Annotated in this window: 42 protein-coding genes and 1 pseudogene (1 of these 43 only partly in view); 21 read left to right on the top strand and 22 right to left on the bottom strand. The window is 68.1% G+C overall.

Features of this window, described 5'->3' with window-relative positions:
- Positions 1 to 39: 39 nt before the first annotated feature.
- From F3087_RS22510 to F3087_RS22490, 5 genes and pseudogenes are all read right to left on the bottom strand, one after another.
- A pseudogene (locus F3087_RS22510) lies at positions 40 to 804 on the bottom strand (amidohydrolase family protein); the annotation flags it as partial.
- Between the two features lie 39 nt (positions 805 to 843).
- Positions 844 to 1,194: a propane 2-monooxygenase effector subunit MimD gene (mimD, locus tag F3087_RS22505; RefSeq protein WP_150403989.1), complete on the bottom strand. Its 351-nt coding sequence runs from the start codon at positions 1,192 to 1,194 to the stop codon at positions 844 to 846.
- Entirely contained in the window at positions 1,191 to 2,306 is a 1,116-nt protein-coding gene (locus F3087_RS22500) for an aromatic/alkene monooxygenase hydroxylase subunit beta (RefSeq protein ID WP_150403988.1), read from the bottom strand. Before F3087_RS22500 ends, mimD begins: the two co-directional genes overlap by 4 nt.
- 24 nt (positions 2,307 to 2,330) lie before the next feature.
- Positions 2,331 to 3,383: an NADH:ubiquinone reductase (Na(+)-transporting) subunit F gene (locus F3087_RS22495; RefSeq protein ID WP_150403987.1), complete on the bottom strand. Its 1,053-nt coding sequence runs from the start codon at positions 3,381 to 3,383 to the stop codon at positions 2,331 to 2,333.
- Positions 3,384 to 3,455: 72 nt separating this feature from the next.
- Positions 3,456 to 5,105 carry a ferritin family protein gene (locus F3087_RS22490; RefSeq protein WP_150403986.1) on the bottom strand — a complete coding sequence of 550 codons (1,650 nt, stop codon included), beginning with the start codon at positions 5,103 to 5,105 and terminating at the stop codon, positions 3,456 to 3,458.
- A gap of 148 nt (positions 5,106 to 5,253) precedes the next feature.
- On the opposite strand from F3087_RS22490, the gene F3087_RS22485 reads away from it, so the two are divergent.
- Positions 5,254 to 7,023 (top strand): sigma-54-dependent Fis family transcriptional regulator, encoded by a 1,770-nt coding sequence (locus F3087_RS22485; protein WP_150403985.1) that lies wholly within the window; start codon positions 5,254 to 5,256, stop codon positions 7,021 to 7,023.
- A 1-nt stretch (position 7,024) separates the two neighbouring features.
- Here the strand turns inward: F3087_RS22485 and F3087_RS22480 are convergent, their stop codons facing one another.
- On the bottom strand, positions 7,025 to 7,912 hold the full coding sequence (locus tag F3087_RS22480) for an SDR family NAD(P)-dependent oxidoreductase (RefSeq protein ID WP_150403984.1): 888 nt from the start codon (positions 7,910 to 7,912) through the stop codon (positions 7,025 to 7,027).
- Between the two features lie 70 nt (positions 7,913 to 7,982).
- Here F3087_RS22480 and F3087_RS22475 point away from each other — a divergent pair, with 70 nt between their 5' ends.
- From F3087_RS22475 to F3087_RS22465, 3 genes are all read left to right on the top strand, one after another.
- Positions 7,983 to 8,906 carry a LysR family transcriptional regulator gene (locus tag F3087_RS22475; RefSeq protein ID WP_150403983.1) on the top strand — a complete coding sequence of 308 codons (924 nt, stop codon included), beginning with the start codon at positions 7,983 to 7,985 and terminating at the stop codon, positions 8,904 to 8,906.
- A gap of 123 nt (positions 8,907 to 9,029) precedes the next feature.
- Positions 9,030 to 10,178, top strand: a complete 1,149-nt coding sequence (locus F3087_RS22470; protein ID WP_223885262.1) for an alpha/beta fold hydrolase — start codon at positions 9,030 to 9,032, stop codon at positions 10,176 to 10,178.
- A 116-nt stretch (positions 10,179 to 10,294) separates the two neighbouring features.
- The gene (locus tag F3087_RS22465) at positions 10,295 to 10,954 is read left to right on the top strand and encodes a DJ-1/PfpI family protein (protein WP_150403982.1); all 660 of its coding nucleotides are present in this window, start codon (positions 10,295 to 10,297) and stop codon (positions 10,952 to 10,954) included.
- A gap of 49 nt (positions 10,955 to 11,003) precedes the next feature.
- On the opposite strand, the gene F3087_RS22460 is transcribed toward F3087_RS22465, so the two are convergent.
- Positions 11,004 to 11,462, bottom strand: a complete 459-nt coding sequence (locus F3087_RS22460; protein ID WP_150403981.1) for a hypothetical protein — start codon at positions 11,460 to 11,462, stop codon at positions 11,004 to 11,006.
- A 115-nt stretch (positions 11,463 to 11,577) separates the two neighbouring features.
- Here F3087_RS22460 and F3087_RS22455 point away from each other — a divergent pair, with 115 nt between their 5' ends.
- From F3087_RS22455 to F3087_RS22445, 3 genes are all read left to right on the top strand, one after another.
- Complete coding sequence (locus F3087_RS22455; RefSeq protein WP_223885261.1) at positions 11,578 to 12,198, top strand: PadR family transcriptional regulator; 621 nt, start codon at positions 11,578 to 11,580, stop codon at positions 12,196 to 12,198.
- A 75-nt stretch (positions 12,199 to 12,273) separates the two neighbouring features.
- Positions 12,274 to 13,281 carry an adenylate/guanylate cyclase domain-containing protein gene (locus tag F3087_RS22450; protein ID WP_150403979.1) on the top strand — a complete coding sequence of 336 codons (1,008 nt, stop codon included), beginning with the start codon at positions 12,274 to 12,276 and terminating at the stop codon, positions 13,279 to 13,281.
- Between the two features lie 51 nt (positions 13,282 to 13,332).
- Positions 13,333 to 14,100, top strand: coding sequence for an RluA family pseudouridine synthase (locus tag F3087_RS22445; protein ID WP_150404018.1), 768 nt, complete (start codon positions 13,333 to 13,335; stop codon positions 14,098 to 14,100).
- 1 nt (position 14,101) lies between these two features.
- Here the strand turns inward: F3087_RS22445 and F3087_RS22440 are convergent, their stop codons facing one another.
- The gene (locus F3087_RS22440; RefSeq protein WP_150403978.1) at positions 14,102 to 14,746 is read right to left on the bottom strand and encodes a TIGR03086 family metal-binding protein; all 645 of its coding nucleotides are present in this window, start codon (positions 14,744 to 14,746) and stop codon (positions 14,102 to 14,104) included.
- 90 nt (positions 14,747 to 14,836) lie between these two features.
- Between F3087_RS22440 and F3087_RS22435 the strand changes: the two genes are divergently transcribed.
- The 3 genes from F3087_RS22435 to F3087_RS22425 all read left to right on the top strand — a co-directional run bounded on the left by F3087_RS22435 (position 14,837) and on the right by F3087_RS22425 (position 16,970).
- On the top strand, positions 14,837 to 15,274 hold the full coding sequence (locus tag F3087_RS22435) for a MarR family winged helix-turn-helix transcriptional regulator (RefSeq protein WP_150403977.1): 438 nt from the start codon (positions 14,837 to 14,839) through the stop codon (positions 15,272 to 15,274).
- Positions 15,275 to 15,426: 152 nt separating this feature from the next.
- The gene (locus F3087_RS22430) at positions 15,427 to 16,206 is read left to right on the top strand and encodes a metallophosphoesterase (protein WP_150403976.1); all 780 of its coding nucleotides are present in this window, start codon (positions 15,427 to 15,429) and stop codon (positions 16,204 to 16,206) included.
- Positions 16,207 to 16,292: 86 nt separating this feature from the next.
- Entirely contained in the window at positions 16,293 to 16,970 is a 678-nt protein-coding gene (locus F3087_RS22425) for a phosphodiesterase (RefSeq protein WP_150403975.1), read from the top strand.
- Between the two features lie 9 nt (positions 16,971 to 16,979).
- On the opposite strand, the gene F3087_RS22420 is transcribed toward F3087_RS22425, so the two are convergent.
- The gene (locus F3087_RS22420) at positions 16,980 to 18,038 is read right to left on the bottom strand and encodes an AraC family transcriptional regulator (RefSeq protein WP_150403974.1); all 1,059 of its coding nucleotides are present in this window, start codon (positions 18,036 to 18,038) and stop codon (positions 16,980 to 16,982) included.
- 85 nt (positions 18,039 to 18,123) lie between these two features.
- Between F3087_RS22420 and F3087_RS22415 the strand changes: the two genes are divergently transcribed.
- The 5 genes from F3087_RS22415 to F3087_RS22395 all read left to right on the top strand — a co-directional run bounded on the left by F3087_RS22415 (position 18,124) and on the right by F3087_RS22395 (position 24,082).
- A complete protein-coding gene (locus F3087_RS22415) occupies positions 18,124 to 19,590 on the top strand; it encodes a flavin-containing monooxygenase (protein ID WP_150403973.1) in 1,467 nt (488 codons plus the stop codon).
- Positions 19,591 to 19,626: 36 nt separating this feature from the next.
- Positions 19,627 to 21,753, top strand: a complete 2,127-nt coding sequence (locus F3087_RS22410; RefSeq protein WP_150403972.1) for an ATP-binding cassette domain-containing protein — start codon at positions 19,627 to 19,629, stop codon at positions 21,751 to 21,753.
- On the top strand, positions 21,750 to 22,490 hold the full coding sequence (locus F3087_RS22405) for an energy-coupling factor transporter transmembrane component T family protein (RefSeq protein WP_150403971.1): 741 nt from the start codon (positions 21,750 to 21,752) through the stop codon (positions 22,488 to 22,490). The genes F3087_RS22410 and F3087_RS22405 overlap by 4 nt, the downstream gene beginning before the upstream one ends.
- A 47-nt stretch (positions 22,491 to 22,537) precedes the next feature.
- Positions 22,538 to 23,212 carry a DUF1345 domain-containing protein gene (locus F3087_RS22400; RefSeq protein ID WP_150403970.1) on the top strand — a complete coding sequence of 225 codons (675 nt, stop codon included), beginning with the start codon at positions 22,538 to 22,540 and terminating at the stop codon, positions 23,210 to 23,212.
- 219 nt (positions 23,213 to 23,431) lie between these two features.
- The gene (locus tag F3087_RS22395; protein WP_150403969.1) at positions 23,432 to 24,082 is read left to right on the top strand and encodes an ammonium transporter; all 651 of its coding nucleotides are present in this window, start codon (positions 23,432 to 23,434) and stop codon (positions 24,080 to 24,082) included.
- 59 nt (positions 24,083 to 24,141) lie between these two features.
- On the opposite strand, the gene F3087_RS22390 is transcribed toward F3087_RS22395, so the two are convergent.
- The 6 genes from F3087_RS22390 to F3087_RS22365 all read right to left on the bottom strand — a co-directional run bounded on the left by F3087_RS22390 (position 24,142) and on the right by F3087_RS22365 (position 30,592).
- Positions 24,142 to 25,446, bottom strand: coding sequence for a lipase family protein (locus F3087_RS22390; RefSeq protein ID WP_191094090.1), 1,305 nt, complete (start codon positions 25,444 to 25,446; stop codon positions 24,142 to 24,144).
- A 324-nt stretch (positions 25,447 to 25,770) separates the two neighbouring features.
- On the bottom strand, positions 25,771 to 25,950 hold the full coding sequence (locus F3087_RS22385) for an antitoxin (protein WP_150403967.1): 180 nt from the start codon (positions 25,948 to 25,950) through the stop codon (positions 25,771 to 25,773).
- Positions 25,951 to 26,026: 76 nt separating this feature from the next.
- On the bottom strand, positions 26,027 to 28,339 hold the full coding sequence (locus tag F3087_RS22380; protein WP_150403966.1) for an ATP-dependent DNA ligase: 2,313 nt from the start codon (positions 28,337 to 28,339) through the stop codon (positions 26,027 to 26,029).
- A 52-nt stretch (positions 28,340 to 28,391) separates the two neighbouring features.
- Complete coding sequence (locus F3087_RS47465; protein WP_150403965.1) at positions 28,392 to 28,682, bottom strand: antitoxin; 291 nt, start codon at positions 28,680 to 28,682, stop codon at positions 28,392 to 28,394.
- 39 nt (positions 28,683 to 28,721) lie between these two features.
- Positions 28,722 to 29,864 carry an MBL fold metallo-hydrolase gene (locus F3087_RS22370; protein WP_150403964.1) on the bottom strand — a complete coding sequence of 381 codons (1,143 nt, stop codon included), beginning with the start codon at positions 29,862 to 29,864 and terminating at the stop codon, positions 28,722 to 28,724.
- Positions 29,864 to 30,592, bottom strand: coding sequence for an enoyl-CoA hydratase (locus F3087_RS22365; RefSeq protein ID WP_150403963.1), 729 nt, complete (start codon positions 30,590 to 30,592; stop codon positions 29,864 to 29,866). Before F3087_RS22365 ends, F3087_RS22370 begins: the two co-directional genes overlap by 1 nt.
- A gap of 90 nt (positions 30,593 to 30,682) precedes the next feature.
- Between F3087_RS22365 and F3087_RS22360 the strand changes: the two genes are divergently transcribed.
- On the top strand, positions 30,683 to 31,786 hold the full coding sequence (locus F3087_RS22360; RefSeq protein WP_150403962.1) for an NAD(P)-binding domain-containing protein: 1,104 nt from the start codon (positions 30,683 to 30,685) through the stop codon (positions 31,784 to 31,786).
- Here F3087_RS22360 and F3087_RS22355 read toward each other — a convergent pair.
- Positions 31,783 to 32,637, bottom strand: coding sequence for an aldo/keto reductase (locus tag F3087_RS22355; RefSeq protein WP_150403961.1), 855 nt, complete (start codon positions 32,635 to 32,637; stop codon positions 31,783 to 31,785). The two genes, F3087_RS22360 and F3087_RS22355, sit on opposite strands and share 4 nt — an antisense overlap.
- 145 nt (positions 32,638 to 32,782) lie before the next feature.
- Entirely contained in the window at positions 32,783 to 33,394 is a 612-nt protein-coding gene (locus F3087_RS22350) for a TetR/AcrR family transcriptional regulator (RefSeq protein ID WP_150403960.1), read from the bottom strand.
- Positions 33,395 to 33,475: 81 nt separating this feature from the next.
- Between F3087_RS22350 and F3087_RS22345 the strand changes: the two genes are divergently transcribed.
- Positions 33,476 to 34,435, top strand: coding sequence for a hypothetical protein (locus F3087_RS22345; RefSeq protein ID WP_150403959.1), 960 nt, complete (start codon positions 33,476 to 33,478; stop codon positions 34,433 to 34,435).
- Here the strand turns inward: F3087_RS22345 and F3087_RS22340 are convergent.
- From F3087_RS22340 to F3087_RS22320, 5 genes are all read right to left on the bottom strand, one after another.
- Positions 34,432 to 35,937 carry an acetyl-coenzyme A carboxylase carboxyl transferase subunits beta/alpha gene (locus F3087_RS22340; protein WP_150403958.1) on the bottom strand — a complete coding sequence of 502 codons (1,506 nt, stop codon included), beginning with the start codon at positions 35,935 to 35,937 and terminating at the stop codon, positions 34,432 to 34,434. The genes F3087_RS22345 and F3087_RS22340 overlap by 4 nt on opposite strands.
- An 11-nt stretch (positions 35,938 to 35,948) precedes the next feature.
- On the bottom strand, positions 35,949 to 36,443 hold the full coding sequence (locus F3087_RS22335; RefSeq protein ID WP_228541077.1) for a GTP-binding protein: 495 nt from the start codon (positions 36,441 to 36,443) through the stop codon (positions 35,949 to 35,951).
- Between the two features lie 88 nt (positions 36,444 to 36,531).
- Positions 36,532 to 36,906, bottom strand: coding sequence for a DUF742 domain-containing protein (locus F3087_RS22330; RefSeq protein WP_040731099.1), 375 nt, complete (start codon positions 36,904 to 36,906; stop codon positions 36,532 to 36,534).
- A gap of 7 nt (positions 36,907 to 36,913) precedes the next feature.
- A complete protein-coding gene (locus tag F3087_RS22325) occupies positions 36,914 to 37,327 on the bottom strand; it encodes a roadblock/LC7 domain-containing protein (RefSeq protein WP_011207200.1) in 414 nt (137 codons plus the stop codon).
- Positions 37,324 to 41,136 (bottom strand): HAMP domain-containing sensor histidine kinase, encoded by a 3,813-nt coding sequence (locus tag F3087_RS22320; RefSeq protein WP_191094089.1) that lies wholly within the window; start codon positions 41,134 to 41,136, stop codon positions 37,324 to 37,326. Before F3087_RS22320 ends, F3087_RS22325 begins: the two co-directional genes overlap by 4 nt.
- A 316-nt stretch (positions 41,137 to 41,452) precedes the next feature.
- Here F3087_RS22320 and F3087_RS22315 point away from each other — a divergent pair, with 316 nt between their 5' ends.
- From F3087_RS22315 to F3087_RS22300, 4 genes are all read left to right on the top strand, one after another.
- On the top strand, positions 41,453 to 43,450 hold the full coding sequence (locus F3087_RS22315) for an AMP-binding protein (protein WP_150403957.1): 1,998 nt from the start codon (positions 41,453 to 41,455) through the stop codon (positions 43,448 to 43,450).
- A gap of 235 nt (positions 43,451 to 43,685) precedes the next feature.
- Complete coding sequence (locus F3087_RS22310; protein WP_150403956.1) at positions 43,686 to 44,072, top strand: hemophore-related protein; 387 nt, start codon at positions 43,686 to 43,688, stop codon at positions 44,070 to 44,072.
- 49 nt (positions 44,073 to 44,121) lie between these two features.
- Entirely contained in the window at positions 44,122 to 44,832 is a 711-nt protein-coding gene (locus F3087_RS22305) for a response regulator transcription factor (protein ID WP_150403955.1), read from the top strand.
- Positions 44,829 to 45,494 carry the 5' end (the start) of a sensor histidine kinase gene (locus F3087_RS22300; RefSeq protein ID WP_150403954.1) on the top strand. The gene runs 708 nt beyond the window's last position, so 666 of the gene's 1,374 nt are visible here — the first part of the coding sequence; it begins with the start codon at positions 44,829 to 44,831; its stop codon lies beyond the right edge, outside the window. Before F3087_RS22305 ends, F3087_RS22300 begins: the two co-directional genes overlap by 4 nt.

The raw sequence follows: 45,494 nt of genomic DNA, 5'->3' as shown, positions 1-45,494 counted from the left end.
GAAGGTCAGCCGGTTCTCGTCGAGCCAGTACAGGAGTTAGCCGATGACCTGCGCGAAATACCGTGGGCGGGTGTGGATGAACGGCATCGCGACGGCCAGGCCGCCGTACACGTTAGGTTCCTGGGTCGCGATCCAGCAGAAGTCCTCCAGCCGCGGCAGGCCGACGTGCTCGATGATGAAGTTCAGATTGGGGAATGCGGTCGCCACGTCGTCTACGTCCGCGACATCGAAGGCGTCACGGTTGAGCGGGTAGATGGTGGGGCCCTTGTGGATATGGATGTTGCGGATGCCGAGCTGTTCGCACTTCTCCAGGTACCGGTAGCTCCATGGGTCGGTCAGCTTGTAGCCCTTGGACTCTCCCTTCCACTCGGCCGTGTAGAGCTTGACGCCCTTCAGGTTCCAGCGTTGGTGCAGTGCCTCCAGCTTGTCCAGGCCGGCCTCGCCGTCGCGCGGATCCCAGGCGCCGTTGGTGATCAGCTGGTCCGGATGTTTCTCGGCGAGTGCGCCATTGCGTTCGGTGGTGTTGAACCCGTTGACGTAGAAGTCGGTGAGATAGGTCGGCTGGAAGATGCCCTTGTCGACATAGCCGACCTCGAACAGGTCGTGCATCAGATCGGCCTCGGTATAGCTGCCGAACTTCTCCAGTGTCCAAACCTCGTCGGCCGGTGAGAGATTGCGGTGGTAGTCGTAGAAGCAGCCGGTGAAGCCCGCGCCGTACCGGTTCTTCTGATTGCTCGGGCCGCCGTCCCAGAAGTGGATGTGGCCGTCGACGATGAAGTACTTCTCGCCGTCCTTTTCGTACATGGTGGTGCTCCGATACTCAACGGGTCTGTGGGCTGTGGGTCACTGCACCGGTTTCAAGTCGAAATCGATGTACTCGGCGGCGTCCTCAGGATTGGCGAAAAGCATTGTCCGGTCGTCGAAATGGACCATCCGCCCGTAGTGGGTGGACATGATCTCCTCGAAGTCGGACAGGGTGAACTCGGTGCCGAGCGCGTCGGTGATCTCCTCGAAATCGAAGGTGAGCACGCGATTACCGTCGACCCGGATCATCGAGGGGTACTCGGTGATCTTCACCCCGTCCTTGCGGCCCATCACTTCCGCGACGACGTAACCGTTCTGGTTGTTCATCAGGGTGATGCCGCACATGTTCGACGACCCGACTCCGGTGCCGAATTCCATTGCAGTACTCATCGGTTCAGCTCCTCGGGCTGGTCGAGATCCAGATCGGCCAGCACGCTGCGCAGGCCGGACTTGGCGGCTTCGAACGATTCGGCGAACGGGATGGTCCGTTCCTGCGGCTGCGACCAGATCGGTTGCAGCTCACGGGCGGCCGCGATGCTCAGCGGCACCCACTTCGCCAGCCAGCCGCCGAGCACCTCGCGGTTGTGCGCGCCGTGCTCCTCGTCCCGGGTGAGCAGCGCGAACAGCGCCCGGGAGTAGCCGAGGTCGCGGTTGTAGTCGTGCTCACCGGAGCCGACCAGGCTCGGCGTGACGTAGTCGCCGTTGCGGGCCGCTATCTGCATGACCAGATGGCTGCGGAACAGCACGCCGACCAGCTGTTCGAAGACGACGTTGGTCGCGAACAGCGCCTCGGCCCAATCGCCTGCGGCGGTGAGCAATTCGACATTGCGCCGGACACCCTGCCAGACCGCGTCGTCCTGCCAGACCGCGCGATGCGCGGAACCGTCGAAGCCGCTGAGTGATTCGCTCAGGTCCAGGTTGTACAGCGCGAGATCCTGGGCGAAGCGCAGCTTGTGCGCGCAATTCACCGCCATCGCGTTGTTGATCATGTTGGTCGGGGCCGAACGCTGCGCGGCCATGAAGACGTGCAGGCCGAGGCCGTGCTCGGCGTGCATCCAGGCGCCGAGGTTGCGCTCGACGAACTTGGTCCAGGCCGGCGTCCACGAGTTGTAGGCGTCGGCTAGTTTCGCGTTGTCGAGGTTCTGCTGGATCTGCCGCACCGCATTGGCGTTGTTGCGGTAGATCGTCTGCTCCCACTCCTCGTTCGGGTCGCGGAACTTGTGCCAGTCGGTGGATTTCAGCGCCGTCCACTCGTGCGGGTAGCCGCCCGGGCCGTCGCCGAAGCCGTAGATCCAGCCCTGGCTGAGATGGCGGGCCGGATCGGGCTGCACGTCGAAGGTGACGTCCTCGTAGGTGGTGGCCCGCAGCTTCGCGGGGGTGAAGTAGTTGTAGGAACGGCTGCCCGAGCTGGGGAACTCCAGGGCGCCCGCTTCGGCGTCGGTGAATTCCGGCTTGGGGAAACTGCGCTCCGATTTCGTCGCGGGCTCGGCGGGTGCGGTCATAATCGGTTCTCTCTTTCTCTGGAATCAGGTCTGCGGAATCGTCGTGGTGAACTTGTCGAAGTGGATCCGTTCGCGCGCAACCCCTTTGCCGTCGAGCATCCGCATCGCGGCATCGACCATGGGCGGCGGTCCGCAGAGGTAGATCTCGGACTCGGTCAGGTCGGGTTCGCGCCGATCGACCACGTCGGTGACGAAGCCGAAATCGCCGTCCGCGACACCCATTTCGGCCCAGTCCGCGGTGGTGTCTTCGGAAAGCGCCGGGACGAAGGTGAAGTCGGTCAGCTGGTCGCCGAGCCGGGCGAGCTCGGGCAGATAGAACAGGTCGGCGGCGGTGCGGGCGCCGTAGTAGTAATGCACCGGCCTGGCGCTGCCGATCTCGACCAGATGACGTAGGAGCGACAGGATCGGCGCCATCCCCGCCCCGCCGCCGATGCAGACGATGTCGCGCTCGGAGTCCTTCTTGACGGTGAACGAGCCGTACGGACCGCGCAGCCGCAGTTCGTCGCCGACCGCGAGCTCGCCCGCCAGCAGGCCCGAAAAGCGCCCGCCCGGATAGCGTTTGATGATGAATTGCAGCCGGCCGGAGTCGGTCGGCGTGGTCGCCATCGAGAACGAGCGATGCTCCTCGGTGCCGGGGATCATCACGTCCGAGTACTGCCCCGGCTTGAAGGTGTAGGCCGCGGGCTCGATCAGCTCCACTTCCAGCGACACGATGTCGTGCGTCAGGTCGGTCAAGGCGACGATGCGGGTCCGGAGTTGTTGCAGCGGAACCGCGTTGCGCAACTCGTCCTCGTCGAAGTTGATCAGCTCGATCTCGCAGTCGCTGTAGGCATGCGACTTGCACAGCAGCACATACCCTTCCTCGCTCTCGTAGTCGGCGAGCGCGAAGGTGGAGTAGCGATCCATCTGGATGTCGCCGTCGAGCAGGAACGATTTACACGCCGAGCACTGCCCCTCGCGGCAGCCGTGCATCAGCGAAACCCCTTGGCGGAAGGCCGCATCCAGGATTGTCTCGTTCTCGTCGACCTCGATCTCCAGTTCGACCGGCTCGAACCGGATGCGATGGGTGTCCCCCACGGGAAACTCCTCGGATGGGGCCCGGTGCCTGCGCTCGCGGACGAGCACGCAGGCACCGGACGGTCGATGGGATCAGGCGACCTCGGCCGGGCGACCGCCTGGACCACCGGCCGTGTACGCGGCGACGTGCGCCGCGCGCTCGGCGTCCGACATCTCGTTCAAGAGCACGTTCGGGCTCTGGAAGTTGATGCCGCGCAGGTCATCCAGCGTCCACAGCTTCTTCGGATCGTCCAGATCCAGGTGCGGCTGCGGGATCAGGGTCTTGCCGTCGTCGCGCACATAACCGAGGTTCTGCACGATGTCGGCGAGATCCTGGTTGTGGTGCAGGGTTTCCCATTCGCGATGACCGGTGAGCCGGCCCATGTTCGGCGTCGGCCTGCCCTCGTACTCCGGGCGGAACGCCTTGATGTCGGTCCACGCGCAGGTCTCCGAGCAGTACGTGCGCCACTGACCGTCCACCTTCTCGGTCACCATGTCACCGCGAATCAGGCACGGCACCATGCAGGTCCAGCAGCGGTGCGGGTACTGGTAGTCGACGTCCTCGAACGCGATCGGCTTGTTCCGGCCGGGGTAGCGCAGGCGGTTGTAGTTCTCCCACCAGACGCCGTACTTGTTGTACCAACCCGGGTACTTCTCCTCGAACCATTCGAAGTCCTGGTCGGTCATCGGATCGATGCGCCAGTAGTTGACTGGCCAACCGGTGGCGAAGAATTGGGCCACCTCGTGCACGTAGCCCTTGTTCACGATCCGGTTCCACGCCTCCTCGACCAGGTCGTGCGGGATGGTCAGGCCGTACTTCTCCAGCGGGATCAGGTAGCTGCGGTAGTAGTCGTCGTAGATCCAGCGCCGCCACATCTCGGCGTAGCTGTCGCGATCCTTGCGCCGATCCTTGGTGCCGTACTCGATGAAGGTGCCGATCGCGGCGTCCACCACGCAGTGGTTGTTCCACCAGGCGTAGCGCAGGTCGCGCTCGAGCAGTTGCCGGTTGTCCTCATCGGCCAAGGCCATCAACAGAATCGAGTAGCCGTTGGAGATGTGCCGCGACTCGTCGGACTGCACCGAGTGGAACACCGTCGGCAGCAGGTAATCGCCATTGGCTGCCGCCTCCGAGGGCATCGCGACGAAAAGGGTGTTGGTGAAGGCGGTTTCGGCGACCACGGTCAGGTAGATGTTCGCCGCGGTGATCGCGTCGCCGGTGATGAAGCCCTCGCCGAACTGGCGGCCGATGGTGCCCGCGTAGTTGTTGGCGAACGCCTTCTCGCTGATATCGAACCCGGCCGGGTCGATGTAGTGATTCATGTAGAGGCGCTTGAGATTCATCTGGATCGTCGAATGCCGGACCTCGTCGATCATCTGCACCGCGAGGCCGTTGTGGATCTCCGGATTCGGGACCGCGTCGATGGCCATCGGCATCGCGCGGGCCGCTGAGATCTCCGGGAACGGGATGATCGAGAGGAACAGCTTCTGCCATTCCATCCACCGCTGCTGTACCTGACGGAACATGTTGCCGCGGATGGCCCCGTCCATCGCGCCGAAGACCCGGTTGTCCTTCTCCTCCTCCATCGGGAAGTAGGAGCGCAGGATCTGTTTCAGCGGATCCTTTTTCGGCGCCTTGTCGAATGTGTAGTCGGTGCCGAACCGGGTGGCCGGTGTCGCGAAGGTCGGTTCCCACGACAGTTCGGTGATCTTCTTGTGAGCCTTGCTCAGGCTTTGCCTGCTCAACGTCTTCCTCCTGCTGTGGCTGCTGCACACGCTTCCTGTGACCTATGACACAGCGAAAGGGTTAGGCTGGACGTCTCAATCTGAGACGCGTCGCACATTGAGACGCGGCTAGCGTGGACTACGGCTGGTCAGTTTCGAGGTGAGAGCAATGTCGGACCCCCATGTCGATGCCGTTGTCAGCCTGCGGCAAGCCAGGGAACGGTTCTTGACCGCGGAACCGGTGGACACCCTGCCGGTACGCAGCACCGTGCTCGATTCCTGGCGTCGCTCACGCGCGCTGCGCATCCACCCGGACCGGGTGGAGCTGCCGTACGTGCGCGACCCGAATCTGGACTCACCGCTCACCAATGCCGCGGCCCCGGTGTTGCAGCGGCTCGCGAATGATCTTGCGGCGCAAACGGTCAGCGTCATCCTGACCTCGTCGGACGGGCTGGTGCTGGAGCGGTATGCCTCCGAGGTGACGATCATGCACCTGCTGGACAGCGTGCAGCTCGCCCCCGGATACAGCTACGCCGAGACGTTCGTGGGGACCAACGGCATCGGCACCACGCTGGAAACCGCCAGCCCCACCTTCATTCGCGGCGGCGAACACTATCTGGGCACGCTCGGCAGGCTGGCCTGCGCGGGCTCGCCGATCCGGCACCCGCTGACCAGGGCGGTGCTCGGGGTGATCGACTTGACCTGCTGGGCAAGCCGATCCGATCCGCTGCTGTTCACCCTGGCCAAGAGTGCGAGCAGTCAGATCGAGGATCGGCTCAGCTCGCTGGCCAGCGAGAGCGAGACCGCGCTGCTGGAAACCTATCTGCGCCAATGCCGGCGGTATCCGCTCGGCGTGCTGGCCATCGGCGGCGATGTGGTGTTGATGAACCAATACCTGCGGCACGCGCTGGACGCGCACGATCAGGTTGCGCTGCTGGAACTTTCGGCCGATCTCGCGGGCGGCGCCAGCGCCGTCGACACACTCGTCGCGCAGTTGCCGAGCGGGCACACCACCAAAGTTACTGCGGTAGAAAGGATTCTGGTGCGCGGCGGGTTACGCGGTGTCGTGCTGCACGTCCAGCTCGCCGCGGATCGTGCCGTGCGGCGCACGATCGGGCAGGCCACCTTCACGGTGCCCGGCGTCGCGGGCCGCAGCAGTTCGTGGCGGCGCAGCTGCCAGCAGGTGGAGCGCTGCTGCCGCGATCGTGAGTGGGTGGTGCTGGACGGCGAAAAAGGTTCGGGGCGAACGCGACTCGCGCGGTCGGTAGCCGCGCACGTCAGTGCGGACAAGATGGTCCGGGTGCTGCGCACCTCAGAGTTCGCCGATGCCGAGCACATGCTCTCCGCCTTGAGCGCCGAGACCGCGAGCAACGAATTCAATGTCGTGATCACCGATCTGGAGCGACTACCCACCGACGTGATCGAGCCGCTCGCCGAGATCTTGCAATCCTGCGCGGGCCGCGGCTGGATTGCGGCAACGATGAATTCGGCCACCCGCGCGCCCGCAGTCGACTCGCTGCTGCTGCCGTTCTTCACCCACACCGTCGGCGTGCCCGCGCTGCGGCATCGCATCGAGGACCTCGACGATCTGGTCCCGTTCCTGCTCCGCGAGCTCACCAAGGGCGCCGACGTCCGGCTGGCCCCGGACGCCATGCGCCAACTCGGCAAGCTGCCCTGGCCGGGCAACGTCACCCAGTTGCGCCAGATCCTCGCCGAAACCATTGCCGTGCAACGATCCGGCATGATCCAGGCGGACAAGCTGCCGCCGCAGTGCCGGTCGCTGACCCGGCGCAGGCTGAGCCAGCTCGAGGCGCTGGAGCGCGACGCGATCGTGCGCAGCTTGCAGGAGAACGGCGGCAGCAAGTCCGAAGCGGCCGCGGCACTGGGCATGTCGCGGGCCACCATCTATCGCAAGATCAAGGATTTCGGCATCGCCTGACTCACGGGGTGAGCAGTTGATCCTGTTCGGTCAGCGGGGCGCCGGAGTACCACGGGACGACCTCGCCGAAGCGGATCAGCTCGCCGTACCGGTCCGGGTCGACGCCCGGGGTCAGCGCCAAATCCAGTACGGCACGGGCGGCTTCGGCGGGAGTCTGGGCGTGACTGAAGTCGCTGAACCAGGGGCGCGAGGTCGCGGTGTCGACCATGCCGGGGCAGACCGCGGCGAGCAGGGTGCCGGTGGCCAGATCGTGGTCACGGCGTTCGGCGGCCACCGCGCGGACCGCGGCGACCTGGGCGACCTTCGACGGGATGTTCAGCCAGCGCGGCCAGCCTGCCTCCTCCGCCGTCTTGGCATGGATTGCGCTGCGCCAGGATTCGACGGCGTACTCGACCTGGTCGAGGGTGGCGTGGTCGAACAGCGGGCGCAGTCGCTCGGGCAGGTGGCCGAGGGTGCCGAGCGAGCTGGCCACGACCAGCAGGCGGCCGCCGGGGCGCAGGATCGGGGCGAAGGCGCGCAGGATCGAATGGGTGGCGGTGTTGGCGACGTCGATGTACTCGTCGGCCATCGCGGACTGGGACTGATCCGGCAGCAGCCGGGTGGTGGCGTTGGAGAGCACGATGTCCACTCCGCCCTGGGTCTCGCGCAGTTCGGCGGCGAGGGCGGCGATCGCGCCGGCGTCGGCGACGTCGAGCACCCGGCCCTCGACCCGGCTGCGAGTGTTCGGGGCAGCGGCGATTTCGGCCACTGCGGCCGCGACCCGCTGCGGGTTGCGGCCGGTGAGCAACACCAGGTCCGCCGGGTCCATTCGGGTCGCCAGGCCCTCGGCAAGTGCCCGGCCCAGACCTTGATTCGCCCCGGTCACCAGGGCTGTGCGTGCAGCGTTCATGACTCCAAGCTAGGAAGCCGCCATCCATGCGTCCAACGAGATTTAGGCACATCTGGTATGCGTTGAAGTCATGGATTTCACCGATGTGTCGCTGACCGCGTTGCGCGTTTTCCGCGCGGTCGCCGAGCAGGGCACCTTCACCGCGGCTGCGGGATCGCTCCGCTACACACAGTCCGCGGTGTCGCGGCAGATCGCCTCGATCGAGAAGCTGGCGGGCGCGGAACTGCTGGAGCGGCACCGGGAGGGGGTAAAGCTTACGGCGGCAGGGCATCTCGTGTTGCGGCGAGCGAGCGCGGTGCTCGATCAGATCGAGGTGACCGCCCGCGAGTTGTCGGGACTGCCCGCCCAGGCGGCGACGGTTCGGGTGGGCTGGTTCCCCAGCGCCGGCGCCGCCCTGCTGCCGAAGGCCATCGCGGCGCTGCGGCAGACGCATCCCGGCATCACCGTCCACAGCCGCGAGGGCAGCACGCCCGCGTTGGTGCGCGCACTGCGCGCGGGCAGCGTCGACCTGGCCCTCCTCGCTTCCATGCCGCCGTTCCGGCCGCCGGACACCGAGTCGCCGGCGCTGGTTCTGCACACCCTCACCGAGCGCAGCCTGTGCATAGCCCTGCCCGCCGGCCATCCGCTGGCACGCGGCGACTACATCGACGTCGCCGACCTGCACGGTCAGCAGTGGATCGCCGGGCCGAACACCAGCGATGACCGGCTGATGGGCGTCTGGCCCGGTTTGGACGAACGCCCCGAGATCGCGCACACCGCCCGCGACTGGCTCGCCAAACTCCAACTGGTCGCCGCCGGTTGCGGATTGACCACCATCCCGGCCCTCCTCGCCCCCGCCGTACTACCCGGCGTGCGCGTCCTGCCGGTCCGCGGTGGCCCGCAGGAGCAACGCCGGCTCCTGCTCGCCCATCTCCCGTCGCCACTCGGCGAGGCCGCGGCCAGGACCGCCGAGGCATTCCGCGCCGCCGCGATCGAGCTGCATGGACCGCAGTAACCCGCGAACGCCCAGGTAACGTGGGTTTGCTTACAATTTGCCATCGACCGATGTTGTCGCTCCACACTCGCCATAAGCTGCTCTCGAACTGGACGCACGTCCAGCAACAAGGAGGCGTCTACGATGCGCGTTACTCGTGGTTGGAAGAGTTCGGTGGCAATGGCCACGGTCTCGGCAAGTGTCCTGCTCGGGTTGCAGGCGGCACCGGCCGCCGCGGAAACCCCGGGGATGCTGATCGCGGCAACTCCGCAGGCCGGCGGCTGGCGGCCGATGCCGAACGGATCGGTGATCACCTACTGGACGGCCGGATCGGACGGCACCCCGAAGCAGGCCAGCGGGGCGCTGTTCATCCCGAACGGCACGCCGCCGCCGGGCGGGTGGCCGGTGATCGCGTTCGACCACGGGACGACCGGGCTGGGCCGCGGCTGCGGCGGCGAATCCGATCCGAGCACCGCGCCGAACTCGCACTGGCACGCCGAGGAAGACGACATCATGCGGCGCCTGGTCGGCCAGGGCTTCGCGGTGGTGGCGCCGGACTATCTCGGACTGGGCCTGTTCGACACCGGTCCGCACCCGTACCTGGAGTTGCAGACCGAGGCGACCGCGACCATCGACATCCTGCTTGCCGCACGTTCCGCGCACCCCGAGCTGTCCCGGACCTGGGCCACGATGGGCCTCTCCCAGGGCGGGCAGGCCGCGCTCGGCACCGGCCACCGGCAATCGAGCTATGCCGCCGATCTCGATTACCGCGGCACCATCGCGGTCGACCCGGAGTCGGATGTGGAAAAGGTGCTGCCCATCGCGAGTCCCGCCATCCCCACGATTCCCGGCACCGCGGAAACGCTCGGCTTCCTGTCCAGCATCTTCGCCGGATTCCGGGCCGCGCGACCGGACATCGACTTCAACCAGTATCTGAGCCCGGTCGGACGTCAGCTGCTCGACGACATCGGCACCATGTGCAAGCCGGAGATCGAGGCACGGGTGGACGGCGTCGGCATCGGCGAGCTGCTGTCGAAGCCGTTGTCCGACAGCCGGGTCCGGGCCGCGTACGAGTCCTACCTGACGGTGCCGGTCAGCGGTTACGACGCGCCGATCCTGCTGCTGGTCAACGCCACCGACACCACCGTGCCGTCGCCGCTGCACGCGACCCTGGCCGCGCAGTTCGCCGCCAACGGCGTCGACTTCCAGACGGTCACCGGCACCGGCAAGCACACCCAGATCAACCCCCAGATGTGGGCTGCCATCGACGCTTTCCTGGCCCGCGTCAAGTAACCGATTCGCCCGCAAGCCGGCTGGCGAGAATCCGTCGGAAGCTGACGATCGAGCTACTTCTCGACCGCCCGCACGGCACCTAGCGTCGTAATCACCTGAGGTAGAAGGAGATTCCGATGCTCGCACAATTCGTGCTGTTCGATGGATTCGACCCGATGGACGTGATCGCGCCGTTCGAGATACTCGGCGCGGGCGGCACGGTCACCGGCGGCCTGCTGGAGGTCGAACTGGTATCCGCCGAGGGCGCGCGGGAGGTACCCAGCGGCGTGCCCCCGATTTCGTTGTGGGCCACCGGAAAGCTGGCACCGCAGCGCGCGGACATGGTGATCGTGCCCGGCGGGATGGGCCGGATGCCGACGGACGCGGACGACCACGGCGACGGCTCGGTCCTGACCGTGCTCACCCGTGCTCTCGACACCGAATTACCCGCCCTGCTGAAGGAATCCGTCGATCGATCGGGCGTGACCGTCGTCGGCATCTGCGGCGGTTCGCTGCTACTCGGGTTCGCCGGTCTGCTCGCCGGCCGCCCGGCGACCACGCATCCATTGGGCATGGAAGCGCTCGCCCGGACCGGCGCGACCGCCGTCCCCGCCCGGGTCATCGATGACGGCGACGTGATCTGCGGCGCCGGTGCGACTTCCGGACTGGACGTCGGGCTGTATCTGCTGGAACGCGAACTCGGGCCACGAGTCGCGCACGCAGTCGAACAACTGATCTCCTACGAACGCCGCGGAACCGTTTGGCAGAACACAGGTTCCGAACCGATACCCGCCTGAACAAAGAATGTCCCGGACACGAAAGTCCGGGACATTCTTGCGTTTTCGGTCAACGGGGGGCGTTGGCCGGGTCGGCGAGGGTCGGGGTGCGCCCTTCGCGGTTAGCCCGGCGGGCGTCTTCGAAGAACTCGCGGGAGAACATCGCCGACAGCACCGCGATGCCGCCGCGGTGGACGCGGAATTCGCTGGTGGTGCTGGTGCCGATGAGCCGGATGACGCGGCCGGCCGCCTGCTGCGGGCGGGCGAAATCCTTCACCCGGCCGCGGCCGGTCCAGGCGAGCGCCGACTGGTCGATGACGGCGTCGTCCGCGACGAGCAGCTTGACCATGGCGTGGTCGAGGTTCACGTGCACCTCGATATCGCCGTCGCCGGCCAGCTGCGGTGAACGCAGGTCGATGACGGCGCTGCCGTAGCGGACGGTGACGTCGAAGGCGGTCGCGTCGGTCCAGTCGCCGAGGCGCTTGACGGTGCCGTGATCGACGTGGATCTGGGTGGTCTTGGTGTTCATTTCGGTGGTCCTTTCGGGGTGTTCTTCCTGCTGAATTAATAGTGGCACACAGACTAGTTCCTTTGCAACTAGTTTTAGAGAATCTAGTAGTCCGGTGCCCACTAGAATGAGTCGCATGACGGCATCGACGCAGTTCAAGCGCTCTCCCCTGGCGATGGTGGTGCTCGGCATCCTGAATCTCGAGCCGATGCACCCGTACGCGATCCAGCGCCGGATCAAGGAGTGGGGCAAGGACAAGGTGGTCAACGTCGCCCAGCGCGCCGCGCTCTACAAGACGATCGGCAGGCTGCAGGAGGCCGGGCTGGTCGCGGTCCGCGAGACCGGACGTGATCAGCAGTACCCGGAGCGCACCGTCTACGAGATCACCGACGCGGGCCGCACCGCCTGCACGACCTGGCTGTCGGAGATGATCGCGACACCGCGCAACGAGTACCCCGGCTTCCCGGCCGCGCTGTCGTTCCTGATGCTGCTCGACCCGGACGGCGCCCGCGCCGAATTGGCGCGCCGGGCAACGACTTTGCGCGAGCAGCTGGCCGAGATGGACGCCGACGCCGAGCAGATGACGGGCATGGACCTGCCGCGCGTGGTGATGCTGGAGGACGAATACCTGCGCGCCGTCACCGAGGCCGAATTGCGCTGGGTCGAGGGCGTTGTCGGCGATCTGACCGCGGGCACGCTGACCTGGTCCTGGGACTCGCTCGCGCCGTTCGTCGGGGAATCCACCGCAACGGAGTGAACCGGGCGCTGTGAGGTCGCCCAATGGTGGCGGTGTTTGCGGCGGGTTGTGGGTGGGTCGTCGTAAGGTACGGGCATGGTGCCCACCGAGAAGTCCGAGTTGGTGCAGTCGATCGTCGAGGCGTATCTGCTGGACGGAAATCGGCAGTACAGCCGCACCGACGTGGCCGAGCAGGCCGGGACCACCACGGCGCTGACCAAGCGGTTGTGGACGGCTCTGGGCTTTCCCGCGGGATTGGACGACGACGCCGTCGACTACACCGATGCCGACATCGCGGCGCTGCGCAACTTCCGCGATCTGAGCATCCTGTCCGCGGCCGACGCCAGGCAGCAGGCGGCGACGGCGCGCACCCTCGGTCAGGGCATGGCACGGCTGGCGGAATGGCAGGTCGACCTGGTACTCGCCGAGATCGGCGCGCGCATCGCGGCGGCGGATCCGGACGCCGACGCCGAGCAGACCATTCGCACCGCCACCGAGGGCACCATCGCGACGCTCGAACAGCTCAACACCTACGCCTGGCGCAGGCACCTGGCCGCCGCGCTGTCCCGGTCGCTCGATCCGGGCACGTCCGCCGGCGAGACCCTGCGCGACCTGGCGGTCGGCTTCGCGGACATGGTCGGCTACACGCGGCTGACCAGGCATCTGCATCCCGATGAACTCTCGCTGCTGCTGGAGTCGTTCGAATCCACCACCACCGCCGCGATCACCGAGAACGGCGGCTGGGTGGTGAAGAACGTCGGCGACGAGGTCATGTTCGCCGCGAACAGCGCCGCCAACGCGGCACGCATCGCGCTGGCCATTCAGGAGTCGACGATGATGGTCGGCGGCACCCCCGAACTGCGCGTCGCGCTGGCGTACGGGCAGGTGTTGCAGCGGTTCGGCGATCTGTACGGATCGGTGGTGAACATCGCGTCCCGCCTGACCGGCGTCGCCCGGCCCGGCACGGTCCTCATCGACGACGAGGCCGCCACCGCGCTGGAGGGCGAGTCCGAGTTCATCATCAAGAACCTGCGCAGCGTCCGCGTCCGCGGTTTCAATCGGCTGCGCCCGCACATCCTGCGCCGCAACGAGAAGAACCAGTGAACCCGAGTTCGGGCCCGGCCCCTATCGCGACCTAAGCTCTGGCCAGTGGAAATGGACTGGTCCGAGCTGCGCGCGCGATTCCTCGTCGACGAGGACGAGGCGATCCTCGCCCTGCACAAGCCCGCGGGCATCTCCGTCACCGGCGAGCGGCACGACGCCGACCTGGTCGAGCTGGCGGCCGCGGCCGGCGAGACGCTCTATCCGGTGCACCGGATCGACAAGGTGACCTCCGGGCTGGTGCTGCTGGCCAAGGAACTCGGCGCGCACGGGCAGCTGACCCGGCAGTTCAACAAGCAGACCGCCGAGAAGGCGTACCTGGCGATCGTGGCGTCGAGCGAGCTGCCCGACACTGGGGTGATCGACCTGCCGCTCAGCGTCGGACGCAAGAACCGGGTGCGCATCGCGGCGCCGCGGGAAAGCATTCGCCGGGAAGCGGATCGCTGGTTCGTCGCGGACGCCGATCTGCTCGACACCAAGAACTATCCGTCCCGCACCGAATTCGCCACGGTGCTGCGCCGCGACGACTTCGCGGTGCTCGCGCTGCGCCCGATCACCGGGCGCCGCCACCAGATTCGCGTACAGCTGGCCTGGATCGGCCATCCGATCGTCGGCGATCCGCTGTTCGACAAGTCGGGCGCACACGAGCGGACGTATCTGCATTCGTGGCGGCTCGGCCTGACCGCGGACTGGCGCACCCCGCCGGAACTCGCCCTGGAGGCGACGCCCGACCCGGAGTTCTGGCGGCCGATCCAGGCCGAGCCGGACGAGGCCGGCGAATTGCTCACCCGCGCACGGGAATTGCGCCGCGCGCTCGGCTGATTCAGCGCGTCCACTCCGGTGACCGGCCGAGCATCGCGATGATCTGATCGAACCGATCCGCGGTGGACCACGGCACCTCGGGACCGAACGCGGCACCGGGCGCGAGCCGGATGTCGCCGCCGGGAACGGCCTGCGCCACCGGGAACGCGGCCTCGATCAGCGCGGCGTCGAATGCCACGGGCAACCCCAAAGTCTTTGCCACATCCCAGGAATGGACGACGTAGTCGATGAAGTGGAAGCTCACCGCCTGCGCTCCGGAGAACTGATAGTCGGCGCTGAACTCCGCCAGCGGGAACTTCCGGTCCAGCACGTCGGGCGCCGCGAACGCCTCCAGCACGTGCTCGGCCGCGGCGCGATAGCTCGCCACCGGGTCCGCGCCGAGCGGGCGCAGCTTCCACAGCACCGGGTCGCCGTCGCCCCGCGACGCCGCGGCGAATCCGTAGTGCTGGGCGATCATGTGCGTCAGCAGGCCGTGCAGCGTCCAGTCGGCGCACGGCGTCGGCTTGCTCAGGTCCGCGTCGGTGAGCCGCTCGACCAGGTCGATGCTGGTCCGCACGGCCTGCGCGTCGAACGCGACGAGGTCGACGGTGTTCTTCAGCGCGTCGAGGGTGCGCAGTTCCGCGCTGGTATCCGGTTCGGTCGCCATCGATGGCTTCTCTCTACTCGATGCTCAAATGATAAGTACGAGCCTATCGTATGCACCCGCCTATCATCTATCAAGCAGTATTTTCTATCCATGTCCGAAGCACCCCGTCCCGACCTCGCCGCGATGATCGCACCGCTCATGCGGACGCTGCTGGCGGTGGAACTGCCGGTGCTCGAACGGCATGAGCTGTCGATGTGGGGATACGCCGTGCTGCTCGGACTCGGCAAGGAACCCGTGTACACGCAGGCCGCGCTGGCCAAGTCGATCAATGCCGACAAGACCCGGATCATCGGCGTGCTGGACGAATTGCAGCAGGGCGGATTGATCCGGCGCGAACCGGATCCGGCGGACCGGCGGGTCAATCTGGTGTCCATCACCGCGGCCGGACGCAGCCTGCGCGATCGAGTGCAGGCCGACATCCAGCAGCAGGAAAATCAGCTGCTCGAACAGCTTCCGGCGGCGGACCGGCGGGCCTTCCTGCGGTCGTTGCAGACGCTGGCCGCGCAGGCCGGCGAGCAGTCCCAGTGAGCGCGCACACAGACCGCCGCACAGGTTTCCGCTGGTGGTGAGCCTCATGGCGACGCGTAACACGCAGGTCAACTAGCCTTAATACGTGCCGCGCACGGGAGGCGGGCACACTCTGACGCAACGGAGCGATCCCCCAGAGAAAGCGAACGCCGATGATCCTGGTGGCTCAGGTCAGCGACACACATTTCGATCTCGGCGCCCGCAACGCCGAACGGGTCGAACAGGTCATGACCTTTCTCACCGGTCTGCGCCGCAGACCGGACGCGATCCTGGTGACCGGTGACATCACCGATTCCGGCCAGCACGAGCAATACGCCGAGGCCAGGCTCGCGTTCGACCTCGACATTCCGGTGTACGCCATCCCGGGCAACCACGACGATCGCGCCGCGTTCCGCAGCACACTGCTCGGCGAGGCCGCCTCGACCGCGCCGATCAATCACGCGCACCGGATCGGGGATCTGACCGTCGCACTGCTGGATTCGAGCATTCCCGGCGAGCCGAGCGGGCGGCTCGCCGACGAGACCTACACCTGGCTGCACGGTGTGCTCGCGACCGCACCGGCCGACAAACCGATCCTGCTTGCGCTGCATCACCCGCCCGCGTACCTGTTCAGCCCGGTCGTCGACGAGATCTCGCTGGAGGAGCCGGAGAAGTTCGCCGAACTGGTGGCCGGCGACAAACGCATCGCCGCGGTGCTCACCGGCCACGCACATTCCTCGGCGACAACGACATTCGCCGGGCGCCCGCTGCTGGTCGCCCCGAGCACCGCGTCGGTCCTCGGCGGCCTCTGGGAACTCGACCTGCCCGATCACGTGATGGACTACGCCCCCGATCCCGCCGTCGCGCTGCACATGATCGATGAAAAACACAGCCTGACAACCCATTTCCGCAGCGTTCCGATGGGTGGCCGGCTGGGCACGCTGCCGAGCTGACCGATCGCGGACGCGGATTTCGTTTAGTCACCGCAGGTCCGGGCAGTCGAGGAGGAGACAGTTTCCCTCGACGCGAAGGAACTCCGATGACCGATCTCGCCGCCTCCGTAGTGCGCACGACCTTCGCGGCCGGGGCAAACCTGCGCCATGCCAGGGTTTTCCATCCCACCGGGTTGAACCTGGCCGGTCGGCTGCACGCGGAACCCGAGTTCGACCACCTGTTCGGCGAGGGCGAACGCGCGGTCATCGCGCGCCTGTCGAAGGGAGCGGGCACGCCGGGCGGCCTGCCCGATGTGCTCGGCCTCGCGTTCCGGGTGCTCGATCGGCACGACCAGCCATGGGATTTCGCGCTGGCGACCACCGGCCGCGGCACGCTCGGCCGGTTCCTGATCACACCGGCGCGCAGCTGGGTCCGCGCGGGGTACGGCAGCCTGATGCCCTATCGCGTGGGAAAAACCATGCCCGTGTGGTTCTTTGCCGAGCCCGACACCGGCCAGCCCGCCTCCGCATCCCTGGCCGCGATGACCGAACACCTGCCGGAGCACCCGATCTCGTTCGAGTTGCAGGCCCGGGGGCTCACCGGAGCGCCGGTGCGCCTTGCCACGCTGACGTTGCGGCTCGCGGAGCCCGCCGAACACCGCACGGATTTCTTCGATCCCATGCTCAACCATCCGGACGGGGTGGAATTGCTGCCGCGGATCGTCGGCAAGGTTCGCGAATTCGCTTACGCGGGAAGCAGGAATGGTCGCGGCGAAGTCGAATGACTTTGCGGCTCAGCGGCGGACGGCCCGTTCGCGGCGGTAGGCGGCCGGGGTCGCGCCGGTCCAGCGTTTGAACGCGTAGATGAAGGTCGAGGATTCCGCGTAGCCGAGGCGGATGGCCACGTCGCTCACCGAAAGCGGTGTGGCGGAGAGCATTTCCTCGGCCAGCGCCCGGCGCACCTCGTCGAGCAGCGCTCGATAGCTGGTACCTGCCGCATCGAGATGGCGGCGCAGGGTACGGGTGCTCATGTTGAGATCGCGTGCGACGGAGTCGATTCCGGGCGGTCCGGTGAACCCCTCGGTGCCGCCGGGAACCAGCAGTTCACGCACGTCGGCGGCGATACCGGTGCGGGCGCGACGCCGATGCACCAGGGCGCGGCACTGCGCCAGGCACATGGCCCAGGTCTGCTCGTTCGCCTGCGGCAGTGGCTGATCCAGCACGGCCGGGTCGATCGCGAACAGGTTGCGCGGCCGCCCGAACCGGGGACGCACCACCGTCACCGCTTCGATCCGGTCGGCGTAATCCGGTTCCGGGAACCGGAATTCGGCCCTGGCCAGCGGCAGGTGGCGGCCGAGCAGATCGCTCATCACCTGATGCATGGCGGTGACGTCGCGTTCGACCAGGAACTGCCGCACGTCGGCCGGAATCAGCTCGTCGTGCACCCAGGCGATGAACTCCCCCTCCCGCCATTCGGCGACGGGCAGGCTGAAGGTGAAGCTCAACTCCAGATATCGCAGCGCGAACGAGATCGCCTCGCCGAGCGTCGGGCTGCTCACGCAGGCGAAGCCGAAGATGCCGAAGGTGGTGATCCGGTAGCGGCGGCCGATCTCCACGCCGAGCGCGGGCCGGTCGCCGAGTTCGCGGACCAGATTGCGGACCACGGTCAGCTCGATCTGCGCGTCGATCTGCGCATCCGGATCGCGCAGCACCGGCTCGGACAACCCGGTTCCGGCGAGCATTCGACCGGTAGGCACGCCGCACTCGGCCGCGTAGCCGACCATCAGCGCCACGCTGGCTATCCCGCGCGGAAAGTTCCAGTCGCGGATTCCCGGATCCTGCACCCGCTCCACACCGCCCAGTATGGCCGAATTTCTCTATTGGCTACCCCGACGCCCCCTACAGTGGAATTATCTTCGGTCCTGTGAGGAGTGTCACATGACAACAGGCAACCGGCCCTCGGTGCTCATCATCGGCGCGGGCTTCGGCGGCATCGGCATGGCGATCGAATTGCGCCGCAACGGTTTCCACGACCTCACCATCCTGGAGCGGGCCGCCGATCTTGGCGGCGTGTGGCGGGAGAACACCTATCCGGGCGCCGCCTGCGACGTGCCGTCCCCGCTGTACTCCTACTCGTTCGAGCCGAAACCGGACTGGCCGCAGCGCTACTCCGGCCGCGCGGCCATCCACGCCTATCTGCGCGGCGTCGCCGAGCGCAACGGCGTGCTGGACGCGATCCAGTTCGGCACCGACGTGACCGATGCCGAATTCGACGACGCGTCCGGGCGCTGGACGGTCCGCACCGCGGACGGGATGGCCCGAACCGTGGACGTCGTGATCTCCGCGGTCGGCCAGCTGTCGCGCCCCGCGCTGCCGAATCTCCCCGGCATCGACACCTTCGCGGGCCCGGCGTTCCACTCCGCCGAGTGGGACCACGGGATCGACCTGACCGGCAAGCGGGTCGCCTGTATCGGCACCGGGGCCAGCGCCATCCAGTACATCCCGGAGATCCAGCCGAAGGTCGCGCAGCTCACCCTGTTCCAGCGCACCCCGGCCTGGGTGATCCCCAAATTCGACACCGACTACTCCCCGATTCAGCACAAGCTGTTCGCCCGGCTGCCCGGCGCTCTGCTGGCCGAGCGCTTCGGCTGGTGGGCGATCGCCGATTTCGTCTCGCTCGGCCTGGTCGAATTCCCGGCCATCGCGCGGCTGGTGGCCCGCATCGCCGACCGCCATCTGCGCAAGCAGGTGACCGATCCGCAGCTGCGGGCCGTGCTCACCCCGGACTATCCGATCGGCTGCAAGCGCGCGCTGTTCTCCAACGACTACTACCCCGCGTTGACCCGGCCGAACGTCCGGGTGGAGACCGCCGCGATCACCGAGGTGACGCCCGCGGGCGTGCGCACCGCGGACGGCACCCTGCACCAGGCGGACGTGATCATCTACGGCACCGGCTTCAAGGGCACCGAATTCCTCTGGCCGATGGACATTTACGGCCGCGCGGGACACAAGCTGTCCGACGCCTGGACCGACGGCGCGCACGCCTACTACGGCATCGCGGTGCCGGAGTTCCCGAATCTGTTCCTGGTCTACGGGCCGAACACCAATCTCAGCGCGGGCTCGATCATCTACATGATCGAATCCCAGACCCGCTACATCCGCCAGGCCGTCGAGCTGCTCGAGCGCAGGCCGGGACACACCCTCGAGGTCCGCGCGGACCAGGAGCAACGGTTCAACACGGCGCTGCAGCAACGGCTCGACCGCACCCCGTGGAACTTCTGCTCGAGCTGGTACCGCAATGCCGCGGGGCGCATCACCAACAACTGGCCGGGCTCGCAAACCAGTTACCGCCGCCGCATCCGCAAGCTCGACCCGGACGCTTACACCCTCACCCCGGTCGGATGACGGCGCGCCGAACGCACACACTGGCAGACTTGTGCCGTGACTGGACGCCCGATAGCTGACGGAACGGCCGAACGCGGGCCGCTACGACCGATCGAGCTGGCTGTCGGGGCGGTGCTCGGCGGGGCGACCGTCGGATTGGTGACCGTCGGCACGGTGATTCCGTTCGCGGCCGCGCTGAACCTGGTCGCCGCGGTGCCCATGGGATTGATCGCACAACGATTCCGGCTGCGCGCGCTGATCACCGCGGCCGCCGCGGCCACGGTGGTCACCTTCGTCGCGACCGGGCTGGTCGCCACCACGGGGCTGATGGCGACGGCGACCATCGCGGGCATCATCGGCACGACCAAGCGGCGCGGCGGCGGATTGGCCTCGGTGCTCGGCCTGTCGGTCATCGCCGGGCTGATCTGGGCCGGCTTCGCGGTCGGTCTGCTGCAACTGTTCTCCGCGGGACGGAACCTGCTGTTCGACACCCTGCGCAACACCTCGCGCGGCATCCAGGAGCTCGCCGCCCGCCAGCAGCAGCTCGAGCCGCTCGGGCGCGCGGCCGCCGACCTCACCGATTCCGTGCTGCGCTGGTGGTGGGCCTGGGTCGGCGGCGGGGTCGCCTCGGGCATGATCGCGACCGCGCTGTTCTCCTGGTTCGTGCTCGGCTCGGTGCTCGACCGGCTGACCTGGCTGCCCGGCCAGGACCGCCTCGACGCGCCGGTCGACGATCGCCCGATCGCGCCGCTGCCGGTCACCTTGCGGGGAGCCGCCTTCCGCTATCCTGGCGCGGTGCGCGACGCGCTGACCGGCATCGACCTGACCGTCGAGGTCGGCGAGTTCGTCGCGGTGGTCGGGCACAACGGCTCCGGGAAGTCGACGCTGACCCGGCTGCTCGCCGGTCTGCCGCCCACCGCGGGAACGGTGCAGCGGCCCGGCTCCGCGGGGCTCGGGCATCAAGGCGGCACCGCGCTGGTGTTGCAGCGGCCGGAGAGCCAGACCCTCGGCGTGCTCGTCGCCGACGACGTGGTGTGGGGCCTGCCGACCGAACTGGCCGCCGACGTCGATGTCGCGGCCCTGCTCGGCGAGGTCGGACTGGACGGCATGGGCGACAAGGAAACCGCCACGCTGTCCGGCGGGCAGCAGCAGCGGCTCGCGGTCGCCGCGGCGCTGGCGCGCAAGCCCGCGCTGCTGATCGCGGACGAGGCCACCTCGATGATCGATCCGGACGGCCGCCGCGAACTCGTCGAACTGCTTGCGGCACTGCCGAAACGGCACTCGATGGCGGTCGTGCTGGTGACCCACCACGAGGCCGACGCGGCCGCGGCCGGCCGGGTGGTGCACCTGGCGCAGGGCCGCGCGGTCGAGCGGTTGCCCGCCTGGCCGCGGCCCGCGCGCGACGTGCGGCGCAGGCCGATGGGCGACACGATCCTCGAACTGCGTGACGTCCAATACACCTACAACCGCGGAACCCCGTGGGAGGCAGCAGCACTGCACTCGGTCGACCTGACCGTGCGCCGCGGTGAGGCGCTGCTGATCGTCGGCGGCAACGGATCCGGCAAGTCCACGCTCGCCTGGATCATGGCCGGCCTGATCGAACCCAGTTCCGGCCGTTGTGAGCTCGCGGGCAAGGCGGTCACCAAGCAGATCGGCCGGGTCGAGCTGGCGTTCCAGCACTCCCGGCTGCAACTACAGAAACAGACGGTCGGCGCGGAGATCGCGGACTGGGGTGGGCGGGCCACCGGGTCCGGTGCGGTCGGACGCGCGCTGGATGCCGTCGGCTTGGATCGGACACTCGCCGCGCGGTCCATCGAGGAACTCAGTGGCGGACAGGCCAAACGGGTGGTGCTCGCCGCGATCGTCGCCTGCCATCCCCAGGTGGTGGTGCTCGACGAGCCGCTGGCCGGGCTCGACCCGGAGGGGCGCGCGGACATCGTGGAACTGCTTGCGCGGCTGCGCGATTCCGGGCTGACGCTGATCGTCATCTCGCACGACGTGGAGGACATGTCCGCGGTCGTCGACCGGACGGTGCACCTGCGCTCCGGGCGGCTGCTCGCGGCCGACTCGGTCACCGAAACCGCCGCCGAGGACGCGGCGCACAAGTCCGAGGCCCGGCCCGCCGCACCGCTGCGGCCGCCGGGTGACGCCGCGTGGCGGCTCGAGCGTGGAGGCCGGTCATGAGTGTGGTGCTGTTTCGCCGGGTTCCGGTGACGAGCCCGGTGCACAACCTGTGGGCCGGCACCAAGATGATCAGCGCGTTCCTGATCAGCTTCCTGCTGATGTTCCTGCCGACCTGGCCGGTGCTCGGCGTGATGATCGTGTTCCTGGTGTTCATCGGGTTGGTCGCCCGGCTGCCGCTCGGCACGCTCCCCCGGCTGCCCTGGTGGTTCTGGGGATTGCTCGCGCTGGGCGCGCTGCTCAACGCGCCGGTCGGCACCCAAGCCGTGGTGCGGTACGCGCAGACGGTGACGTTCGCGCTGATCATGGTCGCCGCGTCGTTCCTGGTCGCCTGGACCACGCCGATGAGCGATATCGCGCCCGCGCTGGCCAAACTCGGTGCGCCGTTGCGCAAACTCCGGGTGCCGGTGGACGAATGGGCCGTCGTGGTCGCGCTGACGTTGCGCGGGCTGCCGCTGCTGATGGAGGAGATCCGGGTGCTGCGCGCGGCGCGCAAACTCCGGCCCAAGGACAACCTGCTCTACCTGGCCACCGAAAACCCGCTGATCGACATCCTGACCGCCGCCATGGCCGTATCCACCCGGCGCGCAGGCGAACTCGGCGAGGCGATCACCGCGCGCGGCGGCACCGGCGAACTCGCCGCCTACCCCAGCTCGCCCGGGCGCGCCGACACCATCGCGCTGGCCATCGTCGTCGCGGTGTGCGCGGGCAGCGCCGTGCTCGGCTTCGCGCTGCTGTAGCCGCCTGCCTAACCCGCCGCCCGGCCGCCGCGGGCGATACTGACCGGGTGAGCGACGGCGACGAGGTACCGGCTTGGCAGCGGCGGACGGCCGGGGAATCGCGGCTGGCGGCGACCGCCGCGGTCATCGCGATAATCGCGTTGCAAGTAGTGTTGCCGGATCGATTCTTGCCCGAGCCTGAATGGTTGCTACCCGGGCTGGAGGGCCTGCTTTTGGTGGTCGTACTGGTCGCCAACCCGGTGCGAATCGACCGCGAGGAGAAGTGGTTCCGGTGGTTGGGACTGACCCTGGTCGGACTACTCGGAGTCGCGACAGCATATTCGGCGGATCGATTGGTGGCCGGGCTGATCGACGGCACGCTCAGTGACGATCCGGCCCGGCTGCTCGGGTCCGGCGGCGCGGTCTGGCTGACCAATGTGGTGGTGTTCGGCCTCGGCTACTGGGAGTTCGATCGGGGCGGCCCGGCGGCCCGGGCGCACGCCCGAAAGCCATTGCCGGACTTCATGTTCGTGCAAATGCAGAACCCCGATCTGGCGAGCCCGGACTGGGAGCCGCAGTTCATGGACTACCTGTATCTGTCGTTCACCAACGCGACCGCGTTCAGCCCGACCGACGTGATGCCGATGTCGCGCTGGGCGAAGGCGATGATGATGGTGCAGTCGGCGATCTCGCTGATTCTGGCCGCCCTGGTCATCGCCCGCGCGATCAACGTATTGCATTGACACAGTCGAATAGCCAACCGCTATAACCGGATTCGCGGTTTCGGAAAAGGACACAAGCCCCCTATTTCTTGGGCTGAACCCCTGCTCGAGCGGTAGAGTTATCTACGGAGTAGCTGTTCTCCGGATCACGTCATTGCCGCGCGCACAGTGGGGGAAAGGGATTCGACGTTGCGCGGCGCTCTCCGCTGCTCGAAACCTGATGAAGAATGGAACACCCGAATGATTCTCCGCAAAATCACCGCGGCCGCCGTGCCCCTGGTCGCCGCCGTCGCGGTCGGCGCGGGCACGGTCCATGCCCAGCCTGCCGTCGCACCCGAGATCGGCTATGCGGCGAAGCTGGTGGGAGACAAGATCATCACCACCCTGACCGGCGGATCGTTCGAAGTGGTCGGCAATGTCGTCGACCTCAAAGACGAGGCCGGGAACACGGTGGTCACCATGCCGCTGGCGTTCCGGCAGGACGGGCTGGAGTTCCCGCTACCGCACGCGGTACGCGACGCCGGCCGGGTCCTGGAACTAACCGTGGTCAAGGACGTCGCGCAGGCGCGCCCGGTCCCGGCGACCGAGATCGCCTCGCCGTTCGAGAACCAGCGTGCGCAGGACGCGTTCCTGTCCCAGTTCGGCATCGCGACCGCGGTCGGCGGGTTCATCGGCACCGTGATCGGCGCGCTGGTCGGGCTGACCGGCATCCTCGGCGGCCCGACGGTGATCGCCAGCGTGCTGGCGGGCGCGGCGGTCGGCGGGATCATCGGCACCATCGTGGCCGGCGGCCCGACGCTGATCGTCGCGGGCATCGACCTGCTCAGCACGCTCGCCGCGCCGCCGGGGACGACCAAGTGGATGGATGAGACCGGACGCGCCAAGAACTGACGCCCGACCGGCGCGGCCCGTACCGAATCCTCGGTACGGGCCGCGTCGTCGTTTGCGCGCTACCGTTCGTGACAACCAGGTGCGACCGGCACACCCGTCACCCGGTCCGCGAGATAGGACATCGCTCCGAACGATTCGATGACGGCGGCCGGGTTGTGGCCGGGCACCACCGAATGCACCGAGGTGATGGTCGCGCCCTGGCCGCAGTATCGGCCGAGCAGGTCGGTGAAGCCGGCGACGGGAACCACATCGTCGCTGTTGCTGTGATAGAGGTACATCGGGATGCCCGGGGCCGGAGTGCCGAGTTCGTGCGGATCGGTTGCCGCACGGAAACTGGGGTGGGACAACAGGTTCGGCACCGAGGCGAAGTCGTCGACGCGGGCGTTGACGTATTTCGTCACCAGATCCGGGCCGCACGCGGCGCTGTCGGCGGCGATCATCGCGCGGCCACGATCGTTGAGCAGATCCATGATTCCGGCGCCCGGGTTGTCCCGGGTGGCGGCGATGACGATCAGCATGGCCAGGCCGGCCTGCATGGTGCCGTCCACGTGCTGGGCGATGGCGGGCCAGTTCGACGGGACGCCGCCGGCGGCGATGCCCGCGATGCGCACGTCCGGCGCGTACTGCGGCTGCATCTGCGCGGCCCACAGGGTGGCGAAGGCACCGCCCGAATAACCCCACGCGGCAATCGGAGTCGCCGGGCCGAGTCCGGCGGCGGGCAGGTCGCGGGCGGCGCGGATACCGTCCAGCACGCCGCGACCGGAATTGACGCCGTCCAGGAACCGGGACTGCGGGCCCTCGTGATCGCTGGTCACCACGGCCCAGCCGCGGCGCAGCGCGTCGGCCATGAACGGGGTGTCGATCAATGCCTGGGCGCCGCCGGGGTCGGCGCCGCCACGCAGCGCGTAGGAGGGCGCGCACCGGGAGCCGAGGCTGTCCTCGGCGATCTGATACGACAGCAGCGGGCGCGGGCCGGGCCCGAGCCACGGCAGCATCGGCACCATGACGGTGGCCACGTCGGCGACCGCCGCGCCGCTCGCGTCGGAGCTGCGGTACTTGACCTGCCAGGTCGAAACCGGAAGCGGCAGACCGAACAACGCGGTCTGGCGGGACTCCACGATCGCGCCCTCAGGGTAGGTCGCGAGGTCGGCGGGCGCGGCGTAGAACGGATCGGCGTCGGGCGGCGGCACCTGAGCTCGAGCGGCCGGCGCGGTGATCAGCGTCGAGGCCACGAGTGCCGCCGCGACGGCGGCCGCGCAGCCGGCTCTGGTCAGCGCCGCGCCGATGCGCCGGACCGGCGCTTCGGGTGGTGCCGTGCTGCCGAGGAGCGATGTCCCCCTACCGATTCCGCCCGGAGTCGCCATGGCAGGCAACCTACCTTGCCGGTGGTCGAACCGGTCGACTCTCGCTCGACGTTTCGCCGACACGCCTAATTCGTTGCCGGAACGACACATTCGGCACATGGCGGCCTCCCCTGTCCGACGAGGCGCGACGGAGTGCGCTTGACGCGGCACTGCGCCGACCGGCTCCGGCCTCGGGGCATCCACAGTAGTGGCGGATCAGGGCCACCGGCAGCGGTCAATCATGGTCAGCCGCACCGCCGCCGGTCGTCCGGCCGCATCGCCGAACGGGACATCGCAGTGTGCGCACTCGGCCTTCGCCGCTGCCATGTCCCGTTCGATGACGCGTCACTTCTGCTGGTGCAGGGCCTTCTTGGCGGCTTCCTGGGCCGAGTCGACCTGACCGGCGAACTTGCCGTCGGTCTTCTGGTCGACGAGGTCGCCGGCCTTGTCGATGACGGTCTCCACCTTGTCCGCGTTCTGCTGGGCCAGGTCGAGCGCCTTGTTCGCCAGGTTCTTGAAGTCCACCGTGTACTCCTCGTCCGAAATGGGTCCAACCGGGCATCACTGTAATCGGCGGCGGTGAACGCCTGCCGTTCAGCGATCAGTCCGAGGCGCCCAACCAGGCCGGATGCCACAGGCGGCCGGTCTCGGTCCAGTTCATGAAGCGCACGGTGCCATGGACTTTCGGCGTCACCCAGACCGCTTCCTTGCGTTCCTCTGCGGTCAGCTCGTTGTCGAACGGGCTGGTCTTGCGTTCGGCCGGACCGAGCCGCTTGGCCAGTTCCTGCATATCGGCATCGTTGAAGCCGGTGCCGACGCGTCCGACGTAGATCAGCCTGCCCTCGTACGGGATGCCGACGAGCAGTGACTTGAAGTTGCGCGCGTCGCTGCGCCGCCAGCCGCCGATCACCACCGCCTGGGTGCGCCAGTTGCGCTGCTTCACCCACGAATGACCGCGCTTGCCCGGCAGATACACCGAATCCTTGCGCTTGGCGATCACGCCCTCCATGCCGTGATCCTGACTGTAGCGCACCGCGTCGGCGCCGGAACCGTCCAGCCGCGGCGGCACGAGCATCGAGGGCGCGGTCCCGGCCAGCGCCTCCAGTACCCGGCGGCGATCCGAATAGCGTTTGCGGACAAGCGAAGTGCCGTTCAGATAGAGCACATCGAAGGCGACGAACACCGCGCGCGCCGCATCCGCCTGCAACAGACCGAGATTGGCGACGCCGTGGTCGTCGAAGACCACCGCCTCACCGTCCAGAACGACGCTGTGCCCGGCCAATTCGTCGGCGAGCGAGGCGATCCCCGGATACCTGGCGGTCACCACGTTGCCCACTCGGCTACGTAAAGTCAGTGTGCCGGAATCTATTTCGGCAATCAGCCGGAAGCCGTCCCACTTCGTCTCGAAGGCCCACTCGTCGGTGCCCAGATCGGTGACATCGCCGGGGGTGGCGAGCATGGGCGAGAGTCCGCGCGGGAACGACGCCGGACCGCTCGGCACCCGGATGATCCGGCCGGACGGCGGATCTGGGTCCGTACCAAGCTTTTTCGCGCTGTCGCCGGGCTGTTCGCGCATCAGATGCATCAGCCACTGGTTGCCGTTGGTCTGGATCAGCGCGTAGCGCCCGTTGAGCCGCTCGCCGTGGAATTCGACGATCACCTCGTCGTCGCGCCACTTCTCGGTCTCGTAGGTGCCCGAATCCCAGATGGTCATCTCCCCCGCGCCGTACTCGCCCCTCGGGATGGCGCCGTGGAAGTCCAGGTACTCCAGCGGGTGGTCCTCGGTGTGCACGGCCAGCCGGTTCTGGTCCGAGCTGGTCGGCGGGCCTTTCGGCACGGCCCAGGACACCAGCACGCCACCGCGTTCCAGGCGGACGTCCCAATGCAGCCGTCGCGCATGGTGTTCCTGCACGACGTAGCGATTGCCCTCGGTCGGTTCCGGGCGATCGGCGGGCACAGGCTCGGGTGTGCGGGCCGGGTCGCGCATCGACCGATACTTGGCCAGCGCGTCGGCGCCGGATTCCGGCGAGGCGGCATTGCCCTTCGGCAGTGCCGGGTCGAGGTCGGCGAGCAGGTCGCCGTCGTCCTGCCAGCGGGCCAGGACCTCGTCGAAACGTAAGTGCCGCAGCTTCTTCCGGCGTTCGATCTCCTTCCAGCTGCGGGGCGCGGCCGCGTTGGGTTGTTCGCGTCCGCGCAGCGAGTAGGGCGCGATCGTGGTCTTGGACGGATTGTTCTGGCTCCAGTCGAGGAAGACCTTGCCGCTGCGCATCGATTTCGCCATCGTGGCGGTCACCAGGTCGGGGTGCAGCTTTTCCAGGTTGGTCGCGACCTGCTTGGCCACCGTGGACGCGCCGCCCGAGCTCAGCTCGCGATCCAGCGGAACGTAGATGTGAATTCCCTTGCTGCCGCTGGTCACCGGGAACGCATGCAGCCCGATCCCCTCGACCATGTCGCGCACCGCGAGCGCGACCCGCGCGCATTCGGCCAGCCCGGTGCCGGGCCCGGGATCGAGGTCGAACACCAGCCGGGTCGCCGGGCCGACCGCGTCGCCGTCGAAGCGCCACTGCTGCACATGGACTTCCAGCGCCGCCTGCTGACCGAGCCAGGCCAGGCCGGCCTCGGAGTCGATCACTGGGTAGGTGACCGTGCGATCGGAATGCTGGATGGTGTGCCGCTCGATCCAGGACGGCGCGTGCGCGGGGAGGTTCTTCTCGAAGAAGGACGGCTCGTCGACCCCGTTGGGCCAGCGCTTCCTGGTGACCGGCCGCCCGGCGATGTGCGGGAGCATGGCCGGCGCGATCGCCGAATAGTAGGCGATGACTTCGCCTTTGGTGGTGCCCGTGGCCGGATACAGCACTTTGTCGAGGTTGCTGAGTTCAACCTCGATGCCACCGAACTTCCGGCGGGATGCCATGCAATCGAGTTTAGAGGCGGGGACCGACAGAAAGCCGGATCCCCGCCGCTCGTCAGACCTGCGGGCTCGAGCTGTCCATGCCCGGCGCGTCCGGGGTGTCCGGCGTGGTGCCCGGCGCACCGGCACCGCCCGGCTGACCCGGCGCACCCGGCTGATCCTCCGGCGGGACCACCTTCTTGGCGGCCTCCTTGCCCTTGGCGATCTTGTCCGAGTACTTGCCCTGGGTCTTCTGATCGATGAAGTCGCCGCCCTTGTCGATGGCGTCGTTGATCTTGTCGGCGTTCTTGGCCGCCGCGTCCTTGCCCTTGCCGACGAGGCCCTTCAGAGTATCCGCGAAGCTCATAGCGTTCGTTCCTTCCTCTAGCCCACTAGCAGGATGTCGTCAACCCACATCTTCCCACCACGAATCCCGTGCTGCGGTGCTACCTGGCTCGACCCGCTGGCCGGGCATCGGAATCGCGATCGCCGTGCCGGCCGCCTCGGCCGCGGTCACCATGCGCCGCACCGGCTCCGACCAACCGTGGAAGGCCAGATTGAAGGTCGCCCAGTGGATCGGCACCAGCAGGCCGTGCCCGGCGTCGCCGGTGCACAGGTCGGCGTGCGCGCGCACCGCTTCCTCCGGGTTCATGTGCACGTCGCGCCACCGCTCGTCATAGGCGCCGATGGGCAGCAGGGTCAGGTCGAACGGGCCAAGGGCCGCACCGGCTTCGGCGAACGCCTTGGTGTAGCCGGTGTCGCCGCCGAAGTACGCCCGCTTGGTCGGGCCGACGATCGACCACGACGCCCACAGCGTGGTGTTGCGGACCAGGCCGCGGCCGGAGAAGTGCCGCGCCTCGGTACAGGTGAGTACCAGATCCGAACCCTCGTGCGCCCGGCCCAGCGCGGACAGCGAAACCGAACCGCCCCAATCCAATTCGATGATCCGGCGTTCCGGCACACCCCAGTGCCGCAGGTGCGCGCCGATGCCGACCGGGACCAGGAACGGCGCGGTCTGGCGCAGCACCAGCTCGCGGACCGTGTCCTTGTCCAGGTGGTCGTAGTGGTCGTGCGAGATGATCACCGCGTCGAGCGCGGGCAGTTCCGACAGCGGCGTCGGTACCGGATGCATCCGGCTCGGGCCGACCAGCGCGGACGGCGAAACCCGTTCGCTCCACACCGGATCGGTGAGCACCCGGTAGCCGTCGATCTCGATCAGCGCGGTGGCGTGGCCGTACCAGGTGACGGCCAGGTCGGCCGCGGTGTCCGGCAACTGCGGGGTCTGCAGCGGGATGACCCCGGTCGGACGGCCGGCGTTGCGCTTGGTGAGCGCCGAAACCAGCAGCGACGGTGCGGATCCCGCGGCCAGCTGACTACTCGGCTCGGTGTTGTGGAACTGGCGGTTGCGGTAGGTCGCCGCGCCGGCCGCGTACGGCTGGATGGCGTTGATCGAGGCGCCCATCGCGGACGGGATGCCCCACGCCGCGCGAACCACCCAGGTCAGGCCCAGTGCACCCGCGGCGGCCGCGGCAAGGCTGCGAATGTTCATCAGCGCCCCAGGAATTTCGCGGCGCGCTTCTCTTGCCTGGCCAATCGGCCCTCCTGCGCGTCGGCGCTGGTCCAGGCCGCCTCGAGCGCGGCGCGCTGCTGCGCGTTGTCCGGCTCGCGGGTGCCGTCGTCGTTGAGCACCAGCTTCATGTGCCGCAGCGACAGCGGCGCGAGCTGGGCGATCTGCTTGGCCCAGGACTGGGCGTCGGCCAGCGAGCCGAGCCGGTTGGCGAAGCCGAAGTTGTAGGCGTCGGCGGCCGTCACCTGATCCGCGCCGAGCAGGATGGTGCGGGCCGGGCCGCCGCCGATCAGCGACACCAGCCTGCGCACCGTCCACCGGTCCACCGAGATGCCGAGCTTGGCCGCGGGCACCGCGATGTAGGCGTCCGGCGCGATGACCCGCAGATCCGAGGCGAGGGCCACCTGCACGCCCGCGCCGAGCGCGCCGCCGTTGATCGCCGAGATCACCGGCACCGGAACCGACTCGATGGTGTGCAGCATGTCCTGGAGTCCCTCGAGGAACTCCTCGGAGTAGACGCCGGACAGATCCGCGCCCGCGCTGAAGATCGGGCCGCGCCCGGTGATCACGATCACCCGCGCGTCATCGGCGACGGCGGCAAGGACGGCTTCGCGCAGCAGCGTGATGAGTTCGAGGTTCAGCGCGTTGCGCCGCTCCTCACGCTGAAGTTCGATGGTCACTACGTCACCGTCTCGGCTAACTCCGAGCATGCGACCTCCCCAACTGAACGATCCGTCTAGTTACATTCACTTTGCCACAGCCGACGGCGTAGACCGCTGAAGCGGATACGATCGGCGGCTGTGCCGACAGACTTCGACCTCCTGGTGATCGGCGCTGGTCAGGCCGGGCTGTCAGCTGGCTATCACCTTCAGCGCCTCGGGCTGCGCCCCGAACAGGACTTTCTCATCGTGGACCATGCACCCGGTCCGGGCGGGGCCTGGCAGTTCCGCTGGCCCTCGCTCACCCTGACCACGGTCAATCGGGTACACGACCTCCCGGGCATGTCGTTCGCCGAGACCTTGCCGCCCGGTTCGGAATCCGCGCCCGCGGCGACCGCGGTGCCGCACTACTACGAGCTCTACGAGAAGCACTTCGATCTGCGGGTTCGCCGCCAGGTCTCGGTGAAGGTGGTGTGCGATCGGACCGAGGACGGCAGCCCGGCCGAGCACGGGCCGATCCTCAACGCGGAGACCGACTCCGCGGGCACGATCCGGGTGCGCGGCCTGATCAACGGGACCGGGACCTGGGAACATCCGTTCATCCCGCGCTATCGCGGCGCGGAGACCTTCGCCGGACGCCAGCTGCACACGCACGACTATCGCACCGCGGCGGAGTTCGCCGGCAAGCACGTGGTGGTGGTCGGCGGCGGCATCTCGGCCGTGCAATTGCTCGACGAGATCTCCCAGGTGACCTCCACCACATGGGTGACCCGTACCGAACCGATCTTCCGCGACGCATCATTCGGCCCGGAAGACGGGCGCGCGGCTGTCGCCAAGGTGGAGGACCGAGTACGCCGCGGACTGCCACCCGGATCGGTGGTCTCGGTGACCGGACTGCGACTCGACGACCGACTACGGGCCGCCCAACGACGCGGTGCACTGCACCGCCTGCCCATGTTCGACCACATCGAACCCGACGGCGTGCGCTGGCCCGACGGCACCTTCCAACCCGCCCAGGTCATCCTCTGGGCCACCGGATTCCGCAGCGCCCTGGACCATTTGGCACCCCTGCGCCTACGCGGCCCCGGCGGCGGCATCACCATGACCGGCCGCCTCGCCACCCAGGTAGCCACCGACCCCCGCATCCACCTCATCGGCTACGGTCCCTCCGCCAGCACCATCGGCGCCAACCGCGCCGGCCGAGCAGCGGCCGTGGAACTGACCGACTATCTGGGGTTGGGTTAGTCCAGGCCGGCGGTCATTGTGTCGGGGTGGGCGCCTACTCGGCCGTTGTTGTCGAGGGCGTTGATGGCGTCCAGTTGGTCTCGGGAGAGTTCGAAGGCGAAGACGTCGAGGTTTTCGGCGATTCGGGAGGGGGTGACGGACTTCGGGATGACTATGTTGCCGAGTTGGAGGTGCCAGCGGATGATCACCTGGGCGGGGGTGCGGCCTACGGCGGCGGCGATCGAGGTGATGGTGGGGTCGTCGAGGAGGGTGCCCTGGCCGAGCGGGCCCCAGGCCTCGGTGGCGATGGCGTGGCCGGCGTGGAAGTCGCGCAGTTCGCGCTGGGCCAGGCGCGGATGTAGCTCGATCTGGTTCACCACGGGGGTTTCGCCGGTCTCGCCGATGAGGCGCTCCAGGTGGGCGACGGTGAAGTTCGAGACGCCGATCGACTTGATCCGGCCCTGTGACTTCAGTGCTTGGAAGGCGCGGAACGTGTCGATGTAGCGATCGGCCTGGGCCACCGGCCAATGGATCAGGTACAGATCGACGTAATCCAGGCCGAGCTTCTTCATGCTCGTGTCGAACGCGCGCAGGGTCGAATCGAAGCCCTGATCGGCATTCCACAGCTTGGTGGTGACGTAGACCTCGTCGCGCGGCAGGCCGAACTCACGGATTGCGCGACCGGTGCCTTCTTCGTTGCCATAGATCGCCGCGGTGTCGATGCTGCGGTAGCCGGCCTCCAGCGCCGCGGTGACGACCGGGGTCACCTCGTCGTCGGGCACCTGGAAAACGCCGAAGCCCAGCTGCGGGATCACGTTGCCGTCGTTCAGGATGATCGAGGGTATGGCGGAGGTCTCGCTTCTGAAGGTCACCCTGCGACGGTAGAAGTGTGGCGGCGAGCCGTCAACGCTGCCCCTTGGCGTGTTGAGCCCCGGTTTACCGCCCGACCTGCGGTTTCTCGCCGGCCAACAGTGACGGTCGCGACTCGATAAGGCGCGCTACGCGACTCGGTAAGCGTCACTGAACACCGAGGCCGGCCATCGTCTCGAACAGGCCGGCGGCCTTGCGGATGTCGCGGCGCACCGCGTCCGGGGCGTCGCCCGACTGCAACCGATGCCGGATCTCCGCGTGCAGCGCGCGATCGATGCCGGCGAGGGCGGCCGCCAGCACCCGTGGTGTTGCGTCACGTTTGCCCGCGCCGATCGACTCCGTAATGGCCTCGGCGAGCGCGGCCTCGGTCTGTTCGCCGAGCAGGCGCAGCCGAGCCTGTAGCGCCGGGCTGGCGTCGACCAGTTGCCAGAAGGTCGTGGCTTCGGCGGACAAGCCCAAAGTCGGCTCGTCGCGCCGTAGTTCGTCGAGGAACAGGCGGTGCACCGCCGCCGCGGGCGACTCGTCGGCGGCGCGTTGCCGTACCGCGCCCGCGAGCCGGTCGATCACCTCGGCTTGCCGATCGAAGAAGAGATCCTCCTTGGTCGGGAAGTAGTTGAAGACGGTGTTGATCGACACCCGGGCGGCGTCCGCCACCTCGGCGACGGTGACCCGGTCGAAGCCGTGCGCGCCGAACAGACCCATCGCGGCGTCGGCGATGGCCAGCCGGGTTGCCCGCTTCTTTTCCTCGCGCAGCGCCATGGTCCTCCTCGTCGGTACGCCCGAATTGTAGCGTGACACCAATTTTGGTGTGACACCAAATATCGATGCTACGGTCGGCCCATGGCTCTTCGATTCGGGATCTACGCGGGCGGGCTCGGCGCCGACGAACACGGCAATCTGACGCCAGGGCCGCCGGAACAGGCCGAACAGATCGGTGCGGCGCTCGACGCGCTGCACGGCGAACATCCGTTCCTGGCCCGGGGATATCTGCTCTACGGCGAGAGCATCGGCGGCGTGCGCGAGGCCCCGCCGGACGTGGCGCAATACGCCCAGAACAGCCGGAAGCTGGATCTGGTGGTGTGCTTTCACGACCGCAGCGCGGACCTGTCGGGCTGGCTGGATTACCTCCGCGCCCAGCTGCGGCGATTCGGGTCGCGGCTCGCGTCGTTGCAGGTCGCCGAGGAGGCCAATCACGCGGGTCCCGGTGGGGACGGCGGGTTTCCGGCGGTGCGGCAGGCGATCGTCGAAGGGGTGATCGCAGCGAAGGAGGAAGCCGGGCGGCTCGGCCTGGATGTGCGGATCGGGTGCAATTCGACACCGATCTTGGATCCCGCACAGGAGTTCTGGACCGATCTCGGGCGGCGCGGCGGGCGGGAGTTCGTCGACGCGCTCGACTATGTGGGCCTGGACTTCTTCCCGGATGTGTTCCAGCCCATCGCTTCCGCACAGTTGGTCGATGCGGTCACCGCGGTGCTGACCGGGTTCCGGCAGCAGAGCCTGACCGCGGCCGATATTCCGGAGTCGACGCCGATGCACGTCACCGAGACCGGTTGGCCGACCGGGCCGGGCCGGTCGTATGCGCGGCAGGAAGCGGTGCTGGACAGTGTGGTTCGCACCGTCGACGCGCTCGCCTCCACGCTCAATATCGACACGTACGAGCATTTCGCGTTGCGCGACGCGGACACCGGGCACGGCGATATGAACTTCGAGTTCGGTTTGCTGCGTTCGGATTACACGCCGAAGCCGGCGTTCGCGCGGTATCGGGAGTTGATCGCGGAGCTCAGCGCGCCGGGCGCTTAGCCGTCTGCCGCTTTCGGGAGGCCGAGTCTGCGGTAGCGCTGTTGACGCAGGGCACAGAGTTCGGCGGCGGGGCGTTGCCGGAGCTGAGCGAGTTCGTCGGCGATGGCGGCGCCCATGCGGCGGGCGAAGTCGACCGATTCGTCGGCGGCGTCGGGGTATTCGGGCACGATGCGGTCGACCACGCCGTCGGCGAGCAGGTCGGCGGCGCGGATGCGCTGGGACTCGGCCAGTTCCGCGGCGTGCTCGGTGTCGCGGTGGACGATGGCGCTCGCGCCCTCCGGCGGCAGCGGGGCCAGCCAGCCGTGGGTGGCGGCCAGGACGCGGTCGGCGGGGAGCAGGGCCAGCGCGCCGCCGCCGGTGCCCTGACCGAGCAGCACCGAGACAGTCGGAGTGGCCAATGTCACCAAATCCGCGATGCAGCGGGCGATCTCGGGTGCCAATCCGCGCTCCTCGGCCTCCCTCGACAGGGCGGCGCCGGAGGTGTCGATCACCAGCACGAGCGGCAACCGCAACTCTTCGGCAAGCGCCATGCTGCGGCGCGCTTCCCGTAATGCGGCGGGCCCCATGGAGTACCCGCCTTGCTGCCCGGATCGGTCGTGCCCGAACACCACGCACGGCTGGCCGCGGAAGCGCGCCAGTGCGTGCACGACGGTCCGATCCGCTTCGCCCTGTCCGGTTCCGCTCAGCGGAACCCGTTGTGTCACATGGCGTAACAGGTCTCGAATACCGGGCCGGTCCGAGCGGCGCGAGATCACAACGGACTCCCACGCCGAGACCGCGTCGGGCAGCTTCCGGTCCGGGCGCGGAACATGTTCGCTCGCAGGCGAATCCGGAATCCCACTGAGGACGCTCAGCGCACGATGCGCGATACGCCGGAAGATGGACACGGTGATGGCACCGTCGATAACTCCACGGCGGTAAAGGTTTTCGGCCGTCTGCACACCTTCGGGGAACGGCTGACCGTACAGCGCCTGATAGACACGCGGCCCGAGAAACCCGATCAACGCGCCGGGTTCGGCAAAAGTCATGTGCCCCAACGAACCCCACGAGGCGAAGACGCCGCCCATGGTGGGATTGCGCAAGTAGACCAGATAGGGATGCCCCGCGGCCTTGTGCGCGGCGACCGCACCGGCGATCTTCACCATCTGCACGAACGCGACGGTGCCCTCTTGCATGCGGGTGCCGCCGGAGGTCGGCGAAGCGACCAGGGGCAGCCCGAGTTCGGTGGCCCGCTCGACCGCGGACACGATTCGTTCCGCCGCGGCGACCCCGATCGAACCCGCCAAAAAGCCGAACTCACAGGCGATTACGGCGACCCGGCGGCCACGCAGCAGTCCCTCGCCGGTGAGCACCGACTCATCGGTGCCCGCCGCGACCGCAGCCTTCTGCAACGCCTCGCGGTATCGCGTGGTCGCGGCCACCGCGATCGGTGGCCGGTCCCAGCTGACATACGAGTCGGTGTCGAGCAGTTGCCCGAGTAGTTCGCGCGCCGAAATCCTCACCGCGCGAGCACTCAGTAGCCCTGCATCACCTTGCGCAGGGCGTACTCGGTGAGCGCGACCAAGGCCTGCTTGGCCGGCTCGCGACGCCGGGCGTCGATGGACAGGATCGGCACGTCCGCCGGGACCGCGAGGGCCTGCCGGATGTCCTCGATCGGGTACCGCGGCGCGTCGTCGAATTCGTTGAGCGCCACCAGGAACGGTAGGCCGCGCGCTTCGAAGTAGTCGACGGCCGCGAAGCTGTCCTCGAGCCTGCGGGTGTCGACCAGGACCACGGCGCCGATGGCGCCGCGGATCAGGTCGTCCCACATGAACCAGAATCGGTACTGGCCCGGCGTACCGAAGAGGTACAGCACCAGATCGTCGGCGAGGCTGATCCGGCCGAAGTCCATCGCCACGGTGGTGGTCGACTTCATCGGGATGCCCGTCAAATTGTCGATTCCGGTACTGGCATTGGTCACCAATGCCTCGGTGCGCAGCGGAACGATCTCCGAGACAGCACCGACCATCGTGGTCTTACCGACACCGAAGCCACCCGCGACCACGATCTTCGCCGACGTTGGCTTGCTGGTACGGGTGTCGACCTGCGCCGTCGAATCAAATACGCCGGAGTCCACTGAGAACCCTTTCGATCAGCTCGCGACGTTCATCGTCGCTGGAATCGTCTTTCAAAGTCGCCGAAACGCGTACATGCCCGGCCTCGATCAGGTCGGCAACCAGCACGCGAGCCACCCCGATGGGGATACCAAGTCGGGCTGCTACCTCAGCGACGGACGGCGATTCTCTGCACAACTCCACGATTGACGTCTCGATGTTGGTCAGTTCGAACTGCCGCTCCAGGGCGACCGGATGCGATGCGACGAGCGCCTCCAACGCCAACTCGACCGCGGGCCTCGTTCGGCCTGCGGTCAACGAGTATGGGCGGACGAGACTGGGCTCGGCGCTCCCCAAGCGGTGATCTTCTATGTCCATCCCACCATCAGGAACCCATCGTGACGCGTGGCGTGGCCTGAACTGTCTGGCCAACCCGCTCGACCAACAACGCCATCTCGTAGCCGACCTGACCGATGTCGCACGACGTGTTGGTCAGCACGGCAAGGTACGAGCCGTCGCCGACCGCCATGAGTAGCAGGTAGCCGTGCTCCATCTCGACGACGGATTGCAGCACGGTGCCGCCCTCGAACAGGTTCGAGACGCCGACCGAGAGGCTGGCCAGTCCGGCGGTAACGGCCGAGAGCTGCTCGGCACGGTCGACGGGCAGCTGAGCGCTCGCGGCCATGAGTAGGCCGTCAGCCGAGACCAGGACGGCATGGGCTACGCCAGGAACCTCGTTGGCGAAGTTCGAAACCAGCCAATCCAGCTGACGATTCGTACCACCTAGATCGGGGTTCATCGGTCTCCTTTATCTCCGGTTAAGTTCATTGCTCTCATCGCGCGGCCGTCCCGGACGCCCTGCTGATGGCGACTCAGGCTGGACCTGATCGTTTCTGGATCACGGCTCGGTGCTCGTTCCACCGCACCGTTGACGGCGCCCGGGACCAGCCTTCCGCCCGGATTGCGTTGCGGCAACCCGGCCGCCGTCCTTGTTTCGGATTGTGCCTCGCTGGCCGCCCGAGCCGCCTGCCATCCTTCATCACCGGGTGATTCGAAGGAGGCGGCCACGGTGGACCTGTCCATATTCGGGTCTGACAGCCACGCCGACATCATTTCCGCGAAAATCGGTGTCCCGCCCATGACGGAATCGCCGGTCTCGACCGCGGGCTGAAGCCTGGTCTGGAAGAACGACGCCGTCCTGGTCGGGTTGGCGCGGTAACTGTGCCTGCCTGGATCGCCGCCTGCGGCCTCCGCATCCTTCGGCTGCTCGTCGACGCCGGGCAGCGTACCCCGGCCGCGCTGGGACAGACCAAGGCCCGGCGAGGAATCCCGCTGCGGCAGACCGTCACCCGGCTCGCGCTGGGGCAGGTTCGGCGGCACCTGGGTGCCCGGCTGCCGCTGCGGCAGGCCGGTCGGTGTCGTCTCCCGCTGCGGCAGGCTGGCCGCCGCGTGCCGCTGGCCACCGGTGCTCGGATCGCGCTGCGGCAGACCGCCCGCACTCGGGTCACGCTGCGGCAGACCACCGGAACTCGGATCGCGCTGCGGCAGACTCGAATCGCGCTGCGGCAAACCGCCCGCACTCGGGTCACGCTGCGGCAGACCACCGATGCTCGGATCCCGTTGCGGCAAGCCACCGGACGCGGACTCACGCTGCGGCAGACCACCGGAACTCGGATCGCGCTGCGGCAGACTCGAATCACGTTGCGGCAGACCACTCGCGGTCGGATCCCGTTGCGGCAGAACACCGGACGCGGACTCACGCTGCGGCAGACCACCGATGCTCGGATCCCGTTGCGGCAAGCCACCGGACGCGGACTCACGCTGCGGCATACCGTTCTCGCCACGCTGACGACGCGGCAGGCCACCTGCGGTCGGCTCGCGCTGCGGCAAGCCGCCCGCGGTCGGCTCACGCTGCGGCAAGCCACCCGCGCTCGGATCCCGTTGCGGCAGACCGCCGGACGCGGACTCGCGCTGCGGCAGGTCACCGGACGCAGGCTCACGCTGTGGCAAACCACCGGCATTCGGGTCGCGTTGCGGCAGGCCCTCCCGCTGCGGTAAGCCGCTCGGCCCGGTCTGCCGTTGCGGCAGACCACCCGGGGCGCTGTCGCGCTGCGGCAGTCCGCCCGCGCTCGGGTCCCGCTGCGGCAGCACGCCCGGCGTGGAATCCCGTTGCGGGAGCCCGTTCTCGCCACGCTGACGCTGCGGCAGGCCGCTGGGCGGCTGCGCGAGACCACTGATGCTCGGCTGCGGTACGCCGTTGCTGCCCGGCTGACGCTTGGGCAGCTCGCCCGAATTCGCGTCCCGCGGCGGCAGACCCGTCACGGTCGGCTCGCCCGGACCACCCGGCTGCCGCGGCGGCGGACCGCCGGGGGCGAGATTGCGCTTGGGTAGGTTCGCGGCGGCGAGCTTGCCGCGCTGCGGCCCACCGGACGGCGGACCACCCGGTGCGGGGCGCAGCGTCGCACCCGGCTGCTGTGCGTTCGATTGCAGCCCGGACGCCATCGAGTTACCCGGCTGCCGCTGCGGCAGCCCACCGCCGGCCGGAATCGGCCCGCTGGGGTTGGCCTTGGTGATCGGCAGCGGTCCGCTGACGCCGGGATCGACGGTCACCATGACGTTGCCGCCCGGGGTCCGGGTGATCGCCCGCATCTGCATCGACGACGGAGCGGCCGGCCGCGGCCGCTCGCCCGCCTGCGGCGACGGGGTGACCGGCTGCGCGGTGATCGGCTTGCCCGCGACGATGAGCCCGCCGGGAACGTGCACGGTCACCGTGACGCCCGGATCGCGCGCGGTGTCGAAGGTCGGGCGCAGCCGCACGGTGAGCCCGTGCCGCTCGGCCAGCCGGCCGACCACGAAAAGACCCATGTGCCGGGCGGTGTCGGGGCCGGGCTCGGCGGTCTGTTCCAGACGCCGGTTGATATCGGCCATTTCGGACGGCGGCATACCGATGCCGCGGTCGGCCACCTCGATGAGCATGCCCTGGTCGTGCGCCTGCGCGAAGGTGAACTTCACGTCGGTCTCCGGCGGGGAGGCACGCAGCGCGTTGTCCAGCAGCTCGGCGAACAGGTGCGCCATGTCCGAGGCGGCGGGCTCGACCAGCGAACCACGCGGCGTGGCACCCAGTTTCACGCGCTCGTAGTCCTCGACCTCGGAGATCGCGGCCCGCAGCACGTCGGCGATCTCGACCGGGGCCGACTTCGCGCGCCGCTGCCGGGTGCCGGCGAGGATGAGCAGGTTGTCACCGTTACGCCGCATACGAGCGGCGAGATGGTCGAGCCGGAACAGGTTCTCCAGCAGCCGCGGGTCCTTCTCGTCGTACTCCATCGCCTCGATCAGGCTGAGCTGATGGTCGACCAGGGACTTGGAGCGGCGGGCCAGCGTCTCGAACATGTCGTTGACCTGTGAACGCATCTGCGCCTGGTCGCTCGCGAGGCGCAGCGCCTGGCCGTGGATGTCGTCCACCGCGCGGGCCAGCTGGCCGATCTCCTCGGTGCTGCGCACCGGCATCGGTTCCAGCGGCACCTCTTCCGGCGACGCGCCGGTGCGGAGCTGGGCCACCTCGTGCGGCAGGTCGCTCTCGGCAACCCGCAAGGCGGCCAGGCGAAGCCGGTGCAGCGGCACGATCATCGAGCGCGCCACGAACACCGCGAGCAGCAACGCCGCGAGGATGGTGGCGACGACGACCGCGGTGTAGGTCCACGCGTCCCGTTGCGCGGTGGACACCAGCGAGTTCATCGCGCTGTCGATGTCCTTGGTCGCCCGGCTCACCACGAGCTCGTAGACCGCGAGACTGTCGGTGAGCGACTTCTTCAGATCGCCGACCGGAATCTGACCGGCCTGCGACTGCGGGCTGTTCAGCAACGTCACGCGAGTGTCGATGCCCGCGCGCAGATCGGCGATCGAGGTGTCCCCGTCGGCGAACCGATGCGACAGCACGCCGAGCAGCGAGCGCTCGGTGTTGGCCGCGGTGAGGAAGCCCGGCGTGCCGACCTTCGGGTCCTTCAACACTTCTGGGAACGCGGCGACCTCGCCGACCAGCGTCGCACGCGTGTTGAGCGAGTCGACGAGGCGCAGCTTGGCCGTGTCGACCGCGGTGTCGCTGACCTGGCCGACCGTCGTCTCGACGATCCGCACGCTGTCATTACGCACCCGGTCGATCAGGCCGATGGCATCCGAGCTCGGCCCGGTGCTGACGTTCTTGCCTTGCTGCCGAACGGCTTTTGCCTGATTGAGCATGCTGTCCAACGCCGAACGCGCGCCGGACACACCACTGAGCTTGTCGGCGGCCTTCTCCGCGTTGGCAATCGCCTTGTCGAGATCGGCGAGGTTCTGGTCGGTCACCACCGAGACGTTCGGCGCGACCGCGATCATCTGCGAACCGACAGTCGTCGCCGTCTGCGCGCTCAGCGCCGTGACGGCCGGAATGGCCTGGACGTTCTCCGCGACGTCGGCGAGCCGACCCGAGTTGGTGAACTCCGATGAAATCCTGGACACGCCAAGGCCTACCGCGACGGCCAGCGGGACGGCGAGAACTGCCGTCACCTTCCAGCGCAGGTCCCAGTTGCCGAGCGCCCAGCGCCTTCTGCCGGACCTAGCGGCCTCACGCATCTCCCACTCACTTTCCAAACTGGCCCCAACCACGCGCCATCAGCGAACCTCCACACGCATACTGGCTCGACAGGCGGAGCTGGCCGAGAACTGCGGCTGGCCGAGAAATTGCGTCTACGACGGCCCAAATAAGTGACATCAGATTCTAACGGATCAATAACTTCTTGGGTGACTCCGAGTAAGCATGCGACCCTTGACCTGGCCGTTCCAGGCAAAACCAAAGGTCACAACACCCACCCGGGCGTCGCGTGAAGTCTGCCACAATCAACCAGATCTATCGAGGCGGGCATCGAGGCGAGGCTAGGGAGTCACGGGTTTGAACGTGCGGCACGAGTACCGACCGGTCTATCAGACCAGCTTGGTCGACCCCGCCGAGTTCTGGGCCGGGGCGGCTGAAGCCATCGATTGGGTGGTGCCACCGACCCAGATCATCGACCCGGCTGCTCGCCCGGTGGCCAGGTGGTTCACCGATGCTCGCCTCAACACCTCCTTCAATGCCCTCGACCGGCATGTGCACGGTGGCAGCGCGGCGGAGGGGGGCCTAGCGGATCAGCCCGCCTTAATATACGACTCCGCTATGACCGGCGCCAGAGGCGTTTTCACCTATGCGGAGCTGCTGGAAAAGGTTACTGAGTTCGCCGGCGCGATGAGCCGGCTCGGGGTGGTCGCGGGCGATCGCGTCATCATCTACCTGCCGATGATCCCGGAAGCCGTGATCGCGATGCTGGCCTGCGCGCGCATCGGCGCGGTGCACTCGGTGGTGTTCGGCGGCTTCGCCGCGCCGGAGCTCGCCGCGCGCATCGACGACGCGGAACCGGTGTTGATCATCACAGCATCCGGCGGCCTGGAACCGGGCAAACAGCTCGAATATCCGCCGATTGTGTTGCAAGCCTTGGATCTCGCCGCGACCACGGCGCCGCGCACGGTGATCGTGAAGCAGCGGCCGCAGTTCCCGACGATCCACTTCTCCGCGCCGCAGGCCGCGACCGAATCCCTGCCGAGCTCCGCACAGACCGTCGCCGCCCAGTGGCTCGATTGGGACGACGCTGTCCGAGATGCGCCACCGGCCGAGCCGGTCGCGGTCGCCGCGACCGATCCGCTCTACATCCTCTACACCTCGGGCACCACCGGGAAACCCAAAGGGGTGGTTCGGGACAACGGCGGACACGCGGTTGCCCTCGCCTGGTCCATGCGCAACATCTACGACATCGGCCCGGGACAGGTGATGTGGACCGCCTCCGATGTCGGCTGGGTGGTCGGGCACTCCTACATCGTCTACGCGCCGCTGCTGGTCGGCGCGACCACGCTGCTCTACGAGGGCAAGCCGATCGGCACGCCGGACGCGGGCGCCTACTGGCGGGTGGTGGCCGAGCACAAAGTTCGCGTGCTGTTCACCGCGCCGACCGCGCTGCGCGCCATCCGCAAGGCCGACCCGGAAGCCGAACTGGCGCACGGCCACGACCTCTCCTCGCTGCGCGCGCTGTTCTGCGCGGGCGAGCGACTAGATCCCGCGACCTACGCCTGGGCCGACGAGGTGCTGCTCGCCGATCGCACCGACTGCCCGGTGGTGGACCACTGGTGGCAGACCGAGACCGGCTGGCCGATCTGCGCGAATCCGCTGGGGCTGCAACAACTTCCGATCAAGGCGGGCTCGGCCTCGGTGCCGGTGCCGGGCTACCGGCTGCGGGTGCTCGATTCCGAGGGCAACCCGGTGGCGCCGAATATCGAGGGCAACATCGTGATCGGGCTGCCGCTGCCGCCCGGCACGCTGACCGGTCTGTGGAACGACGACGAGCGCTACAAGCGTTCGTATCTGACCGCCTACCCCGGCCACTACCTCACCGGCGACTCCGGCTACTTCGACGAGGACGGGTACCTCTACGTGCTCGGCCGCAGCGACGATGTGATCAACATGGCCGGGCACCGGTTGTCCGCGGGCAGCATCGAGGCGGCCATCGCCGGGCACCCGGCGGTCGCCGAGTGCGCGGTGATCGGGCTGCCCGATGAACTCAAGGGCCATCGGCCGCTGGCCTATGTGGTGCTCAAGTCGGGCGTCGAGGTCGATCCCGCGCAGCTGCGTGACGAGCTGATCGAACGGGTCCGCGCGCAGATCGGCGCGATCGCCACGCTGCACGACGCGGTCATCGTCACCGCGCTGCCGAAGACCAGGTCGGGCAAGATCCTGCGCAAGACCATCCGGCAGATCACCTCCGGCGAGCCGTACGAGGTGCCGTCCACCATCGAGGATCCGTCGGTGCTCGAGGCACTGGAAGAGCAGATCCACGCGGCTCGTCCCGCCTCTCCGAGTATTTAGGCCAGACTCGGGTGCCGCGACTGTGCCGTTGGCGCCCGGCGGCAAGTTAGCCGGTACCCGGCGAGTTACCCATGTGCTCATGAAATCAGTTGTCCTACTGAATATTTCCGTTGAGCACCGCGCAGATCGAAGTGGGTGCTCAGAGATTCCTTAGGGAACGTTCAACAAGGTGCCAGTGCGGCGGCCTAGCGTCGAGGGCGCTGGTAACCACCCCTCGACGAACTGGAGTCACACCATGAAGCGTTCCGTTGGCCGTCCCGCTGTCGCCGCCCTCGCCGCGGGCGGGCTGGCCACCGTCGCCGTGTTCCTCGGCCCGGCGATCGCCTCCGCCGACCCGATGGAGCTGGCCGGCCCGCTGCTGAACTCGGACTGTTCGTTCGCGCAGGTCGACGCCGCGCTGCACGACAAGGCCCCGCAGCTGGCCAAGATGCTCGACGCGAACCCTGCGCAGAAGGCCGAGTTGCAGCGCAAGTTCGATCAGCCGGTCGAGCAGCGCCGCGCGGAATTGCAGCGGGCGATCAACGAGAACCCGGACGCGGTCCAGCAGGCCCAGAACGACCCGCGCTACGCCCAGCTGCGCGGCACCATCCAGGCCGTCGCCGACTCCTGCCACAACTACTGACCGGGCGCGCATGCCCACCTGAGCGGTTGCACCGATCGGTGACGGCACAATGACAGACGTGACACCTACGACCCCGACCGTCCTCGTCGTCGATGACGACGAGGACGTGCTCGCGTCGGTCGAGCGCGGCCTGCGGCTTTCCGGGTTCCACGTGCTGGTGGCCAGGGACGGCGCGCAGGCGCTGCGCAGCGTGAACGAGCACGCGCCGGACGCGATCGTGCTCGATATGAACATGCCGGTGCTCGATGGCGCGGGCGTGGTGACCGCGTTGCGCGCGCTGGGCAACGAGGTGCCGATCTGTGTGCTCAGCGCGCGGGCCTCGGTGGACGATCGGATCTCCGGACTGGAATCGGGGGCCGACGACTATCTGGTCAAGCCGTTCGTGCTGGCCGAACTCGTCGCGCGGATCAAGGCGTTGCTGCGCAGGCGCACCGATACTCAGCCGCCGGCCACGCCGGGCGCGATCACCGTCGGGCCGCTGGAAGTCGATGTCGCGGGCTATCGCGCGCTGCTGAACGGCGCCGAAATCGAGCTGACCAAGCGGGAATTCGAGCTGCTGTCCACGCTGGCGCGCAATGTCGGCGTGGTGCTGAGCCGCGAGCGGCTGCTGGAACTGGTGTGGGGCTACGACTTCGCGGCCGACACCAATGTGGTCGACGTATTCGTCGGGTACCTGCGGCGCAAGCTGGAGGTGGATGGCGCGCCGCGGCTGCTGCACACGATCCGCGGGGTCGGGTTCGTGCTGCGGGCGCCCAAATGACGCAGGTCGCCGCGCCGAAATCGCTGTGGCGCCGGGCCTTTTCGCTGCGCACCCGGGTCGCAGGCGCGGCGGCCGCGGGTGCGGTCATCGTCGTCGCGGTGATCAGCGTGATCAGTATTCACGCGATCGAGCGCAACAACATGCGGCAATCCGATCAGCAGCTGGCGATCGCCGCGCGCTTGGTATTGATCGAACCGGTCGTCGTGGTGCGCGTTATCGGCTTCGTGCCCGGGTTGAACAACGACATCGCCGTCACCGTCCGGGTGAACGGCGACGTCATCGCGAGCACGCCGACCCAATTGCCCGATCTGGCACCGGGTTCGCGGACGGTGCCGGTCGGCGGCACGCCGTACCGGATCCTGTCGACGACCGAGAATCAGCCCGCGGGCCGGGTGGTGTCGATGGGCATCCCGACCGCGTCGGCGGCCGCCGCGACCGCCGAGCAGCGACGCTGGGTGCTCGGCGGGGCCCTGTTCGCCATCGCGGCCTCCGCGGCGCTGGGCTGGCTGCTGGCGGGGCGTGCGGTGCGTCCGATCGTGCGGCTCACCCGTCAGGTCGACGCGCGCAGCGGTCTGCCCGATCCGCAGAACCCGCAGACGCCGGTGGACGGCTCAGGCGTGCGCGAAGCGGAAAAGCTTGCCGACGCGGTGAATACGATGTTG

It is taken from the genome of Nocardia colli, from assembly GCF_008704205.1.
Classification (GTDB): Bacteria; Actinomycetota; Actinomycetes; order Mycobacteriales; family Mycobacteriaceae; genus Nocardia; species Nocardia colli.
This window is presented reverse-complemented; position numbering and strand designations above follow the sequence as displayed.

What these genes read in the sequence shown, in the direction of transcription:
- mimD (WP_150403989.1), bottom strand. Translation starts at nt 1,194, where the DNA reads ATGAGTACTGCAATGGAATTCGGCACCGGAGTCGGGTCGTCGAACATG.
- F3087_RS22500 (WP_150403988.1), bottom strand. Translation starts at nt 2,306, where the DNA reads ATGACCGCACCCGCCGAGCCCGCGACGAAATCGGAGCGCAGTTTCCCC.
- F3087_RS22485 (WP_150403985.1), top strand. Translation starts at nt 5,254, where the DNA reads ATGTCGGACCCCCATGTCGATGCCGTTGTCAGCCTGCGGCAAGCCAGG.
- F3087_RS22480 (WP_150403984.1), bottom strand. Translation starts at nt 7,912, where the DNA reads ATGAACGCTGCACGCACAGCCCTGGTGACCGGGGCGAATCAAGGTCTG.
- F3087_RS22475 (WP_150403983.1), top strand. Translation starts at nt 7,983, where the DNA reads ATGGATTTCACCGATGTGTCGCTGACCGCGTTGCGCGTTTTCCGCGCG.
- F3087_RS22470 (WP_223885262.1), top strand. Translation starts at nt 9,030, where the DNA reads ATGCGCGTTACTCGTGGTTGGAAGAGTTCGGTGGCAATGGCCACGGTC.
- F3087_RS22465 (WP_150403982.1), top strand. Translation starts at nt 10,295, where the DNA reads ATGCTCGCACAATTCGTGCTGTTCGATGGATTCGACCCGATGGACGTG.
- F3087_RS22460 (WP_150403981.1), bottom strand. Translation starts at nt 11,462, where the DNA reads ATGAACACCAAGACCACCCAGATCCACGTCGATCACGGCACCGTCAAG.
- F3087_RS22455 (WP_223885261.1), top strand. Translation starts at nt 11,578, where the DNA reads ATGACGGCATCGACGCAGTTCAAGCGCTCTCCCCTGGCGATGGTGGTG.
- F3087_RS22450 (WP_150403979.1), top strand. Translation starts at nt 12,274, where the DNA reads ATGGTGCCCACCGAGAAGTCCGAGTTGGTGCAGTCGATCGTCGAGGCG.
- F3087_RS22445 (WP_150404018.1), top strand. Translation starts at nt 13,333, where the DNA reads ATGGACTGGTCCGAGCTGCGCGCGCGATTCCTCGTCGACGAGGACGAG.
- F3087_RS22440 (WP_150403978.1), bottom strand. Translation starts at nt 14,746, where the DNA reads ATGGCGACCGAACCGGATACCAGCGCGGAACTGCGCACCCTCGACGCG.
- F3087_RS22435 (WP_150403977.1), top strand. Translation starts at nt 14,837, where the DNA reads ATGTCCGAAGCACCCCGTCCCGACCTCGCCGCGATGATCGCACCGCTC.
- F3087_RS22430 (WP_150403976.1), top strand. Translation starts at nt 15,427, where the DNA reads ATGATCCTGGTGGCTCAGGTCAGCGACACACATTTCGATCTCGGCGCC.
- F3087_RS22425 (WP_150403975.1), top strand. Translation starts at nt 16,293, where the DNA reads ATGACCGATCTCGCCGCCTCCGTAGTGCGCACGACCTTCGCGGCCGGG.
- F3087_RS22415 (WP_150403973.1), top strand. Translation starts at nt 18,124, where the DNA reads ATGACAACAGGCAACCGGCCCTCGGTGCTCATCATCGGCGCGGGCTTC.
- F3087_RS22405 (WP_150403971.1), top strand. Translation starts at nt 21,750, where the DNA reads ATGAGTGTGGTGCTGTTTCGCCGGGTTCCGGTGACGAGCCCGGTGCAC.
- F3087_RS22395 (WP_150403969.1), top strand. Translation starts at nt 23,432, where the DNA reads ATGATTCTCCGCAAAATCACCGCGGCCGCCGTGCCCCTGGTCGCCGCC.
- F3087_RS22390 (WP_191094090.1), bottom strand. Translation starts at nt 25,446, where the DNA reads ATGGCGACTCCGGGCGGAATCGGTAGGGGGACATCGCTCCTCGGCAGC.
- F3087_RS22380 (WP_150403966.1), bottom strand. Translation starts at nt 28,339, where the DNA reads ATGGCATCCCGCCGGAAGTTCGGTGGCATCGAGGTTGAACTCAGCAAC.
- F3087_RS47465 (WP_150403965.1), bottom strand. Translation starts at nt 28,682, where the DNA reads ATGAGCTTCGCGGATACTCTGAAGGGCCTCGTCGGCAAGGGCAAGGAC.
- F3087_RS22370 (WP_150403964.1), bottom strand. Translation starts at nt 29,864, where the DNA reads ATGAACATTCGCAGCCTTGCCGCGGCCGCCGCGGGTGCACTGGGCCTG.
- F3087_RS22365 (WP_150403963.1), bottom strand. Translation starts at nt 30,592, where the DNA reads ATGCTCGGAGTTAGCCGAGACGGTGACGTAGTGACCATCGAACTTCAG.
- F3087_RS22350 (WP_150403960.1), bottom strand. Translation starts at nt 33,394, where the DNA reads ATGGCGCTGCGCGAGGAAAAGAAGCGGGCAACCCGGCTGGCCATCGCC.
- F3087_RS22345 (WP_150403959.1), top strand. Translation starts at nt 33,476, where the DNA reads ATGGCTCTTCGATTCGGGATCTACGCGGGCGGGCTCGGCGCCGACGAA.
- F3087_RS22335 (WP_228541077.1), bottom strand. Translation starts at nt 36,443, where the DNA reads ATGGTCGGTGCTGTCTCGGAGATCGTTCCGCTGCGCACCGAGGCATTG.
- F3087_RS22330 (WP_040731099.1), bottom strand. Translation starts at nt 36,906, where the DNA reads ATGGACATAGAAGATCACCGCTTGGGGAGCGCCGAGCCCAGTCTCGTC.
- F3087_RS22325 (WP_011207200.1), bottom strand. Translation starts at nt 37,327, where the DNA reads ATGAACCCCGATCTAGGTGGTACGAATCGTCAGCTGGATTGGCTGGTT.
- F3087_RS22320 (WP_191094089.1), bottom strand. Translation starts at nt 41,136, where the DNA reads ATGCGTGAGGCCGCTAGGTCCGGCAGAAGGCGCTGGGCGCTCGGCAAC.
- F3087_RS22310 (WP_150403956.1), top strand. Translation starts at nt 43,686, where the DNA reads ATGAAGCGTTCCGTTGGCCGTCCCGCTGTCGCCGCCCTCGCCGCGGGC.
- F3087_RS22305 (WP_150403955.1), top strand. Translation starts at nt 44,122, where the DNA reads ATGACAGACGTGACACCTACGACCCCGACCGTCCTCGTCGTCGATGAC.